This is a genomic window from Streptomyces sp. NPDC111606, assembly GCF_055656945.1.
The window spans coordinates 338,688-395,004 of sequence record NZ_JBVKBY010000002.1; the positions used below are offsets into that span (position 1 = coordinate 338,688).

The following is a 56,317-nucleotide window of genomic DNA, read 5'->3' on the forward strand; positions in this document are numbered from 1 at the left end:
CCCCTGTCTCCTAGAAGAACGTGCGGATGTAGTCGACGACCGTCCCGTCCGCCTCGGCGACCGGAATCAGCTGCCACTTGTCGAACGACGTGCACGGGTGGGACAGCCCCATGCCGAGCCAGTCCCCGACCTCCAGGTCCGCCTCGTCGGTCGTCCGCAGCCACGCGTGCTGGTCGGACAGGGCGGTCACGGAGATGCCGGTGGCCGGGCGCTCCGGTCCGTCGCGGCGGACCACCTGGGCGAAGGGCAGGTCGAGGTCGTACGCCGCGTCGCGCTTGCCCGCGTTGACGAAGGCCTGGTCGGGGGTGGGGCGGGAGACGACCTGGGCCCACAGGCGGAAGGCGGGCTCGAGGGCGCCCTCCTGCGGGACCCGGTTGAACGGGGTGAGCTTGCGGTAGTGGCCGTCGTCGTGCGAGACGTACGCGCCCGAGCGCAGCAACTTCAGTACGGGCAGCGACAGTTCGGGGATCCCGGCGAAGACGTCCGCCACCGCGTCGAACCAGGCGCTGCCGCCCGCGCTGACGACGATCTCGTCGAGGCCGGCGAACCGGCCGGCCTTGTCGAACCCGGCCGCGAGGGAGACGAGCCGCCGCAGCCAGGCGTGCACCCGCTCGGGGTTCGCGTCCGGCACCTCGCCCTCGTACCCGGCGACGCCGACCAGCCGCAGCGTCGACACGGCGGCCACCGCGTCCGCGACGGCCGCGCACTCGGCCTCCGTACGGACGCCGGTACGAGCGCCGTCACCGGCCGCCAACTCGACGACCACGTCCAGCGGACGGGTGGTCCCGGCGTCGCGCAGCGCCGCGTCCATCTGCTCCACGCCGCGCACGGAGTCGACGTAGCAGATGAGACGGAAGTCCGGATCGGCGGTCAGCTCACCGGCGATCCAGCGCAGCGCGGCGGCGTCCACCAGCTCGTTCGCGAGAAAGATCCGCTCGGTGCCGTACGCCCGCGCCACCCGCACCTGGTGCGGTACGGCGAGGGTGATGCCCCACGCCCCGTGCTCGATCTGCCGCCGGAACAGCTGAGGGGCCATGGAGGTCTTGCCGTGCGGTGCGAAGGCGAGGCCGTGCCGGGTGGCGTACGTCTCCATGAGGTCGAGGTTGTGCTCCAGGCGCTCGGCGGAGAGGGCCAGCACGGGGGTGGCGAAACCGTCGGTGAAGAGATTGCGCCGCTGGGCGGCCAGTTCGGCGACGGTGAGGCCGTCGGCGTCCGGCGGGAGGCCCTTGAAGCGGTGGTCGACGCGTTCCTCGGCCAGGCGGGCGAGCGCCTCGTTGCTCATGGAACCTCCCTGATCTGGGGAGTTGCATTCTCTGCAACATCCATTGCGTATATCGCTTACCGCTGTCTAACATCTCGGCGAACCGCGGGTCAACGGAGCCGCGTCCCACGAAACCGCCGAGGAGCTACGACGATCGTGACTGTCACCGGACCCTGCAATGCCCTCGACGTCGTGGACGTTGTCGCGCTCGGCGAGTCCATGGTCACGTTCCTGCCGACGCGGCCGGGGCGCCTCGCCGACGTGCCGTCGTTCGAGCGGGCGATCGGGGGCGCGGAGTCGAACGTCGCGTGCGGGCTCGCTGCCGCGGGGCATGCCGTGCGATGGGTCAGCCGGGTCGGCGCCGACGGGTTCGGCGACCATCTCGTCGAGGCGATCCGGGAGTACGGCGTCGACGTCTCGGCCGTGCGCCGGGACCCGCTGCGTCCGACGGGCGTGTACTTCCGCACGGCGGGCGACCGGGCCACGGACGCGCACGAGGTGGCGTACTACCGGGCGGGTTCCGCGGCATCCGCGATGTCCACGGCGAACGTGGACCTCGCGGCCGTGCGGGCGGGACGGGTGCTGCACCTGTCGGGAATCACGGCGGCACTGTCGGACGCCTGCCTGGAGCTGCTGAGCGACCTCGTCGCCCGGCGGCCGGACACCGGCCCGCTCGTCTCCTTCGACGTCAACCACCGCCCGGGACTGTGGCGGAACACCGACGGCCCCGACGTGCTCCTGGACCTGGCCCGCGCCTGTGACGTGGTCTTCGTGGGCACCGACGAGGCCGAGGCGGCCTGGGGCGTCACCGGCGGCCCGGAGGCGATCCGCGCACTGCTGCCGGAGCCGGGCGTGCTGGTCGTGAAGGACGGGGCGCAGGGGGCTACGGCGTTCGAGCGTACGGCCATGCCCGGCGCCGCGGCCGTCCCCAGCCCGGAGCAGGAGGGCACCCCGCCCGCGCCGGTCGGCGCGACCCGCCACCGCCCGGCCGGCTCCGAGTCGACGACCACCTTCGTGCCCGCCCTGCACGTCGACGTCGTCGCGGCGGTCGGTGCCGGTGATGCCTTTGCTGCCGGTTTTCTTTCCGGGACGCTGCGAGGTCTCGGCATTCGGGAGCGGTTGCGGCACGGGCATCTGATGGCCGCCGCCGCGCTCACCGTCTCCGGGGACCTCGCCGCGCCGCCCTCCCGGAGCCACGCCGACCGGCTGGTCGCCCTGGACGACCTCGAGTGGGAGAAACTTCGACTCGGCCCCGGCTGGACGCAAGCCACTGAGCGGGCCGCCGAGGAGGTACGTACGCCATGAGCCAGACCGTCGACCGTGCGCTCAGCATCCTGCCGCTGCTCGCCGAGGGTCCCGCCGACCTCGGTCAGGTCGCCGACCGGCTGGGGGTGCACAAGTCCACCGCGCTGCGGCTGCTGCGCACCCTGCACGAGCACGGCCTCGTCTACCGCCAGTCGGACCAGCGCTACCGCCTCGGCGCCCGCCTCATCGCCCTCGCGCAGGAGGCGATGGAGAACCTCGACATCCGCGAGATCGCCCACCCCCACCTCGCCCGTCTCAACGAGCAGTGCGGGCACACCGTCCACCTCGCGGTCTACGAGGAGGACGAGGTGCTCTACATCGACAAGGTCGAGAGCCGGTACCCGGTGCGGATGTACTCGCGGATCGGCAAGCCCGTGGCCATCACCGTCGCCGCCGTCGCGAAGCTGCTGCTCGCCGACCGGCCCGAGCACGAGCGGCGCGCCCTCGCGGAGAAGCTCGACTACCCCATGTACACGGCCCGTTCCACCCCCAACGCCCCCGCGTTCCTGCGGGAGTTGGAGAAGGTGCGCGAACAGGGCTGGGCCACCGACCTCGGTGGCCACGAGGAGTCCATCAACTGCGTCGCCGCACCGATCCGCGGCGCCGACGGCCGCGTCGTCGCCGCGATGTCGGTCTCCGCGCCGAACGTCGTCGTCACCGCCGACGAACTCCTCACCCTCCTCCCGCTGGTGCGCCGTACGGCGGACGGCATCAGCGGCGAGTACTCCGGCAGAAACCCCGTGAACCCGGCAGCCCCCCGACAAGGACCGTAAGGACTCCGCATGACCGAGAAGATCGCACTCACCCCCAAGACCCACACCACCCCGCCCGCGAAGTTCTCGCACGGCGTGAAGAAGGGCAACATCCTTCAGGTCGCCGGTCAGGTCGGATTCCTTCCCGCGGTCGAGGGCCAGGCCCCGACGCCCGCCGGCCCCACCCTGCGCGAGCAGACCCTCCAGACCCTCGCCAACGTCAAGGCGATCCTGGAGGAGGGCGGCGCCTCCTGGGACGACGTGATGATGATCCGCGTCTATCTGACGGACGTGGCCCACTTCGCCGAGATGAACGAGATCTACAACACCTACTTCGAGGAGCAGGGCTTGACCCAGCCGCCCGCCGCCCGCACCACGGTGTACGTCGGCCTGCCGGCGGGGCTGCTCATCGAGATCGACGCGCTGGCCGTACTCGGCTGACGCCTGAAGCACCTCCCGCACGCCGCATACGGCATGGCGTCCGTCATCCCCCGGGACGCCGTGCCGCGATCCTCCCTGCCCGAAAGCAGTATGTACTTACCCAGAGGACCCCCAATTGTCCCCGATATCCTTCCCCCTCGCCGCATCGGCCCCCGCCGAGACCCCACCCCACACCGGCGGTCTGCTCCTGCTCATCGACGGTACGGCCGGACTGCTCACGGTCGCCGCCATCGGCATCGCGCTCCTGCTCTTCCTGATCATCAAGGTGCGCCTGCAGCCCTTCGTGGCCCTCCTCGCCGTCTCCATAGCCGTCGGCCTGATGGCGGGTCTGTCGGTCACCGAACTCTTCGGCACCGTCCAGCGGTCGGACGCCGTGTCCACCATCGAGTCCGGCATGGGCGGCATCCTCGGCCATGTCGCGATCATCATCGGCCTGGGCACCATGCTCGGCGCGATCCTCGAAGTCAGCGGCGGCGCGGAAGTGCTGGCGTCCCGGCTGCTCAACCTCTTCGGCGAGAAACGAGCCCCTCTCGCCATGGGCCTGACCGGCCTGATCTTCGGCATACCGGTCTTCTTCGACGTCGGCATCTTCGTGCTCGCACCGATCGTGTACGCCGCCGCCAAGCGCTCGGGGAAGTCGATCCTCCTCTACTGCCTGCCGCTGCTGGCAGGCCTGTCGATGACCCACGCCTTCCTGCCCCCGCACCCCGGCCCGGTCGCGGCGGCCGGTCTGCTCCATGTCCAGCTGGGCTGGGTCATCCTCATGGGCATCGTCTGCGGCATCCCGGCGGTGCTGGCCGCGTGGGTGTTCTCGGCGTGGATCGGCAAGCGCATCTTCGTCGCCGTACCGCAGGACATGGTCGAGGCGGCTGCCGAGGCGAAGCAGGCGGTCATCGACGAGCAGCGTGCGTCCGGCGTCGAGCCCCGGGAGACGCCCGTCCCGCTCGGCACGGTCCTCGGCATCATCGGTACGCCGCTGGTGCTGATCCTGGCGGCCACGTTCTCCTCGATCGCCCTGGACCCCTCCACCACCCGCTCGGTGATCGAGTTCTTCGGCAACCCGTTCGTGGCCCTGACGATCGCCCTGCTCCTGGCCTACTACCTGCTGGGCATCCGCCGCGGCTGGTCGCGCAAGTCCCTGGAGACGGTGTCGACTTCCTCGCTCAAGCCGGTCGGCAACATCCTCCTGGTCGTCGGCGCGGGCGGTGTCTTCGGCGCCATCCTCAAGGCCAGCGGCGTCGCCCAGGCCCTCTCCGACACCTTCAACGACGTCGGCCTCCCCGTGCTCGTCCTGGCCTACCTGATCTCGCTGGTCCTGCGGGTGGCCCAGGGCTCGGCAACGGTCGCGATCGTCACGACGGCCGGCATCGTCGCCCCCCTGCTCACCGAGGGCGACCACTCCCAGCCCTTCGTCGCCCTCGTCATCATGGCCATCTCGGCCGGCTCGATCTTCGCCTCCCACGTCAACGACGGAGGGTTCTGGATCGTGGCCAAATACTTCGGCATCAGCGAGCGGGACACGTTGAAGACGTGGACGGTGCTGGAGAGCGTGCTGTCGGTCGCCGGGTTCGTGGTGGCGGCGGTGCTGAGTCTGTTCGTCTAGCGGGGCGTTCGCCCGGCGATCCGGAAAAGTTGGCGGCCCCTGCTGCGCTGGTGGGGGCCGCCCGCATGTGAATCTTCCGGTAACGATGCGGGGGCTGGTTGCGCGGGACACAGGGTTGTCGACCATACTGCTCCGCTGTGGAGCAGCGCATAGGTTCAGGCAGCCAGCCCCTGGAAGGCGCCGGGTTCGACCCGGCCTTCATCCCCGGGCTCACGTCACCCGCGTCCGCCAAGCCGGAAGGCGTGAAGGAGAAGGACGTGGCCGAGGAGGCCACTTCCGGCGTGACGGACTCCGAGGAGACGGACGCCGAGGTGAGGGACTCCGAGGAGACGGATCTCGAAGCCACCGACGAGGACGAGGCGGACGTCGACGCCGATGACGCCGACGATGAGGCCGACGCGGACGCCGACCAGGCCGACGAGGACGCCCCTGTCGACGGACCGGTCTTCGAGGCCGCCGACCGCCGGGCCCGTATCGTCGTCGACCACAAGGGCGTACGGCTCTCCCTGGACGACCAGACGTGCGAGTTCCACTGGGACGAGATCGGCGCGATCGAGACGGAGTCCCCGCGCTTCGGGAAGCGATACACCGTCACGGTGCACACTCCCGACCGCCGCTGGTACCCGATCGAGATCGAGGCGACGGCCAGGAGCCGCTTCAAGGAGTGGGACGAGCAACTCGACGCGGTCCTCGACGCCTACTTCGAAGACGGGGACGCCAAGGAGGCGGACGCCGTCGAGGGAGCGGACGTCGAGGATACGGACGTCGAGGAAGCCGACGCCAAGTAGCTAGCTGCAGTACTGGTTTTCCTTCCCGATCGACCGGTACATGCAGTCGGAGTTCTCCAGCAGCTGCAGCACCGCGTCACGGTTCCGGGACGTCTCCCGCTCGATCACCTCGTCGGGCGGGTAGAAGCCGCCGCCACCGGAGCGCGGGTACATCTCGAAGGTGTACCCGAAGATCTTCTGGCTGCCCCACAGCCAGTCGTCGATCGAGCCGTCGGTGATGTACAGATCACTGGACTGCTCTGGCGTGTAACCGTTGCTGGCGGCCATCTTCTGCCCGACCGCCGCGAAGGCGTTCCGGTCGTCGGCCGTCATCCCGGTCGTGGTGTCGGAGTACGTGTACCCGAACGGCCACAGCACCAGCTCGCTGTACGTGTGGAAGTCGACCCCGGCCTTGATCTGCTGCACGCCGCCGACGACCCGGCTGCGTACGAAGTTGGCGACGACCTTGACCTCCGGCGCCGACTCGGGGGCCCTGCCCCGGTAGGTGTCCGAGGAGGGCGACCCGGACGAACCGCCGCAGCAGCCCCAGCGGTAGTCCCAGTTCCGGTTCATGTCCGTCCCGACGTACGACGAACCCGAGTTGGGCTGCCGGTTCTTGCGCCACGACCGGTACGAGCCGGTGGCGATGTCGTACTCGCCGCCGTCCGGGTTGAGGTCGGGCACGATCCAGATCTCACGGTTGTTCACCATGCTGGTGACCCGGGAGTCGCTGCCGTAGTCGGAGGTCAGCTCGCGCAGCAGGTAGAGCGCCATCTCGACGGTGAGGTGCTCACGGGCGTGCTGATGGTGCGTGAAGAGGACCTCGGGCTCGGCCTCGTCGCTCGCCACGTTGTCGCTGATCTTGATGGCGACGATGTTCCGGCCCTGGTACGACGTGCCGATGACGCGCTGGCTCGCGATGGAGGAGTTGGCCGAGACGAGCGAGTTGATCTCGCTCGTCATCTCCGCGTAGTTGTGATAGCGCGAGTCGCCGGACGGGAAGTCGTACAGGCGGACGTCGTCCTCGCCGGCGGACCGGTCGGGGACCGCGCCGAGCGGGGTTACCTCGTAGCCGAGCGCCTTCAGCTTCTTGATCTGGTCCGCCCGGCCGGAGACGACGACGCCGTGGGAGTCGGCCTCGTCCACGGTCACGCCGGCCTGCTGAAGCGCCGTGCGGTCCTTGGCGGTCGAGTGGATGTGGACCTCGTACTGCCGGACGTCGTCGGCCGTGGGGGCCGGCTTGGCAGCGCTGTCGGCGTTGGCGGACACGTTCGCGGAGAGGGGCGCGGCGAGCGCGAGGGCGAGCAGTGCGGCGAGGGCGGCGGTACGTCTGCCGCTGCGGCCGCTTGAGCCGCGGATGCGAAGTCGCATGAATTCTCCTTGTGGGAGTGGGGGTGGGGTTCAGTGCGACGTACGGACGTGGTGCGGGTGTGGCGTCGCTCATCGTCCGGCGGTGGCATGGACAGGTCAAGAGCGACACTCTGGTTGTTGGCGTGAACCACCCGAAAATCAGCCGCGCAGTGTACGCGGGGCGGTTCCGTCGGGAGCGGTCCCGCGTGAAGTCCACCCGGGGGTGTGAGCCGGGTGTGCATGCCGGCTCGGGGCCGGGGGAGGGTGAGGTTCCGCGCAAGGGGGGACCGGTGGGTGCGGCGGCATGGTGGGGACCGGCGCACCCTCCGGCTCCCCGACTCCCTTGCCGTCGACTCCCGGGCTCTCCGGCTCCTTTCGACACCACCCCCACAGGAACGGCTGATCATGGGCGGATCAGCGCCACGACGGGATCACCATCTGCCGGTCGAGACGACCAGCTTCGTCGACCGGCGTGGCGAACTCGCGGCCGGTCGCGAGCTGCTGGCCAGGACCCGGCTGGTCACACTGACCGGACCCGGCGGCGTCGGCAAGACCCGCCTCGCCGCACGGATCGCGGCCGGGGTACGGCGCACCTTCCCGGACGGCGTGCGTTTGTTGCACCTCTCCGGTCTGGACGACCCGGCGCTCGTCCCGCTCGCCGCCGCCGACGCGCTCGACCTGCACGACCACTCCGCGCAGCCGCCGCTTCGGGCGCTGGTGGAACAGCTGAGGGACCGTCGGCTGCTCCTGCTGGTCGACAACTGCGAGCATCTGCTGCCGGCCTGCGCCGAACTCGCCGCGGCGCTGCTGCACGGCACGACCGGCGTACGGATCCTCGCCACCAGCCGCCACCGCCTGGGCCTCACCGAGGAACACCTCCTGGAGGTACGCCCCCTGCCGGTCCCCGACCCGGACGGCGACCTGTCCTCGCCCGAGGGCTGCCCGGCCCTGGCCCTCTTCGCCGACCGGGCCGCCGCCGTGGTCCCCGGCTTCCGCCTGACCGCCGCCAACCGCGCGGCCGTCGCCCGCCTCTGCCGCCGCCTCGACGGCCTCCCCCTGGCCATCGAACTCGCCGCCGTCCGCATGCGCGTCCTCGACGTCGACCAGGTCCTGGACCGCCTCGACGACCGCTACCGCCTCCTCACCGGCGGCAGTCCCGCGGCCCTGCCCCGCCACCAGACCCTGCGGGCAGCGGTCGACTGGAGCCACGAACTGTGCACCGAGCGGGAGCAGTTGGTGTGGGCGCGGCTGTCGGTCCTGGCGGGGAGTTTCGATCTGGAGACGGCGGAGGTGGTGTGCACGGAGGGCGAGGCGGAGGAGGGGAGCGCGGACCGGGGCGGCCCGCCCCCGAGCCACGAGTCCGCACGCCGACTGGAGTCGGCGCAGGAGGTGGCCTCGGGCGAGGAGAGGGCCGGCCGGGGGGTGTGTTTCGCGGGCGGCCCGGGGGAGGGCGCGGGGGCGGAGTGCGTGGGTGGGGAGGGGGCGGCGGGTGTGGGTGCGGCGGGTGTGGGTGCGGCGGCGTGGGGCGGTTCGGCGGGCCGCGTCGGCGCCGGTGCGGAGTGGCCGAGGGGGGTCCGTGGCGATGGGGTGGACGTGGCGGCGGGGCGTGTCGGGGGCGCGGGTGGGGAGGGGCCGGCCGCGGCGTGTGCCGAGGGGACGGGCATGGCGGCCTGGCGGGCGGGGGTGTGGGGCGACAGGGCAGGAGCGATGACGCCGGGCGTCGGCGGTGCGGGCCGGGACGGGGTCGGTGCACGGTGGAGTGGGCCCACCGGCGGGGCGGGGCGTACTTCCTGGGTGGCCGGGGGGAGGGGCGAAGAGAGCCTCCTGGGTGACCAAGTCGGTTGGCCGGCGGGCGAGGTCGGTCGGCCGGCGGCGGGGAGCCCGGGCGGAGCCCCTGGCGGGGGCGAGAAGCCCCGGGGCGCCACCACTCCCCGCATGCAGCCCTACGACGTCCTCGACGCCATCACCGGCCTCGTCGACAAGTCCGTACTGGCCCGCGAGTCCGGCCCGACCGGCACCCGCTACCGCCTCCTCGACACCCTTCGCCACTACGGTCTGGACCGCCTGCGCCGACTCCCCGGCGAGGAGCCCGCGGCCCGCCGCCGCCAGCGGGACCGGATGCTGCGGCGCGCCATCGCCTACGAACGGGCCTGGTTCGGCCCGGGACAGCGCGAGATCGTCGCCCGCCTCCGCGCCGACCAGGACAACCTCCGCGCCGCCCTCGACTTCAGCCTCACCACTCCCGGCGAAGGCCTCACGGGCCTGCGCCTCGCCGGCACCCTGTGGTTCTACTGGCACGCCTGCGGCGCCCCGCGCGAAGGCCGCCACTGGCTCGACCGCGCCCTCGCCGCCAACCCGGAACCGACCCGGGAACGCGCACGCGGACTGTGGATCGCCGGCCTCCTCGCCGCCGCCACCCACAACCTCACCGCCGGCCTCGCCCTGGCCCAGGATGCCCACACCCTGGCCCGAGACCTCGACGACGAGGCGGAGGCGGCGCACGCCGAGTACGTCATCGGGGTCATCACCCTGTTCATGGACGACCTGCCGACCGCGCTGAAGCACTTCGAGGCGAGCGTCGTCCGCGGCCCCGTCCCCGGCCAGCACCTCAGCCTGTACGGCCTCGACCAGGTCGAACTCGCCTGCACGCTCGGCTTCCTGGGCGAGGCGGACCGCGCCGTCGAGGTCTGCGAGCGGGCCCGGCGGATGTGCGAACTGCACGGCGAGGAGTGGGTGCACTCGTACGTCCTGCGGATGCTCGCCCTGGCCCACACCGTGCGGGGCGACTGGCGCCGGGCCGAGCACCACGCCCGCCACGCCCTGCGCCTCAAACTCGCCGTCCACGACGTCATCGGCATCGCCCTCACCATCGACCTGCTGGCCCGCGCCGCCGCGGAGACGGGCGCCCATGAGCGGGCCGCCGTCCTGCTGGGCGCCGCCGACCACACCTGGGCCGGCATCGACCGCGACCGCTGGGGCTCGGCGGCCCTGAAGTCCACCCGCCACGACAGCGAGACCCGGGCCCGCGAGGCCCTGGGCCAACCCGGCTTCCGACGGGCGTACGAACGCGGCCTCGGCCTCGAACTCGCGCAGGCCGTCGACTACGCCGTGCACGACCGCAGACATCCGCACCGGCCCGCCCACCCGCGCAAACCGAACGCCGGCCGCCCCGGATCGCCCCACGCCACGACCGGCATCCGCCTCACCCGCCGCGAGACCGAGGTCGCCGAACTCGTCGCCCAGGGACTCGCCAACCAGCAGATCGCCGACCGTCTGGTCATCGCCCGCCGTACCGCCGAGGGCCATGTGGAACGCATCCTCGGCAAGCTCGGCTTCAGCAACCGCAGCCAGATCGCGGCCTGGGTGGCGGCCCAACGCTGAGACGCCCGGCCATCGGGCCCTCGGCACCTTCGCCCCGACAACCAGCCCCGAGGAGAGCGCACCCCCATGACCATCCAACCGGCCCCACCCCACAGCCACTTCGACCACCGCATGGCCGTCTTCGCCTCCGACGACGAGTTCCTCGCCACGGCCCTGCCCTTCCTCACCGAAGCCCTCGCCGCCCCCGCCGAACCGCCGCCCGTCGCCATCGCCGCCCCCGACAACCTGGACCTCCTGCGCGACGCCCTCGGCAGCGACGCCAAAAGCGTCGGCCTCGTCCCGCACACCGAGTGGTACACCGGCTCCGCCGCCAACGCGGTCGCCCAGGGCGCCGGCTACCTCGCGGCGAACGCCGGCCCCGGCGGCCGTATCCATCTGCTCATGGAGCCCGTCTGGAACGGCCGCGCGGGCCGCTCCCCGCGGGAGACCGCCGAGTGGATCCGCTACGAGGCCCTCGCCAACCTGCTCTTCGCCCCGCTCGCGACGACGGCCCTATGCGCCTACGACGCCCGCGTCGCGGGCCCGGTGATCGTCGCCGCCGCCCGCCGCGCCCACCCCGACACCGACGTGTACGAGGACCCGGTACGGCTCGCCGCCGAACTCGACGCCGTACCGCTGCCACCGCTTCCCGCCGACGCGGAGCGGCTTCCCGGCCCGGCGCCCACGGCCGACACGGTCCGCGGCTGGGCGGCCGCCCAGGGGCTGACCGCCGCGGACGCGGAGCTGTTCGCCCTGGCCGTCACCGAGGCGGCCGCCGCGCTCGGCCCGCTCGACGGCGCCCTGCTGTGGGGCGAGGCCCCGGCGTGCGTGTGCGAACTGCGCACGGCCCGCCGCGTGGACGACCCGCTGGCCGGCTTCGTACCGCCGCCGAGCGCGGAACTGGAACCCGGGCAGGGGCTGTGGTTCGCCAGGCAGGTGTGCGCGTACGTGGATGTACGCGACGAAGGGGAGGGGACGAGCGTACGGCTGCAGTACGGGTAACGGAGCCCGCGCAGCCCCGCGGCGGCGAACCGGTGCAGGTATGGAATCAGGTATTCCTCCCCGTGCGCGGCGCCCGCGCGCGAGCCACTGTGGACCCATGCTGCACCTCCACGGGGCGCGCTTCCCTGATCCCGGTCACCCGTACGGCTCGTTCGGCTCCTATCCCCAACCGCCCCTGGGGGCAGGGCACCTGAGCGTCGAGTACGACCCCCGTCCCTCCGCCGTCCGTGAGGCCCGCGCGGAGGTCCGCCGGCAGCTGGAGGGGTGGGGGCTCGCGGACCGTGACGAGCTGGTGGACGTGGCCGAGCTGCTGGTGAGCGAGCTGGCCACGAACGCCGTACGGCACTCGGCGAGCCGCTTCGGGCTCACCCTGTCCGCAGCGCACGGAATCCTGCGCTGCGAGGTCCGCGACGGCGGCTGCCGCGTTCCGGTCGTGCTGGACGCGGGGGCCTCGGAGAGCGGCCGGGGCATGTTCCTGGTGGATGCGCTCTCCCGGCGCTGGGGCTGTCATCAGGACGGGCCGGGCAAGACGGTGTGGTTCGAGCTCGGCACATGCGGGTCGGACGACTGCGGCTTCAAACCCTGGTGAGCACATTGGGTGGAGATCGCGCACGCCCTCTTGTCCCCCCGGCACCTTTGAGATTTCTTGACCCTCATGGCGGACACCACGGGAAACACAGCGGCATCACAGGTCGGCGAAGCGGAATCCCGGCCACGTAAGTCCAGTTGGCGGTACATCGGCCCCGGCATCGTCGTCGCCGCGACCGGCGTCGGCGCCGGCGACCTGGTCGCCACCCTCATCGCGGGCAGCAACTTCGGCTACACCCTGCTCTGGGCCGCGATCATCGGCTGCCTGGTCAAGATCTCCCTCGCCGAGGCGGCGGGCCGCTGGCACCTGTCCACCGGCCGCACCCTCTTCGACGGCTGGGCGAGCCTGGGCCGCTGGACCACCTGGTTCTTCGCGGCCTACGTCGTGATCTGGGGCTTCGTCTACGGCGCGGCGGCGATGTCGTCGAGTGCGCTGCCACTGCAGGCGCTGTTCCCGAACGTGATGGACCTCGAATGGTGGGCCATCGCCTGCGGTCTGGTCGGCCTGGTCTTCGTCTGGTTCAACAAGTACTCCGTCTTCGAGAAGGTCATGACGGTCCTGGTGGGCGTCATGTTCGTGGTGACGGTGTACCTGGCGATCCGCGTCACGCCCAATCTCGGCGACGCCTTCGCGGGCCTGCTGCCCGTCCTGCCCGACGAGAAGGACTCGATCCTCAACACCCTCGGCCTCATCGGCGGCGTCGGCGGCACCATCACCCTTGCCGCGTACGGCTACTGGGTCAACGCCAAGGGCTGGACGAACACCGGCTGGATGAAGGTCATGCGGCTGGACAACCGCGTCGCCTACGCCACCACCGGCATCTTCGTCATTTCGATGCTGTTCGTCGGCGCCGAGCTGCTGCACTCCGCGAACGTCGCCATCGCCAGCGGCGACAAGGGGCTGATCCAGCTCGGTGACATCCTGGAGGACGAATACGGCACGGCGACGGCCAAGTTCTTCCTGATCGGCTTCTTCGCCACCTCCTTCACCTCCCTCATCGGCGTCTGGCACGGCGTGAGCCTGATGTTCGCGGACTTCGTGGCCCGCTACCGCACCGGTGAGGCGCTGAAGGGCGAGGAGGTCGCCTCCGGCCAGCGGGAGCGCTCCTGGTCCTTCCGCGCCTACCTGCTCTGGCTGACCTTCCCGCCCATGGTCCTGCTCTTCCAGGGCGAGCCCTTCCGCCTGATCATCATCTACGGCGTGCTGGGCGCTGCCTTCCTGCCCTTCCTCGCCGGCACGCTGATCTGGCTCCTCAACTCCTCCCGCACTCCGGCCCAGTGGCGCAACGGGCCGATCAGCAACGTCATGCTGGCCGTCGCGGGCCTGCTGTTCCTGGTGCTGTGCGTGAAGCAGGTCTGGGACCAGCCGTGGGCGGACTTCTTCTAGCGGACTTCGTCTAACGGAACGCGTCCCACCGCGGGCTGAGGGCGATCTCCCGCAGCTGCTTCTCGGTCAGGGCGGGGGTCTCGCGGCTGGGGGCGCCGTGCTGGGTCCCGGCGTTGAAGGCGCTGACGGCGACGCGGAAGCCGTCCGTGCGCAGCGTGTCGACGGTCCACATCACGGCGCCTTCGACGCCCTTGTCGCCGCCGCTCGGCCGGAAGGAGACCAACGTGCCGTCGGCCAGTTCCTCGGCGTCGTCGCCGAAGAGCTCGCCCGCCACGTCTCCCATGCTGTGCTGGACGTCGATCTGGACGTAGCTCCTGCCCTTGCCGTCGTCGACCACGACGTACGAGTAGTCGCTGCCCTTCTCGACGACCTTCGCGTCCTTGGACAGCAGCGGCACGAGCGTGCCCAGGACCGCCTCGACCGTCGGCTCGGCGGGGGTGCTCGGCGTGGCCGTCGGCCTCCTGGAATCCTCGGGAATCGAGTCGACGTACCCGCGCCAGACCTCGGCCGTCACCAGGGCCTTCAACCGGTCGGTGGACAGGGGCGGTTCGCTCCTGCTGACCGGCGCGTCCTTCTCGGCGGCCGCGTTCCATTCGCTGACCGAGATGTGCTGGCCGGTCGGGGTGAGCAGGTCGGCCGACCACAGCTTGGTGTCGACGCGCCGGTCGGGATACTCGTAGCCCTGGAACATCTTGAGCAGGGAGCCGTCGGACAGCCGGGTGGAGACGCAACTGTCGTGCGGGACAAGCGCCTTGTCCGGGCAGTCGGTGGTCTGCCGGGCCTGGTCGCTGCCGGGCTCGATCCGGTTGAGGCTGACGCCGATGGCCGCAGGGCCCTTGCCGTCGTCGTGGACGAGACGGATGTACGGCGGCAGCAACTCGTCCGTGGCGCCCCGCGCCTCCTGCGCGCTGACCTTGCCCTCGGGGAGCAGCTCTTCGAGGGTCGCGATGAGGTCGCGGGCCGTCACGGGGGCGGGGGCCGGGGTGCCGGACGGCTGCTCGGCCACGTCGGAGCTCGACGGCTGGGGGGCGCGAGTGCCGCCCCACGGCACCAGCAGCGCCCCGCCCACCCCCACGAGGGCGATCCCGGCAACGCCTCCCGCCATCGCGGCCCGCCGCCTCAGCCGCAGCCGGCGGCCCCGCGTCAGACCGGCGGCGACGAGCGCGGTCCGGTCGGCGTCGAAGCGGTCACCGGCATCGTGCAGGGCGTGACCGAGCCGCCCCTCGAACTGCTCCTCGTCGTGTTCCACAGGCATGGTGAAACCACCGTTTCTCAGGGTTGGGTCGGGAAGGAGAGGGCCGTGGGTCAGGGAGCCGCGTACTCGCCGAGGTCCTCGCCCAGCAGCTCCCGCAGGCGGCCGAGCGCCCTGGTGCACCGCGTCCGCACCGCCGCGGAACTGGCGTTCAGCGCGTCGGCGGTCTCCTGCACGGACCGGTCCTCCCAGTACCGCAGGACGACCACGGCCCGGTCCTTGGCGGGCAGCCGGGCGAGCGCCTGCAGCAGGGTCAGCCGCAGCGACAGGTCGCCGTGGCCGCCGCTGTCCGCCGGCCGGTCGGGGAATGTGGCCGTGGCGCGCTCGGTGCTGCTGCGCCGGCGCTGGTGGGCGAGGAAGGTGCGGGTGAGGACCGTCTGCGCGTACCCGGCCGGGTTGTCCACCCGGGAGACCCGTCCCCAGCGGACGTAGATCCGGCCGAGGGTCTCCTGGACGAGGTCCTCGGCGAGGTGGGTGTCCCCGGCGGTCAGCAGACAGGCGGACCGGTACAGATGCCCGGCCCTGGCCACCGCGAACTCCGCGTAGTCGTCGGCGCGGGCCTGTCTCATTCCGTCCCCCTGCTGCTGTGCCGGCCGTCGGTGGGGCCCTCACTTCACTGATGCGGCGGGGCAGGGAGAATGTTTCACCGCAGCGCCGAGAAGTTCACAGCCAGGGCAAGGACAGGACCGAGGACACCACGGATGACTGAGCAGCCGCCCCCACCGCCCGTGCCGGGCTTCGGTCCGCCCCCACCGCAGTACGCGCCGCAGTACCCGCCCGCCCAGCCCCCGTACGCCCCGGTCCCGGGCCAGCCGGTGCCGCCCCAGCCGATGCCGCCTCAGGCGGTGCCGCCCCAGCCGGTTCCGGCCGGCCCGGAGTTCCTGGCCGTGGACAAGCGCAACGCGGTCGTCGTCGACGCCTCCGGTGTCGTCTTCGAGATGTCCGGGCTCACGATCGAGTTCCGCTGGCCCGAGATCGGCGGCGTCCACTACAAGGCGAGCCCCGACGGCAAGGCCCTGATGGTCGCCGTGGTCCACATGGACGGCCGGTTCTACGAGTGCGTGGTGGAGGCCAAGCCCAGGACGCGGCTGCAGGAGTGGTTCCCGCAGCTGGCCTGGGTACTTGGCCATTACCGACCGATAAGGTGACGGCGTCCGGCGCCGCTACGGCAGCCCGTGGACGTGCGGCCCGACCGCGTTCGACCAGGCGTTGCCCGCCGTGGCGTCCCAGTTCGTCGACCAGGTCATCGCGCCGCGCAGGTCGGGATAGGTCCTGGACGGCTTGAAGGAACCGCACCCCGTGCCCTTGGTCAGGCAGTCCAGGGCGTTGTTCACGACGGACGGCGCCACGTACCCGCTGCCCGCGCCCCGCGTCGACGCCGGCAGGCCCAGACCCACCTGGGACGGGGCGAGGCCGCCCTCCAGCTGGATGCAGGCCAGGGCGGTCAGGAAGTCCACCGAGCCCTGGCTGTAGACCTTGCCGTCGCAGCCCAGCATCGAACCGCTGTTGTAGTACTGCATGTTGACGACGGTGAGGATGTCCTTGATGTTCAGGGCCGTCTGGAAGTACGAGTTCGACGTCGACTGCATGTCGATGGTCTGCGGGGCCATCGTGATGATCAGCGACGAGCCCGCCTTGGCCGACAGGGACCGCAGGGCCTGCGTCATGTAGGTGGCGTTGAGGCCGTTCTCCAGGTCGATGTCGACGCCGTCGAAGCCGTACGTCTGCATCAGCGAGTGCACGGAGTTCGCGAAGTTCGTCGCCGACGCGGCGTCGTTCACCGCGACCGTGCCGCGCTCGCCGCCCACCGAGACGATGACCTTCTTCCCGGCCGCCTGCTTCGCCCGGATGTCCGCCTTGAACTGGTCGACGGTGTAGCCGCCCAGCCCGGCCGAGTCCAGGTTGAACGTCACCGCGCCCGGCGTCGAGGTCGCGTCCGCGAAGGCGACGGCGATGATGTCGTACTGGGACTGCACGTCGGCGAGCTTCTGGACCGTGGCGCCGTTGTTGAAGTTCTGCCAGTAGCCGGTCACCGCGTGCTTGGGCAGGGCGGGGCCCGGCCCGGTCGGGTTGTTCGTCGTACCCGTCACCGCCGCCGATTTCGGCGACTCACCGGCCGCGTTGGTCGCCGTGACCTGGAAGGAGTACGACGTCGAGGCCGCGAGCCCGGTCACGGTCGCGGAGGTGCCGGTGACCGCGGTGACCTTGGTGCCGCTGCGGTAGACGTTGTAGCCGGTCGCGCCCGAGACGGTGTTCCAGGCCAGTGAGACGGACGAGGAGGTCGTGCCCGACACCGAGAGCCCGCTCGGCGCGCCGGGGATCGTGGGGGAGGGGTCGGTGCCCCCACCGCCGTCGGGGCCGTACACCGACACGTCGTCCGCGTAGTACGCGGCCTGCCCGTACCAGCCGTGCGTGTAGAGGGTCACGGAGGTCGTCGAGGCGCCGGTGCTGAAGGTCGTCGACAGCTGCTTCCACGACGCCGAGTCCGGCGTCCAGGTCGAGACGTCCGTCGTGCCCGTGCCGGTGACGCCGAGGTAGGTGTAGCCGCCCTGGACCCAGGCGCTCAGCGTGTACGTCGAGTTGGGCTTCACGGCCACCGTCTGGCTGCACCGGGCGTTGTCCTGCCCGGCCGGTGTCGCCTTCAGCGCACTCGAGCCGCCGTGCACCGGTGAGGAGACGGTCGTCCCGCTGTTCGCGGAACACGTCCAGTTGCTCAGGCCGGACTCGAAGCCGGCGTTCCTGGCGTTGTTGACGTCCGCGGCGGACGCGTGGCCCGCGCCGATGAGGGTGAGGGAGAGGGCGGAGGTGATGGCTGCCGCCCACAGGCGGGCCGGTCCGCCGGTGCGGGACGCCGCTCGTCCGCGACGCCCGTGTGCTCTGTGTATGAACATGTCAACCAAGTTGGTCCAGACCAATCCAGCTGTCAAGAGATTCCGGTCATGGAGGATTGGTGTGCGCAACCTGCCCCGTTTTGGCGTGAGTTGTGCGAGGCGAGTTCCTTCCCGGCTACAGAAACGCTGTTCTCCGGTCATCAAGCCGTGGATACAGTGCTGAGATAGTCACGCAATGAAGTCATCTCGGTGCACCGGAGTAACACCCGTGCACCGGACCGGGCGGGAAGCGGGGAGCTGCGCGTGCCAACTGCCATTGCCGTGACCAGCGCCGACATGGCGCTACCGGCGCAGGACGAGCGAACCGTGCCCGCCGTCGTGCTCCAGGACCTCGACCGGGAGCCCCTGGAACGGTCGTTGGCGGGCATGCAGACGCTGATCGAGCAGCACGGGCATGTCGTGGTCGTCTGCTCGCAGGCCGTTCCCCGTGGCGTCCAGCAGCGACTGCACACCGTACGGTCCCTGCTGGAGAGCGACCGTATCGCGGTGTTCCGGCCCGAACTGCCCCCGCTCGGACTCGCCGTCCTGGCCCGGCAGTTGCGGCAGCTGGCCTCCTGCGACCTCAGTCCCGGCGTCCTCGCCTCGGCCGGCCGGCTGCTCACCCACTACATCCACGCCGGAGCCCTCCTCGGCTCGGTCGCCAAGCTGGACCGCGTCCCCGTGGACCTCAAGTCGCACGCCAAGTCCTGGATGCCCGGCAGCCAGTTCGGCGTCCTCGCCCACCCGGCCCCGCAACTCGTCCGCATCGCCCCCGGCGTCACCCTCCCCGGCCCGGAGTTCGGCACCTCGATGCTGGTCGCCCAGGGGCAGCTCCAGTCCGACTGGGTCACCGCGGGCCTCGCCAAGTCCTGGAACGCGCAGGGCCTGCGCGAGGTGGTCCTGCCCGCCGAGTCGACGACCTGGTGGGGCACGCCCCGGCTGATCGAGTTCTGCGCCTACCTGCCCGACCTCTCGGTGCTCTACCAGCTCGTCACCTCGGTACGGCAGAACTCCTGTCACTGGTGCGGCATCGACGTCATCGGCGATCGCTGCGTCTTCTGCTCCGCCACCCCGCCCACTCACGAGCAACCGGCCCGCGCGGGCTGACCGGCACCCCCGGCCGTCACGGCAGCCCCGACCCCGACCGACCCCACTCCGACCGCACCCGACCGATTCCCCCAATGAGGTTGCACGGTTCATGAACTCCCGTCAGCGCCGCGGCGTGATACTCCTGCTCCTGTCGGTCGTCTGCGCCCTCGGCGCCTTCGCCGGTGTCCTGTCCGTCATCAACGACGTGAAGTCCAAGGTCGGGCCGGAGGTCACCGCGTACCGGCTCAAGCGGAACGTGGATCCCTACACCCCGCTCAGCGCGGCCCAGTTCGAGAAGATCGAGATGCCCGAGCGGTGGCTGTCCGAGAACGCGGTCACCAACCTCCGTGAGATCCAGGGCAAGATCGCCGTCACGCGACTGCTCGAGGGCTCCCTGCTGCAGAGCGACATGATCGTCGACCAGCCCGCCCTCCAGCAGGGCGAGCAGGAACTCGCCATCATGATCGACGCGGCGACAGGTGTGGCCGGCAAGATCACCCCGGGTTCCACGGTCAACGTCTACGCCACCTTCGAGGGACAGCGCGACGGCGACCCCGACCAGTCCAAGCTCATCGTCGAGAACGCCCGCGTCATCGACGTGGGCAAGCTGACCTCCCTGCGACCCGACGCGGACGACCGGGACCGGCAGCCCACCGAGGCCGTCCCGATCACCTTCGCCCTGCGCACCGTCGACGCCCAGCGCATCACCTACGCCGAGTCCTTCGCCGACGAGGTCCGGCTCGCCCTGGTGGCACCCGGCGCCGACTCCGACATCTCCGCGACGGACCGCACCTACGAACTCGCCAAGGACAAGTGAGAGGCCCCCATGCCCACGAGGATCCTCCCGGCCGTCGGCGACGCGGACGCGGTCCGGTCCCTCACGACGCTGCTCAGCCAGCTCCCCGACGCCGAGCCGGTGGCCCCGGTCACCGACTCCACCCAACTCGTCGACACCCTCGCGCGCCTGGCCGCCGAGTCCATCGACGAACTGCCCGAGGTCGTCGTCGTCCACGAGCGCATCGGCCCCGTCCCGGCCCTGGAGCTCATCCGTGAGGTCGCGCTGCGCTTCCCGGCGGTGGGCGTCATCCTCGTGACGTCCGACGCGAGCCCCGGCCTCTTCCAGGCCGCCATGGACTACGGCGCCCGGGGCCTGGTCGCCCTGCCGCTGCACTACGAGGAACTGGCCAGCCGTGTCCACGCGGTCGCCCAGTGGTCGGTGGGCGTACGGCGGCATCTGGGCGCCGGCGGCGATGTGTTCAGCGGCGTCGGCGGCACCGTCGTGACGGTGAGCGGCGCGAAGGGCGGCGTGGGCGCCACCCTCACGGCCATCCAACTGGCCCTCGCGGCCCAGGCGTCGGGCCGCAGCACCGCCCTGCTCGACATGGACCTCCAGACCGGCGACATCGCGTCCTACCTGGACATCCAGTTCCGCCGCTCGGTCGTCGACCTCGCCGCCATCAGCGACATCACGCCGCGCGTGCTGGCGGACGCGGTGTTCCGGCACGACACGGGGGTGGCACTGCTCCTCGCTCCCGGCGACGGCGAACGCGGCGAGGAGGTCACCGACCGCGCCGCCCGCCATGTCGTCACCGCCCTGCGCTCCCGCTACGAGGTCGTCGTCGTCGACTGTGGCGCCCAACTGAGCGGTGCGAGCGCGGCGGCCGTGGAGATGGCCGACACGGCCCTCCTCGTCACCACCCCGGACGTGGTCGCGGTGCGCGGCGCCAAGCGCACGGTCCGGATGTGGGACCGCCTGCAGATCCGCAAGGCGGAGGAAACCATGATCGTCGTCAACCGCCACTCGCGCGGTACGGAGATCCAGCCCGCCCTGATCCAGCGGATCACCGGCACGTCGGTCGCGGCCACCGCGATCCCCGCCAACTTCAAGGAACTCCAGGGCGCCGTCGACGCCGGCCGGGTGCACGAGCTGGACAACCGGGGGACGGTCAAGCAGGCCCTGTGGGCGCTCGCGGGAGAACTGGGCCTGGTCAAGGGCACCGAGGCAGCCGTGCAGCGCCGCAACGGGCGGGCGCGGGGCGGGGACCGGGCCGCGCTGACCTTCCGGCGCCGGAAGGAGATCGGGAGGTGAGGGGGCGCGGGGACAAGGGCCGGCTCAGGGACGACCGGGGCCAGGTGACCATCGAGTTCCTCGGCATGACGCCGCTGATCATCCTGACGCTGGTGCTGCTGTGGCAGTGCGTGCTGCTGGGGTACACGTTCACCCTCGCGGGGAATGCTGCGGACGAGGCGGTGCGGGCGGCGACGGCGTCGGAGGGGCAGTCGGCCTGCGCGGAAGCAGGGCTGCAGCACCTTCCGGATTCATGGCAGGGGGGCGCCACTGTGGAGTGCAACGCGAGCGGCGGCTATGTCACAGCCGACGTGACCCTCCAGGTGCCCGTCCTATTCCCCGGTTCCATCGGCTTCCCGTTCCCGGTGGAGGGCCATGCGGGGGCCGTGCAGGAGGAGAAGGACTGAGATGTCGTACCGGCTCTTCCCCCGCCGTGCGGGCCGCGACCGCGGTCAGGTCGCCATCGAGTACCTCGGGTTCATCCCGATCCTGATCCTCGTCGCCATGGCCGGCATCCAGGTCGGGCTCATCGCCTACACCGCCCAGCAGGCCGGTACGGCGGCCAGGGCGGGGGCCCGGGCCGCCTCGCTCGAACCCGGTGCCGCACAGGAAGGGTGCCAGAACGCGGTCAGCGGCTGGCTCGCCGACGGGACCGCCTGCTCGGAGGCGGCCGGCGGCGACGCGGTCACCGTCACGGCCACCGTCGAGATCCCGTCGATCGTCCCCGGCTGGAACTTCGATGCCGCCCAGAAGACCGCGACCATGCCGCTCGACCACTGAACGAGGATCCACATGAGTCTGAGGTCACGCATCAACGCCCCGGAGGAGAACGCCGGCCGGGGCGAGGACGGTCACCTGGTCGCCTCGTACCGGGCCAAGCTCCTGGAGGAGATCGACCTCGCGGAGATGAGTTCGCTGGCCGCGGCCGAGCGCAGGGCCCGCCTTGAGCGAGTCCTCGGGCACATCATCAGCCGTGAGGGCCCGGTCCTGTCCACGGTCGAGCGTTCGCAGCTGATCCGGAGGGTCGTCGACGAGGCACTCGGCCTGGGCATCCTGGAGCCGCTGCTCGAAGACGCGTCGATCACCGAGATCATGGTGAACGGCCCGGACGCGATCTTCGTCGAACGAGGCGGCCGCGTCGAGCAGTTGCCGCTCCGCTTCCCCTCCCACGACCAGCTGATGCAGACCATCGAGCGGATCGTCTCGACGGTGAACCGGCGCGTCGACGAGTCGAACCCGATGGTGGACGCGCGCCTGCCGTCCGGCGAGCGCGTGAACGTCATCATCCCGCCCCTGTCGCTCACCGGCGCGACCCTGACGATCCGCCGCTTCCCCCGCTCCTTCACCCTGCACGAGATGACCGGCCTGGGCTCGCTCGACGAGCCGATGGTGTATCTGCTGGCCGGGCTGGTGCAGGCGAAGTTCAACATCATCGTCTCGGGAGCGACGGGCACAGGAAAGACGACGCTGCTCAACGCGCTGTCGGGCCTGATCCCCGAGGCCGAGCGCATCATCACCATCGAGGACTCCGCCGAACTCCAGCTGCAGCAGGCCCACGTCATCCGGCTGGAGTCGCGGCCGCCGAACGTCGAGGGCAAGGGCCAGGTCAGCATCCGGGACCTGGTCCGCAACTCCCTGCGGATGCGCCCCGACCGCATCGTCGTCGGCGAGGTCCGCGGCGGCGAGTCCCTCGACATGCTCCAGGCGATGTCCACCGGCCACGACGGCTCCCTCGCCACCGTGCACGCCAACAGCGCGGAGGACGCCCTGATGCGGCTGAAGACCCTCGCGTCCATGTCCGACGTGTCGGTCCCCTTCGAGGCGCTGCACGACCAGATCAACAGCGCGGTGGACGTGATCATCCAGCTGACCCGGTTCCCGGACGGCGCCCGCAGGATCACCGAGATCGCGATCCTGGACAGCCACGGGGCGGAGCCGTACCGGCTGGCGACGGTGGCCCGCTTCCACGCCCAGCCCATGACGCCGGACGGCCGCGTCCACGGCGCCTTCGCGTACTTCCCCCTCCCGCGCCGCACCGCCGACCGCCTCTACATGGCGAGCCAGCCGATACCCCAGGCCTTCGGCGTCGCCCAGTCCCCACTCGAGCTCGCCACCCGAGAAGCCAGGTAGGACCCCGCTGATGGACCTCCAGACCCGCATCACGCTCACGACCGGCGTCGCCCTGCTGACCTGCGCCCTGGCAGTGGCGGGCGTACACGTCCACGCCGCCGGCCGGGCCCAGCGCCAGGCCCTCGTCGAGCGTCTGACCTCCGCCGGCCAGATCACCGGAGCCGGTCGCCGGCGCCGCTTCGCCGACCTGGACCGCCGCCTGCGCCGTACGAAACTGGGCAAGCGGCTGGAGTTGCGGCTGGTGGCGACGGGCCTGGACGTCACGCCGGGCGAGTTCTTCGTCTACATGCTGGCTACGGTGGCGGGCCTGTGGCTGGTCGGCCAGGCGACCCTGGCCCCCTTCTTCGGCCCGATCGCGGGTCTGCTGGGCGTCTGGGCGGCGATGCAGTTCCTGAACTGGCAACGCCAGAAGCGCATCGAGCGGTTCATCAACCAACTCCCCGAACTGGCCCGCATCCTGGCGAACGCGGCCCACGCGGGCCTCGCCCTGCGCACCGCCATCGGCCTGGCGGCGGAGGAGCTGGAGGCCCCGGCGGGCGAGGAACTGGCCAAGGTGTCCAACCAGTTGGCGCTGGGCGCCTCGATGGACGACGCCCTCGGCGAGCTGGCGGAACGCCTCCCGTCCCGCGAACTGGTCGTCCTGGTGACCACGCTGGTGCTGTCCAACCGGGCCGGCGGCCAGGTGGTGAGCGCCCTGCGGAACCTGACGGAGACGCTGGAGGAGCGCAAGGAGACGCGACGCGAGGTCCGTACACAGCTGTCCCAGGTGAGCATGACGTCGTACGCCGTCCCGGCGCTGGGCGTGGGGTCGCTCTTCCTCATGAACGGAGTGAAGGACGGGGCCCTGGACCGGATGACGGCCTCCCCGGTCGGCCAGGTGGCGGTGCTGATCGCGTTCGGACTGTACGCCGTGGGCTTCGTCCTGATCCGCCGCCTCTCGCGGATCGACGTCTGAGGCGCCGAGGCGCAGGAAGGGAGGACGACGGACCATGGGACTCGGACAACTGGGACTTGTGCTGGCCCTGGTGATGGCCCTCAGCGTGTGGGGGATCTTCGCCGGCATCCGTATGTACCGCGCGGACGCCAAACTGCCCAGCGATCTCGCGCTGGCCCTGGAGATCGGCGCGACCCGCACCGGCGCCGTGGACTCGCTCATCGACCGCATGGGCATGCGCTACGCCCCCGCCGTACTGCGCCTGATGGGCCCGAAGCTGGTCGCCAGGTACCGCCGCAAGATCGACCTCGCGGGCAACCCCGGCGGCCTGACCATCGACCGTTACGCGGCCAGGCGCGCGGTGTACGGCTTCCTGGGCGCGCTTGGCTTCCTGGTGTTCCTGCTCCGGGGCCAGGTGCTGGTGGCCTTGCTGCTGCTGGCCTTCGGCGCCTTCTGGACGGAGGTCGGCATCTGGTCGGCGATCCGGATCAGGAAGGACGAGATCGAGCGCACCCTGCCCGACTTCCTGGACGTCCTGGCAGTGGTGGTCAGCGCGGGCCTGGGCTTTCGCCAGGCACTCGACCGGGTCGCGTCCAAGTACGAGGGCCCCTGGGCGGACGAACTGCGCATCACCCTGCGCCAGATGGACCTCGGCATGAGCCGCCGGCAGGCCTTCGCGGAACTCCGCCGCCGCAACGACTCCGAACAGGTGGCGATGTTCGTGACGGCGCTCCAGCAGGGCGAGGAACTGGGCGCGCCGATCGTCGACACGCTGGTCGCCCTCGCCAAGGACATGCGCCGCACGGACGCCCAGAACGCCCGCCGGAAGGCGGCCAGGGCGGTGCCGCGCGCCACGCTGATGATCACGACGTTCATGGTGCCGGCCACGATGATCCTGCTGGGGGCGGGACTGCTGCTGGGGTCCGGGACGGACTTCGGTTCGCTGACGGGGGAGTAGGGGGGAGGACCGCATGGCAGGCATGCCGGTGAGGATGCGCGCGGGTACGGGCGGGGGCGCAGGCACAGGGGGGACCTCGGCGTCGGGTGCGGCGGCAGGCATGGCGCTTCTGCTGCGGCGCCTCCGGCGGTCCCGGGCAGCCGGGGGAGCCGGACAAGCCGCCGCGATACCGCTCCAGATAAACGCCCTCCAGGCGATGTGCCGGCAGGTCTTCGGCTTCCGCCTCGCCATGATCGCCCTCGCCGCGCCCGCGGCCCTCCTCAACGCGACGCCCGGCCTGGGAACCCGGCTGATGGGCGCGGCGGTCGTGGTCACGTTCATGGGCTCCTACGCCCTGTTCCGCGACTGGGAACGCTTCGGCCCGCTCCTCCTGCGCCACCCCACCCTCCTGGCGCTGGACACCCTCTTCACCGCCCTCCTCCTCATCTCCGCGGGCCCCGACACCACGCTGGCCTACGTCAGCGTCTGCACGCCCCTGCTCGCCGGCATCGTCTACGGCTACCGGGGCGCGGCGGTGTTCGCGAGTGTGCAGTCCCTGATCCTGCTGCTGGCCTACGCGATCAACAAGGAGGCGCAGGCGGGCAGCGGCCTGGCGGAGAAACTCCTGCTCCCGGGCCTGTGCGTCATCACGGGCGCGCTCGGCTCCTCCCTGCGCAACCTCATGCTCCGCTTCGGTACGGCCACGCAGGCCCTGACGACGATCCAGGCGCGGTTGGCGGTGACCGAGGCGGTCGGCGCGGAACGGGCCCGCCTGGCTCGCGAGATGCACGACTCGGTGGCGAAGACGCTGCACGGCGTGGCGCTGGCGGCGGACGGCCTGGCGCTCTCCGCGGCGTCGGCGTCGATGGACCAGGACCGCGTCAGCCGGCAGGCCGAACTGGTGGCCCGCGCGGCCCGCCGAGCCGCCGCGGAGTCCCGCGAACTCCTGGCGGACCTGCGCCGCGAGTCCGACCCGGACCACGCGAGGGACATCACGCCGGAACTGGCCGCCCGTACCGCGGCCTTCACGAAACGCACGGGCATGGCAGCCACGTACGACACGTTGGGCGAGGCCGCCCACGCCCTCCCGGTCCCACCGGCGGTCGCCCGCCAGCTCCTCACCATCACCGAGGAGGCCATGGAGAACGCCCACCGTCACGCGGCCGCGACCCGGGTCGACGTACGGGCGGGCGTGTGGGCGGGTGCGCGGGGCGAGGTGCTGTGCCTGACGGTCCAGGACGACGGCCGGGGCATGCCCCCCGACGCGACCCTCGAACACCTCCGCCGGTCGGGCCACTTCGGCCTGATCGGCATGGCCGAACGAGCCGCCTCGATAGGCGCAGGCATCCACATCGGCAAGGGCACCCACGCTCGCGGCACGGAGGTCCGCCTCGAACTCCCGCTGGCGGCCCTGACGACGACGAAGGCGACCCCATGAACACCCCCCTCCGGCTAGTGGTGGCAGACGACAACCCGGTGGTCCGAGCGGGCCTGACGGCCCTCCTCTCCACCCACGTGGACATAACGGTGGTGGCCGAGGCGGCCAACGGCCTGGAGGCCCAGGAAGCAGCCCGCCGCCACCGCCCCGACGTGATCCTCCTGGACGTCCGCATGCCGGGCACGGACGGCATCACGGCCCTCCCGCACCTGGTCGGCATCGCCCCGGTGATGATGCTCACCTACAGCGGGGAGTCGGAGACGGTCCGCGAAGCCCTGCGTCTCGGCGCCGCCGGCTATCTGGTCCACGGTGAGTTCACGACGGACGAACTGGTGGCTGCGGTGCGGGACATCGAGCGGGGCAGGGGGTCGGCGGAGCCCCGGCTCACCCCCACGGCAGCGACATCACTCGCGCAAGCAAACGCCGAACTCCCCACTGCGGCAGGGAATTCTGCAGAACCGCTTTCGCAAGTGCAACCAACTGTGGGACAGTCGTCGTCGTATCGGTCACGGTTCCGGCTGAGCAGGAGGGAGGCGGAGATCATGGACCTCATCGCATCGGGCATGAACAACCAGCAGATCGCCGCCGCCTGCTTCATCAGCGAGAAGACGGTCAAGAACCACATCAACCGCATCTTCGCCAAACTCCACAGCAGCAGCCGCGGGCAGGCTGCGGCCAAGTGGCTGGGGACGGCGCCGGGTTCACACCCAGGACGGGGATGAGCGGCGATGGAACGACGGCGGTTTTCGGCCGAGGCCTGGAATTGGGTCCTGGGACCCTCTGGTGTTCGGGGTGTTCGCGCTTACTTTTCTCCTGAGACTTCTCACAGGACTTGCGTGCCCAGAGGGGAACACCATGAGCAACTGGATCAACACCACCGTCGAGTACTTGCGCTCCCGTGCCGAGCGCGACGACAAGGGGCAGACGGCGGTGGAGTATCTGGGGATCATCGCGGTGGTGGTGGCGATTGTGTTGGCCATTACGGGGACGGACATCGGGCAGACCATCTTCGACGCGATCACGGACAAGATCACCGAAGTGACCGGTGGTTGATGCGGCCATCCAAGTACGGCGACGCAGGGCAGGCCTTCCCCATCTACATCACGGTGGTGGCAGGCCTGCTTTTTCTCGCGTTCGCGTACCTTGCGGTCGGCCAGGCCGCGGCGAACCGGAACGGCGCCCAGACCGCCGCTGACGCGGCCGCGCTGGCGGCAGCGCAGGAAACCCGGGACCAACTGGCGGGGGACTGGTTGGAAGTGGTGGGAGACCCGGCGAAGTGGGAGGACATCCTCGACGGCGACACCGCGGTGCTCGACGGCTGCTGGCGGGCTCATGAGCTCGCGGCCCAGAACGACGCCACGGCGGACTGCGCACCGGCGTTCGGGCTGCCCCCGGGCTACGACGTCGATGTCGTGACCAACAAGACCGTGGGCGACTCCATCGTCCCCGGCACGGAGGACATGAAGTCGACGGCGTCGGCCACCGCCGTGATCGAGCCTCGCTGCACGTTCGATCTCCCCGGCGGGGACGCCGACGACGGTGGGGGTGACGGGAACGACACACTGCCACTGCCGCAACTCACTTGCGGAGACACCGACTGGGACCCGGACCCGGACGATCCGAGCACCCTTCCGGATCCCGAGGACCTCTTCGACGTCCATCTGGCCGGCTGACGAGCGAACGACGAGTGAAGAAGGAAGCAGAGGCATGAGTATTCGGTTCACGGCGAAGGCCCACAGGGGGATGGTCGCGCTGACCGTTGCGGCCGGACTGGCCCTCGGCGTGGCCGGCTGCGGTGGTGGGGGAGACGACGGCAGGAAGCCGAAAGCTTCGGCGTCCGCTCCCACGAACCGGGGATCCGACCCAAGTGCTCAGGAGGGACAGGCGGACGAGCTCCTGGCGGAGTTGAAGGGTTCGGACGGACTGCTCCTTCAGATCACCTCTGCCCAGCGTGATGCCGGCGGTTTCATCACCGTGAACGGCAGCCTCAAGAACGACGGGGACAAGAGCACTTCGATCCCCTCCGCGTTGAGCGGCAACGAGACCGAGATCATCAGGAACGGCAGGTCGCTCGGGGGCGCCACGCTCGTCGACTCGAAGAGCAAGAAGCGGTACTACGTGCTGCGGGACACGGACGGACGTCCGCTGACCACCACGGGCTTCTCGTCCCTCAAGGCCGGCGAGAGCCTCTCCGTGTTCATGCAGTTCCCGTCTCCGCCCACGGGCACGAGCGAGGTCACGTTCCAGCTGCCGACCTTCGCCGCCGCCACCATCCAGATCTCCGGATGAGCCGCCCCATGACCCGCCTCCCCCTCACCCTCACCGCAGCCACCCTCATGGTCGCCACCAACCTCCTGGGCGCCACAACAGCCGACGCCGCCGACGACCCCAGCGTCCCGCCCGGCACCGAAGCCACCGCCACCGCCCCCGTGGAGGTCGACGCCAACGACCCCGACCTCAAGCTCCCCGAAGGGGCGACGCTCGCCGAGGCCAAGGTGCTGGACATCAAGCAGGTGGTCGAGGACCAGGCCGGTGAGGAACGCCGGGAAGACACGAACTCGGACGTGAAGTTCGCGCTGCAGGCCGAGGTTCTCTTCCCCAAGGACAGCGCGAAGCTGACCGGCGAGGCGAAGGCCCGTATCTCGGACATCGCCGAGGAGATCAAGGCCCAGAACGCCACACGCATCCGCGTCTTCGGCTTCACCGACAACCTGGGCTCCTCCGCCCACGGCGACGTCCTGTCCAGGAAGCGCGCGAACGCCGTACAGGGCGTCCTGGAATCGGAGCTGACCGACTCCACGGTCACCTACGAGGTACGCGGCTACGGCGAGCAGTACCCGATCTCCTCGAACGCGACGGAGTCGGGCCGCAAGAAGAACCGGCGGGTGGAGGTGTCCTTCCCGCGCACGGACAACTGACCGGCCGTGGGAGTCACCCCGTCCACGCCTGCGCCTCGACGGTCACCCGTACCCCGGCCCGCACCCCCCACCCGGCCATCGCCCCGGCCTCGGCCTCCAGCACATGCCGCGACCGAAGCCGGGGCAGGCCCAGCCGCCCCGGTGCCATGGTGCGTACGGCGATGACCTTCAGCCGTCGGTCGAGATAGGCGACGTCGATGGGCATGCGCATCCGGAAGGTATGCACGCTGCCGGCCGGCGTGAGCAGCAGCGCCCCGGCGATGGAGTCCCGCCCCAGCAGTCCCTTCGTACGGGCCCGGTAGGACGCGGCGACCTCCAGGGACACCGAGACGTCCCCCCGCTCCCCGTGCACGACCAGCGTCCCCCGACCGTCCCGCCACCGCCGCCCCATCCCCAGCCACCTCCTGGATTTCCTGTTGTCCGGCGTGTGCTACCCGGGTAGGAAAGGCCCCATGACCGGACTCGGCGCAATCTTCCGTCCCCAACTCGCCCCCGAGCGACTCCGTTCCGTCGCCCGCATCGCGGACGAGGCAGGCCTCGAGGAGCTCTGGCTCTGGGAGGACTGCTTCCGGGAGGGAGGGATCTCCACCGCAGCGGCGGCCCTCGCCTGGACCGAGCGCGTCAAGGTCGGCGTCGGGCTGCTGCCCGTGCCGTTGCGGAACGTCGCCATCACCGCGATGGAAGCCGCCACGCTGCACCGGATGTTCCCCGGACGGCCGATCCTCGCCCTCGGGCACGGTGTGCAGGACTGGATGGGGCAGGTCGGGGCTCGGGCCGAGTCGCCGGTGACGCTGCTGCGGGAGCATCTCGTCGCCCTGCGCGCCCTGCTCGGCGGGGAGAGGGTCACCACCGAGGGGCGGTACGTCAAGCTCGACGACGTCGCCCTCGACTGGCCGCCCGCCGGGCCGGTGCCCGTCATCGCCGGCGTCACCGGGCCCCGCTCGCTGCGGCTCGCCGGTGAGGCGGCTGACGGGACCCTGCTCACCGCCTCGACCTCGCCCGACGGGGTGCGGAAGGCTCGGCAGCTCATCCAGGAGGGGAGGGACGCGGCGGGACGTACCGGAGGCGAACCGCACGAAGTCGTCGTCTACCTCCTGACCGCCACCGGCCCCGACGGGCCCGCCCGGCTCAAGGCAGAGCTCGAAGCCGAGGGGGTCGGTGACGTCCCCGGCCTCGGCGTCGCCGGAGACGCCGGCGCCGTCGCGAAGGCCGTTCAGCGGCTCGCGGACGCCGGTGCGGACACCGTGGTCCTGCAGCCGACGGGGGACGAGCCCGACCCGGAGGGGTTCGTGCGGTTCGCGGCGGAGGAAGTAGGGCCGTTGGTGCCGTGAGGGACGACGCGAGCGACGGCACGCGAGGGGCTCAGCCCGGCTGGTGAGCCCCCGTCGCCCCGTCGATCAGCTCCCGCACGATGTCCATGTGGCCCGCGTGCCGTGCAGTCTCCTCGATCATGTGGACCAGCACCCACCGCAGGGACACCGCCTCGCCCCGCCACGCCGGCTGCCCCAGGTCCGTCACCGACCGCTCGGCGATCACTCGGTCGGCCGCGGCGCGCGCACGGCCGTAGAAGTTGATGATCTGCTGCGTCGTCTCGCCCTGGTCGGCCGCCATGTCCTCGGCGCTGTAGGGGTCGAACCACAGGGGCTCCACCTCGCCGCCGAAGGTCGAGACGAACCAGCCGTACTCCACCGAGCCGAGGTGTTTGACCAGGCCCAGCAGGCTGGTGCCGGTCGGGGTCATCGGGCGGCGCAGCTGCTCGTCGTCCAGACCCTCCAGCTTCCACAACACCGCGTCCCGGTGGTGGTCGAGGCTCGCCCGGAGCGTGTCCTTCTCGCCCGCCGTGTACGTCGAGTTCGTCATGGCGCCGAAAACTAGCAGCGGCCGGTGACAGTGCCCTGCGATCATCACCGCATGGGAAAGGACGGCAGGTCGTTCGAGGAACTCGTCGCCGAGGGCGTGGCCGTGCCCACCGAGGGCTGGGACTTCTCCTGGTTCGAGGGGCGGGCCACCGAGGCGCGGCCCAGCTGGGGGTACGCCGCCTCCCTGGCCGACCGGCTGGCCGGCGCGACCGCCGCGCTCGACCTCCAGACCGGGGGAGGGGAGGTGCTGGACTTCGCCCTGGGCCGGGCCCCGAAGGCCCCGCCGCTCACCGTCGCCACCGAGGGCTGGCCGCCGAACGTCGCCAAGGCCACCGCTCTGCTGGCCGCCCGCGGTGTCGCGGTCGTCGCCTCGCCCGAGGACGCCCCGCTCCCGTTCGCCGACGGGGCCTTCGACCTGGTCACGAGTCGGCACCCGGTGCGGGCCCCCTGGCCGGAGATCTCCCGCGTGCTCCGGTCCGGCGGCACGTACTTCGCCCAGCACGTCGGACCCCACAGCGTCTTCGAGCTCGTCGAGTACTTCCTCGGGCCGCAGCCCGACGAGGTCCGCAGCGGCCGCCACCCCGACCGCGAACGCGCCGATGCCGAGGCCGCCGGCCTGGAGATCGTCGACCTGTGCGCCGAGGAACTGCGCATGGAGTTCCACGACATCGCGGCCGTCGTGCACTTTCTGCGGAAGGTCGTGTGGATGGTCCCCGGCTTCACCGTCGAGGCGTACCGTCCGCAACTGCGCGCCCTGCACGAACAGATCGAGTCCGAGGGTCCCTTCGTCGCGCACAGCACCCGCCACCTCTTCGAGGCCCGCAAGCCCGGCGCCTGAGCCGCGGTGGGACGCTCACGCATGCGGTCCGACGGTCACCTTTCCGACCACCAACTCCGCCTTCGCCTCCAGCACTTCCCCCACCCGCTCCACCTGCTCGCCCAGCTCCCGCTCCTGCCGCGCCGTCAGACGCCGCCCGATCAGCTCCACCGTCACCGTCGTACGACGTCCCTGGCGCCGCTGATGCCAGACCCCCGCCACCACCCCGTCCACCAGCAGCACCGGATAGTTCCCCGCCTGCCCACCCGCCAGCGCCCGCTGGTACGCCTCCCCGGGGAACAGCGTCTGCCGCGGCTGCGCGGCGATGGCGTACGCGTCGAAGTACGGCAGCAACCGCACGCCCCGCACCTTCCCCGCCGGGAACTCCGTGTCACCCGCCGCCACCCAGGCAGCGGCCCCCTCGAACGACACCTCCTCGACCTCCCCGGCCCCCGCCAGCTCCCCGAACAGCGCCACCGCCCAACCGACGGGCGCCGCCAGCCACTTGGCGAAGTGCTGGGGGGTCGCCGGGCCGTACGCACGCAGATACCGCCGCACGAGCTCCCGCAGCGCCGCCTCGCCCGCAGTCCCCGACCCGGGCCCCGGTACCGGTTCGACCCCCTGCGGCCGGGTGTACGTCACTTTCCGCCCCCGGTTGGGGCCGAAGCACAGGGCGCCCGACTGGCCGGCCCGGTGCATCACCTGCCGCCAGCGCGGCCACAGGTCCTGGAAGGCGGGCATCACCCGGTCCCCGGCCCACGGGCCGGTGCGCGCCACGACCTCCTCGCCCAGTTCCTCCACCGTCAGGCAGACCCCGTCGAGGGCGTCCCCGATCGCCGCCACGATCTGCTCCGCCTGCTCGTCCGTTACCGCAATGTCCGGCGGGAAGGCGCTCGGGCCCGTCGGAACCGCGGTCAGCGCGCCGCACCACAGCGGCAGCTCGGCGGCGGGAAGCAGATGCACGGTTCCGCGCGGGCCGAACGTCTTCACCAGTGAGCGGTCCTCCCAGAGCGCGGCCCGTACGTCCGCCCGCGTCACGCCGGCGGCCCGCACCCCCACCGACACCTCGGCCGCGGACAGCACCTGCGCATGCGCGCCCAGCATCGCCCCCACCACATCGGCGACCGGCGTGCCGTGCACGGCGGGACGGGACAGGAACTGCCGCTCCGTACGCCGTGCGCTCGCCTCGCCCCACGTGATCACCCTGCTCGCGTTCGCAGTCATGGAGCGACGTTAGGCCGGATGTAGGCCAGGGATTGTCCGCTGGGGCACCTGAGGTCGGCCGAGGGCACTTGAGGTCCGTGTGGTGCAAACCACGCATCCGTGCGTGAAGGGGCGCTGACCCCTGCGCATCCAAGGAACCCACACCTTTTCCACATTGTTATGGCGGCCGACTCGATTTCCTCACACCTCTCACGTAAGTTCAGACCAAGGTAATTCGCGTAAGCAAAGCTGCGCGGCGGCACCGCGCAGCGGAGGGGGCTGCGCGGTGCCGTGCCCCCGCAAGCGCTCCTGCTGGACGCGTGTCGCGTCGGAGTCGCGCCCCTTTTCCTCGGCCATGGGCGCCGTCAAGCCGACGTTCGCGGCCGGGTCACCCGGGCGGGGGAAGCGAGGACAAGTCGCGCGCCGAGGCTCAAGATGCGTCAAACCCTATGGATCCGGCCACATCCCACCCGTTTCCCCTGGGAATCCACTCCTGCCAGGCCATGAATCGGCCACGAAGAGGCCCTCTCGCGGCTACCGGGCCGTCGCCGAGCGATTTCGGAGAGTAGTTGTGGCACGCCGATGCACGCAGCATCACTTACGAAGGGTTATGGTGGAAACCCCCCCTCGGGCCGGTCCGTCTCCCCCCCACGGACCGGCCCGTTTTTCTTGCCCGGACCGGCCCGCCTCTTCGTGCCGATACCAAGGGCGCGCCCCGGCGCCGGCCGACTGTCCCGACCCGAAGGGGCGCGGGGCTGTGTCGATATGCGGCTCCGCCGCGTGGGCGCGACCAGCCCCCACTCACCCGCACCCGCCAACCGCCCCCGGGCGCCCCCACCCGAGGCGTACGGCCCAAGCCCCGCAGGGGTACGCTTCGCCGGTAGGGACCGCCATACGGACAGGAACCGCCCTCGCCTGCGCCGCGCGCAGCGCCCGCGCGCCTGTCCGATCCGTACGGAGGGGCTGACAATCACGTGAACCTGCGCGACAAGCTGCGCGGCCTGCTGGTCAGGCTGTACGCACGCCGGGTGGAGGGCCACCTGGACCACGCTCAGGTGCCCAAGCACATCGGCGTGATCATGGACGGCAACCGTCGCTGGGCGAAGGCGGCGGGCTCCTCCACCGTGCACGGGCACCGGGCCGGTGCCGAGAAGATCGAGGAGTTCCTCGGCTGGTGCAGTGAGACGGACGTCGAGGTCGTCACCCTCTGGCTGCTGTCGACGGACAACTTCGACCGGCCCCAGGACGAGCTCGGCCCCCTCCTCGGGATCATCGAGGACGTCGTCCGCACCCTCGCCGCCGACGGGCGCTGGCGCGTGCACCACGTGGGCACGCCCGACCTGTTGCCGTCCGGGATGCAGACCAGCCTCAAGGAGGCCGAGGAGGCCACCGCCCACATCGACGGGATACTGGTCAACGTCGCCATCGGCTACGGCGGCCGCCAGGAGATCGCCGACGCCGTGCGCTCGATGATCGTCGACGCCCACGACAAGGGCACCTCGATGGAGAGCCTCGCCGAGTCCGTCAGCGTCGACCTGATCGGCAGCCACCTCTACACCGGCGACCAGCCGGACCCCGACCTCGTGATCCGCACCAGCGGCGAGCAGCGGTTGTCCGGTTTCATGCTGTGGCAGACGGCCCATTCCGAGTACTACTTCTGTGAAGTCTTCTGGCCGGCCTTCCGCAAGGTGGACTTCCTGCGCGCTCTGCGCGACTACGCGGCCCGTCACCGGCGCTACGGCGGCTGAGCGAACTCACCCCCACGGGACAGAAGTAACAAGGAGTTCACCAGCGCGCCGTCATACGCGTCGGCATGGCATCGCACGTTCGAGGGCATAAGGCAAGCAGGTCGACACCCGAACCACGGGTGTCGTATCTCAGCGGACGGCACGGGGCCGTCCGCCCGGGAGGCCCTTTGCACCAGCCCCACCGTGCGGTCACGGCACGGAAGAAGACGCGGGGGGCCGGTTTTCGGCCCGTGCAGAGCGGCCGACGACCGGTCCAGCTCCACTCCGTCGCTCCCCGACCTCATCCGAGGGGGTACGTCCTTCCGTGGTGACCAGCACAAAGCGCCACAAGCCCGACCGGCGCACCTACGTTCTCGACACCAGCGTCCTGCTGGCCGACCCGAACGCCCTGAACCGCTTCGACGAGCACGAGGTCGTGCTCCCCATCGTCGTGGTGACGGAACTGGAGGCCAAGAGGCACCATCCCGAACTCGGCTACTTCGCCCGGCAGGCCCTGCGCCTGCTCGACGAGTTCCGGGTGAAGCATGGCCGTCTCGACGCCCCCATCCCGATCGGGGACCTCGGCGGGACCGTCCGGGTCGAGCTCAACCACTCGGACCCCAGCGTTCTGCCGACCGGCTACCGCCTGGGGGACAACGACTCCCGCATCCTCGCGGTCGCCCGCAATCTGCAGGCCGAGGGGTTCGACGTCACCGTCGTGTCGAAGGACCTGCCGCTCAGGATCAAGGCATCGTCCGTCGGTCTCCTCGCCGAGGAGTACCGCGCCGAACTCGCCATCACGGACTCCTCCGGCTGGACCGGAATGTCCGAACTGACCCTGCCGGGCGAACAGGTGGACATCCTCTTCGAGGAGGGGCACGTCTTCGTCCCCGAGGCCGCCGACATGCCCGTGCACACCGGTCTGACGATCCACTCCGAGCGCGGCAACGCGCTGGGCCGGATCACGCCCGAGGGCAACGTCAGGCTGGTGCGCGGCGACCGGGAGGCCTTCGGCATCAAGGGCCGCAGTGCCGAGCAGCGGATCGCGCTGGACCTGCTGCTCGACCCGGACGTCGGGATCGTGTCCATGGGCGGCCGGGCCGGCACCGGCAAGTCGGCGCTGGCGCTGTGCGCCGGTCTGGAGGCGGTGCTGGAGCGTCGTCAGCACCAGAAGGTGATGGTCTTCCGGCCGCTGTACGCGGTGGGCGGGCAGGAGCTCGGCTATCTGCCCGGCAGCGAGGCCGAGAAGATGAGCCCCTGGGCGCAGGCGGTCTTCGACACGCTGTCGGCGGTCACCAGCCGCGAGGTCATCGAAGAGGTCACCGCGCGCGGAATGCTGGAGGTGCTTCCTCTCACCCACATCCGCGGACGCTCGCTGCACGACGCGTTCGTGATCGTGGACGAGGCGCAGTCACTGGAAAGGAATGTCCTGCTGACGGTTCTGTCCCGAATTGGAGCCAATTCGCGGGTCGTTCTGACCCATGACGTGGCCCAGCGGGACAATCTGCGGGTCGGGCGCTATGACGGTGTCGTCGCCGTCGTGGAGAAGCTGAAGGGGCATCCGCTCTTCGCCCACGTCACGCTGACGCGGTCCGAGAGGTCCCAGATCGCCGCCCTTGTGACCGAAATGCTGGAGGACGGGCAGATCTGACCCAAGTGCTCAACTTGTGGTAGCTACTCGTTGGTTGGCGCCGTCCGGAAAGGCAGCGAGCCTATCCGGGCGGCGCCTCGGCGTGTGCGGCTTTCCGTAAAACCCCTGGGACAAACGAGGTGTGAGCTTTCACACGCAACACAGAATTGCCTTGCGGCGTCGGGGTACGGCAGAGTCTCACTCCTGTCAGGCCCCGCATACGACACACCTGTACCCCCAGCGGTACGGCACCACAGCAACACCACAGCCAACTCCATAGCGTCGTCGTATGCCGCCCGAGTCTTCACGCGGCGCTCCTCTCAGAGGAGTTGCCCACCGGGTCCGAGCCTCCCGTGACCCCGCAGTTGGGAGGCCAGAGCCAGGGGCACGATTGCGTCCGCCAGGGTCACCGAAGCGGGCGATGCTGGAAGGAAACCGTGTGAGTCCGATTTCGGTCAGGGGATTCGCAGTGGCGTCGGCCACCGCGGTCACCGCTGTCGGAAGCGTCGTCGGCGTTGCCTCGGGCAGCACCGCGCAGAACAACGACGCCGAAGCGACGGCTGCCGATTCGACGCTCCTCGCGGACATACCCGCGGGCCAGCAGGCCCAGGTGCAGATCGAGTCCATGTCGGCGCAGGCCGACGTCCAGGCCATTGCCGCGGACGCGAGCGCCAAGAAGGGTGCTGAGGAAGCCGCCCGCAAGGCTGCCGCTCAGACCGCGATCGAGAAGAAGGAAGCCGCCGAGAAGGCAGAGAAGGCGGCGCAGGAAGCCAAGGAGCGCGAAGAGGCCGAGGCGAAGGCCTCCCGATCCTCCTCCGACTTCCCCGTTCAGGGCTCGTACAGCATCGCGCAGATCCAGTCCATGGCGCGCCAGATGGTGCCGAGCGGCCAGTTCCAGTGCTTCAGCAACATCGTGGACCACGAGTCCGACTGGAACTACAAGGCCGTCAACCCCTCCTCGGGTGCCTACGGCCTTTTCCAGGCCCTGCCCGGTTCGAAGATGTCGTCCGTCGGCTCGGACTGGCAGACGAACCCGGCCACCCAGATCAAGTGGGGCCTCAACTACATGAACGACCGCTACGGCAGCCCCTGCGACGCCTGGTCCTTCTGGCAGGCCAACAACTGGTACTGAGCCGGCACCGCCGCCGCTCAACCTTCGCGCAGCCCCTCACCGTCTCTTGGTGAGGGGCTTTCGCGTTCCCCCGTGACGTGCCATGTACGGTCGGACGCAGCGACTCCAGGGGGAGTGGTGAGGAGAGACGGGGGAAGAGGACGGATCATGTCGCGAGTGCCAGGGTGGCTCGGTCGGCTCGGCGCCGGACTGACCGAGATGAGTGAGCGGTTGGACGAGCGCCGCGCCGCGGTGGAGCGGGAGGACATCGAGCCCCGGCCCGAGCGGCGGTCCGTCACGGCCGTAGCGCCCGAGCCGGCCGTCGAGGACGCCCCGCCGCGCTCCGACCACGTCCCACGGCCCCCCGACTATGCGCCCACCGCACCACCGCCCCGGCCCGACCCGGCGCAGGTCGTGCCGTGGGGCGTACGGGTCGCCGCCGAGGCCGGCTGGCGGCTGCTGGTGCTCGCCGGCACGGTCTGGGTGCTGATGCGGGTCATCAGTGCCGTACAACTCGTCGTGCTGGCCTTCGTCATCGCCCTGCTCCTCACCGCGCTGATGCAGCCCTCGGTGGCGTGGCTGACCCGGCGTGGTGTGCCGCGCGGGCCCGCCACCGCCCTGACCGCGATCCTCGGGTTCGTCGTCATCGGGCTGATGGGCTGGTTCGTGACCTGGCAGGTCATGGAGAACATCGACAATCTCTCCGACCAGGTCCAGGACGGCATCGACGAGCTGCGCAACTGGCTGCTCAACAGCCCCTTCCACGTCACCGACAAGCAGGTCAACGAGATCGCCGAGAACCTTCGGGAGGCGATCGGCGCCAACACCGACGAGATCACCTCGGCCGGGCTCGAAGGCGTCACGGTCGTCGTCGAGGCCCTCACCGGCATTCTGCTGGCCGCCTTCTCGACGCTGTTCCTGCTCTACGACGGCAAGCGCATCTGGCAGTGGACGCTGAAGCTGGTGCCCGCCGCGGCCCGTCCGGGTGTCGCCGGCGCCGGCCCGCGCGCGTGGGCGACGCTCACCGCGTATGTGCGCGGCACCGTCCTCGTCGCCCTGATCGACGCCGTCTTCATCGGCATCGGCATCTACTTCCTCGATGTGCCGATGGCCGTGCCGCTGGCCGTCTTCATCTTCCTGTTCTCCTTCATCCCGCTCGTAGGCGCGGTGGCCTCCGGCGCCCTGGCCGTGGTCGTGGCGCTGGTGACGCAGGGCGTCTTCACGGCGGTGATGACTCTCGTCGTGGTCCTGGCCGTCCAGCAGATCGAGGGCCACATCCTGCAGCCGTTCATCCTCGGCCGCGCGGTCCGCGTGCACCCGCTGGCGGTGGTGCTGTCGGTGGCGGCCGGCGGCATGGTCGCGGGGATCGGCGGCGCGGTGGTGGCCGTACCGCTGGTGGCCGTGTCGAACACGATCGTGGGGTATCTGCGGCGGTATTCGCAGGAGGCGATGCCGACGGGCACCGGTGGGCAGGAACCGGCCCGTCCGGCGGTTGAGGACGAGGCCGTTCGGGCCGAAGGGGGGTCCGGGGGCGCGGCCCCCGGGAACGGCGACCACGACAACGCACTGGACCCCGCCCACGAAAGGTGAGCGGGGTCCGCAGAGCAACCGCGCCTACTCGACGTCGGCCAGCACAGCCTCGGCGTCCAGGGTGGCACCCACGGCCTGGATGACGGAAGCGATCTTGAACGCCTCCTGAACCGTCTCGCGGTCCACGCCCGCCTTGCGCAGTACCTGCTCGTGCGAGTCGAGGCACAGGCCGCAGCCGTTGATGGCGGACACGGCGAACGACCACAGCTCGAAGTCGACCTTGTCGACGCCGGGGTTGCCGATGACGTTCATCCGCAGCCCCGCGCGCAGGGTGCCGTACTCGTGGTCGGACAGCAGATGCCGGGTCCGGTAGAAGACGTTGTTCATCGCCATCACCGCGGCCGCGGACTTCGCCGCGGTGTACGCCTCCGGCGAGAGGTTCGCCTTGGCCTCCGGCGCCAGTTCGCGCAGCACGATCGGGGAGCGCGAGGCGATCGCCGTCGCGAGCACCGTGCCCCACAGCTGCTGCGCCGGGAGGTCCGAATTGCCGATGACCGAGCCCAGGTTGAGCTTCAGGTCCTTGGCGTAGTCCGGTATGCGGGACTTGAGGGAGTCGAGGGCCATGGGGTCACTCTCCCGCGAGCAGCTTGACCGGGTCCAGGGTGTCCTCGCCCTTGCTCCAGTTGCACGGGCACAGCTCGTCGGTCTGGAGGGCGTCCAGGACCCGCAGGACCTCCTTGGGGTTACGGCCGACGGAGCCGGCGGTCACCATGGAGAACTGGATCTCGTTGTTCTGGTCGACGATGAAGACGGCGCGCTTGGCGAAGCCGTCCTCGCCCTCGATGCCGAGGTCGCGCATCAGCTCGTGCTTGGAGTCGGCCATCATCGGGAACGGCAGGTCGCGCAGGTCGTCGTGGTCCTTGCGCCAGGCGTGGTGGACGAACTCCGAGTCACCGGAGAAGCCCAGGACCTGGGCGTCGCGGTCGGCGAACTCCTCGTTCAGCTTGCCGAAAGCCGCGATCTCGGTCGGGCAGACGAAGGTGAAGTCCTTCGGCCACGCGAAGACGATCTTCCACTTGCCCTCGTAGGTCTTGTGGTTGATCGTCTCGAACTCCGAGCCCTTCTCCAGCGAGACGCAGGCGGTCAGTTCGAACTCGGGGAACTTGTCACCGACAGTGAGCACACGCTCTCCTTGCAGCGAGGAGACACCCGTTCGGTACAGGGGTCTCCCATGGGGTTGGACCTTACCGATCCTGGCACAACGTGCATTGATACGGGAAATAGCTACACTCGCTCCGGTTGATCGGAGGTGCCTATTGATGGCCGTGGGTAAGGGATGACGGGGAGCAGGGCATGACCGTGGGCAAGAGACGCCAGCCGAGCCTCGCCCAGCTGCGGGCGTTCGCCGCCGTCGCCGAGCACCTCCACTTCCGGGACGCCGCGGCCGCGATCGGCATGAGCCAGCCCGCGCTCTCGGGTGCCGTGTCCGCGCTGGAGGAGACCCTCGGGGTCACGCTCCTGGAGCGTACGACCCGCAAGGTGCTGCTCTCGCCGGCCGGCGAGCGGCTCGCCGTGCGGGCCAAGGCGGTGCTGGTGGAGGTCGGGGCGCTGATGGAGGAGGCGGAGGCGGTCCGGGCGCCGTTCACCGGTGCGCTCCGCCTCGGTGTGATCCCCACCGTGGCGCCGTACCTGCTGCCGACGGTGCTGCGGCTCGTCCACGAGCGGTATCCGCACCTCGACCTCCAGGTGCACGAGGAGCAGACCGCGAGCCTGGTCGACGGCCTCACCACGGGCCGTCTGGACCTGCTCCTGCTCGCCGTCCCGCTCGGGGTGCCCGGTGTCGCCGAACTCCCGCTCTTCGACGAGGACTTCGTGCTCGTCACCCCGCTCGACCACTGGCTCGGCGGCCGGGAGGGGATTCCCCGGGAGGCGCTGCGCGAGCTGAACCTGCTCCTGCTCGACGAGGGCCACTGCCTGCGCGACCAGGCCCTCGACATCTGCCGGGAGGCGGGCCGCGAGGACGCGCCGGTGACCACGACTGCGGCCGGGCTGTCCACGCTGGTCCAGCTGGTGGCCGGCGGAATGGGCGTGACCCTGCTGCCGCGCACCGCCCTCAAGCTGGAGACGACCCGCAGCAGCCAACTCCTCACCGGTTACTTCGCCGACCCGGCCCCCACCCGCCGCGTCGCCCTCGCCATGCGAACGGGAGCGGCACGCGCGGCGGAGTACGAGGAACTGGCGTCGGCTCTGCGGGATGCGTTGAGGCCGTTGCCGGTGCGGGTGTTGGGGGCCGGGGGCGGCTGAGTTCCTGGGCGCGGGTGCCCACTCGGTGTGCGGGCGCGGCGCTGTGGGGGAGCCGAGGAGGGTCATCGCGGGCGGTGTGGGGGCGGCGGTCGTGCCGGGGTGCTCCGGCACCCGGCTCGCGCAGCCTGCGGTCGGGGACAGGCCTGATCCGTGCGAGGTGCTGTGGCCGTTGCGCGTACGGCTTTGGGGGCCGGGTTCTGAGCCCCGGCCCCCTTGATCACCTCGTGGACACCCCGTTGATCACTCCGTGCGCAGGCCGTCCGGGCGCATCAGGCGCAGCAGCGGAGGCAGGCTGAGCAGGGTCACCGCGAGGACGACTCCGGCGCCGATACCCGTCATTGCCAGGACGCTCGCCCAGTCCACGGTCACCGAGGCCCCGGCCATCTTCAGCAGGACGGCGCCCAGTGTCAGCCCGACGGTCGAGGCCAGCACCAGGCCCAGCGCGATGGGGATCGCCGTCTGCCAGAGCACCGACAGGCTGAGCGTGCGGCGCCGGGTGCCGAAGGCGACCAGGGACGACAGCAGCTTCTTGCGCTCGCGCAGTTGCTCCAGCTGCGAGACCAGCAGGCTCGCGCCGATCAGCAGCAGGACGCAGGTGGCGCCGACGAACAGCCCGTTGCGGATGGAGCGGAACTCCAGGGACTCCCGGTTGGCGGCCAGCGTGAACACATCGGCCAGGGGGTCCATCCGCGCGGCGGTGTTGCGCGCGTAGTCCGCGGCGTCCGGCACCGACGAGTCCAGCGAAAGGAACACCCGCTCGACGAGGCCGGCCTCGGCCCCCTCGGGCAGCGCGCCCGGGGTGAACAGCAGGCCGCCGCGCTCGTAGCCGGTCGGATCCTCGCGCGGCGCCGCCGTCCTGACGCCGCCGGGCACCTTCCACGTCACCGTGTGGCTCGTCGACCCGGTGTAGAGCGGGTCGAAGTACAGGGTGCCGCCCGCCTTGACGAGCTTTTCCGAGCCGTCGTCGTACTCGGCGCCGACGATCCGGAAGATGTCCCCGTCCCGGCAGGACTTCAGACGCGCCACCTCGCGCAGCTCGGCGCAGCTGCCGACGGCCGCCTCCAGCGTGTTTTCCGGTTCCTTCGCCGTCGAGCCGAGCGTGCCCAGCGAGAGGGCCGACGCCCGGCGCACGCCCTCGGTCTCCCCCAACTGCCGGGCGACGTCGTTCAGCGGGACGTCGCCGTGCACGGAGATCGTCATCTGGGCGCGGTTCAGGTCGTTGTCGGTCCGCTTGGTGTAGTCGCCCTCGACCCCGGAGAACAGCATCTGCAGCGCGATCGCCCCGGCCACCGCGACCGCGATGCCGTTGACCATGCGGGCGGCCGAACCACTACTCAACTGCAGCCTGCGGATCGCCAGTTGCCAGGAGACCGACCCGGAGTTCAGCCGGGCCACCACGGCCTCGACCAGCCAGGGCAGCAGTGTGGTGACGCCGACCAGCAGCAGCACGGTGCCGCCGATCACCATCCACTCGTTGAAGTTCCCGTTGTCGTTGCCCTGTCCCACCATCGGGTACAGCAGCGCGAGACCGCCCACCGGCAGCAGCAGCCGCCACCACAGCCGACGGCGCGGGGGCTTCGTCGTACGGACCACACCGAGCGGCTCGATGACGACCCCGCGCAGTGCGAACAGCGTCACCAGGACCGCCGCGGTCGGCACGGCTACGGCGACCAGCAGGGCGAGCGCGATCGACGGGTTGAGGTCGCTCGGGAACACGCTGATGTCGCGCACCTTCAGCAGGCTCGCCAGGTGGCGCCCCGCCAGGAAGAAGCCGGTGCCGAGGACGAGACCGAGCAGCGCGCCGGCGAGCGCCTCGCCGCCCGCGACCCGGCGCGCCATCCGCCCGTCCGCGCCGACCAGCCTGAGCGCCGCGAGCCGACGGTCGCGGCGCTCGCCGCCGAAGCGTACGGCCGCCGCGATGAACACACCGACGGGCAGCAGCAGTACCACGAAGATGATCATGATCAGCAGGATCAGGATCGGGTCCAGTTCGTCGTCCTGCACCGTGGTGGAGGGGCCGAAGTAGTCGATCCGCTCGACGGTGCCTCCGGCCAGCTGGTCCGCGAGGCTCGCCCCGCCCGCGTAGTAGGCGAGTTCGGCGGGCCCGATCAGCCCGGGCTGATCGATGGTGCCGGTGATCCGGTAGGGGATGCGTTCGCGCAGCAGCTTGCCGGAGTCGGACTTCAGCAGCTTCTGCAGCGCGGGCGAGGCGATCATCTCGCCCTTCGCGGGGAACTCGTCCACGCCCGGCGGCAGCGGGGCCAGCGTCCCCTCGGGCTCCAGCAGCCGGCCCCGTACGTCGTCACCGCGGTACTCCGTGTCGGCACTGGCGATGATCAGCGTGTCGTCCGCCTTCGGCAACACCGTCCCGCTGTACGTGAAGTCGTCCCGGGCGCTCCCGCGTCGGTCACGCTCGGACAGCGCGCTCGGGATCGCGGTCGTCAGCAGCAGCAACGCCACCCCGAGCCCCACGCCGACGGCCGTCAGCAGGGCCCGGACCCATCCCTCGCGTCCGCCGGCGAAGGCGAACCGCACGCCCATGCCCAGATCCTTGGCCCACTGGGACGAGGCACTCATACGACGCGCTCCATGTCCCGGGACTTGCCGTCCCGTACGACGATCTCGCGGTCGGAGTAGGCGGCGACGCGCGCCTCGTGCGTGACGAGGACGACGGCGGCGTTGGTCGAGCGGGCGGCGTCCGTCAGCAGCTCCATCACGCGCTCGCCGTTGAGGGAGTCGAGCGCGCCGGTCGGCTCGTCGGCGAACAGCACACGCGGGTTGGTGACCAGGGCCCGGGCGACGGCGACGCGCTGCCCCTGACCGCCGGAGACCTCACCGGGCCGCTTCTTGCCCAGGTCGTCGACCTCCAGCCGCTCCATCCAGGTCAGTGCCGCCTTCTCGGCCTCCTTGCGGGAGGTTCCGTTCAGCCGCAGCGGAAGGGCGACGTTCTCGACACAGGTCAGCTCCGGCACCAACTGCCCGAACTGGAAGACGAACCCGAATTCCGAGCGCCGCAGGGCACTGCGCTGGGCGTCGCCCATGGTGGCCAGTTCGCGGCCGTTGTACGTGATGGACCCCGAGTCGGGCGGCACGATCCCGGCGAGACAGTGCAGCAACGTCGACTTGCCGGAGCCGGACGGCCCCATGACGGCGACGACCTCGCCGGGGTGGATCGAGAACTCGGCCCCGTCGAGCGCGAGGGTCGGGCCGTAGGCCTTGCGCAGCTCCTGGGCCGCGAGCAGGGAACCGGGCGGAGGAGTCACTTGGTCACCACCTCGGCCAGCTTGTCGAGACGCGCGGCGGTGAGTTCCAGCCAGCGCAGGTCGGCCTCGAGGTGGAACAGGGCGTGGTCGCAGATCAGCTGATCGGCGAGGTCGCCCTTGCGCTTGCGGTCGGTGAGGATCCGCATCATCCGCAGGTGCTCGGCGCGCTGGGTGTCGAGGATGTCGGCCGCGTTGCGCCGGGTGAGCAGTGCGAGGACGACCTTGGTGTAGAGGGTCGACTGGAGGTACGGCTCCGGCTTCTCGGGCGTCGCGAGCCACTGCTGGACGTCGGTGATCCCGGCGTCGGTGATGGCGTACCGCTTGCGCTCGGGCCCGCCGCCGGGCTCGATCCCGTCGACCTCGACGAGGCCGTTCTTCAGCAGCCGGGACATCGTCGAGTAGACCTGGCCGTAGTGCAGCGGCCGGTCGTGACCGAACTTCTCGTCGAAGGCCCGCTTCAGGTCGTAGCCGTGACACGGGCCGGACTCCAGGAGCCCCAGGAGGGTGTGACCGATGGACATGCCCAGGACACTACACGGGGTGTATACGCCGTATGTATACGCGGAGTGTGTAGATCATGGCGGGGGGTGTGAAGGCCCAGGTGGGACACGATTGTCACGGTTCTGCTACACGGCGATGGCAGGGACGGGAGACCCCATGGATCCACGCCTGTCCGGGGCGCACGGACGAGACCGGCTCAGCCGCATCCGGCCTGTCCGGGGCGTACGGATGGGATCGGCTCAGCTGCATCCGGCCTGTCCGGCGTGCGCGGATGGGACCGCCTCAGGCGCATCCGGCCTGTCCGGGGCGCACGGATGGGACTGGCTCAGCCGCATCCGGCCTGTCCGGGGCGTACGGATGGGATCGGCTCGGCCATAACCGGCCTGTCCGGGGCGCGTGGATGGGACCGCCTCAGGCGCATCCGGCCTGTCCGGCGTGCACGGACGGGATCGGCTCAGCCACGTCCAGCCCGTCCGGCGTGCGCGGACGAGACCGGCTCAGCCGCATCCAGCCCGTCCGGCGTTTGAGGACGAGGCCGTTCAGGCCGACGGGGGTCTGGGGGCGGAGCCCCCGGGTGGCCGGCCCCGACGGGGAAGAGGCCCCGTGTCCCGCGGAAGCCGCCCCGCGTCGGCCAGAGCCTTCCGCAGCAGAAACTCGATCTGCGCGTTGGCCGAGCGCAGCTCGTCCCCCGCCCACCGCGCCAGCGCCTCGTACACGGACGGGTCCAACCGCAGCAGCACCTGCTTGCGCTGCTGCGGCCGACGCTGAGGGGCCGAGCCCTCGGAGGGAACCGTCACTGGTAGAGCGTCCCGGTGTTGAGGACCGGCTGCGGGGACCTGTCGCCGCACAGCACCACCATCAGGTTGGACACCATCGCCGCCTTCCGCTCGTCGTCCAGCTCCACGATGTCCCGCTCGGAGATCCGCGCGAGCGCCGCCTCGACCATGCCGACCGCCCCGTCGACGATCTGCCGCCGCGCCGCGACGACCGCCCCGGCCTGCTGCCGCTGGAGCATCGCGGAGGCGATCTCGGGAGCGTACGCGAGATGCGTGAAGCGCGATTCGATGATCTGCACCCCGGCCGCCTCCACGCGCGCGTGCAGTTCGGCGGCGAGCTTCTCGGTGATCTCCTCGGCGTTCCCGCGCAGGGAGAGGCCGCCCTCGTCATGGGCGTCGTACGGGTACTCGATGGCGATGTGCCGCACCGCCGCCTCGGTCTGGGTGGAGACGAACTCCAGGAAGTCGTCGACCTCGAACGTGGCCTGCGCGGTGTCCTCGACCTTCCACACCACGACCGCGGCGAGCTCGATCGGGTTGCCGTAGGCGTCGTTGACCTTGAGGACGGCCGTCTCGTGGTTGCGGACCCGGGTCGAGATCTTCGTACGGGAGGTGAAGGGGTTCACCCAGCGCAGCCCGTCCTCCCGGATCGTCCCGCGGTACCGCCCGAAGAGCTGGACGACCCGCGCCTCGCCCGGCGCGACCATGTTGAGCCCGCACATCGCGAGGACCGCGGCGATCGCGACCAGGATTCCGGCGACGATCAGCACCGCCTTGGCGCCGCCTCCGGAGACCGCCGCGGTGCTGACGATCAACCCCGCGCCGGCCAGCAGCCCGACGAGACCCAGCAGCAGGGCGAGCCCGCCGCCGATGCTGTGCGCCGTGAACTCACGTACGCGTGGGGCGGGCATCTCGGGCACGTCGGCAGTGACGGATGTGGTGTCGGTAGGCATGGGTGATTCCCCCGTTTCGTTCGCATTCATCCATGAAGCCGCGAGGGCTTCGTCTAGCTTCGAACTAGCTAAGTGATATCACTTTACCCCGTGCGGGCAACCCTATGCACCCCTGAGCCGTCGGTTCCGGTGGGACAGGTGCTGATTGTCACGTCCGCAAAAGACCGGATCGACAGCTCTTTGTCACAACTTCCGGTGTTAGCTTTCTGAGCTGACCTGAGCGGCGAACCTGTGTGGCAGGAGTGCACACAAGAGCGAAGCGGAGCGGAACACACCCATGGGACGAGCGGAAGACAGACGAGCGCGTCAGCAAAGCGGGCGCCGCGCCGCGCCCCGGCGCCCGTCCGGGACGCCCTCGGCCCCTGTGGGAGGCGAGTCGGCCACCGTGGTGGGCCCGCCGGCCGCCCAGGGCGGCCGGGCCGCGGCCCGCCGGGCGGCCAAGAGTGCCGGCAAGGGCGGCGCGGGTGGTGGCAAGGGCCGAATACGCCGGCTCTTCACCTGGAAGAAGATCCTCGGCACCTTCCTCGGCGTGTGCCTGCTCGGCATCGGCGCCTTCATCGCGCTCTATCTGGCCGTCGACATCCCGAAGGACAACGCGGCCGCCCAGGCCGCCCAGCGCCAGAGCAACGTCTACAAGTACAGCGACGGCAGCACCCTGGCCCGCGACGGCGAGGTCAACCGCGAGATCGTGGACCTGGCCAAGGTGCCGAAGAAGGTCCAGCGCGCCTTCGTCGCGGCGGAGAACAAGTCCTTCTACAAGGACAACGGCATCGACCTCAAGGGCACGGCCCGCGGTCTGCTGAACACCGTGATGGGCAAGGGCGCGCAGGGTGGTTCGACGATCACCCAGCAGTACGTCAAGAACTACTACCTCAGCCAGGAACAGACGGTCAGCCGCAAGCTCAAGGAGATGGTCATCTCCCTGAAGGTCGACCGCCAGCTGACCAAGGACGAGATCCTCGCCGGCTACATCAACACCAGCTACTACGGCCGCGGCGCCTACGGCATCCAGGCCGCCGCCCAGGCCTACTACCGCGTCGACGCCGAGAAGCTCAGCCCCGCACAGGGCGCGTACCTCGCCGCGTTGCTCCAGGCGCCGAGTCAGTACGACTGGTCGGCCGCGTCCGAAACCGGCAAGAAGCTGGTCACGGCCCGCTGGAACTACGTCCTGGACAACATGGTCGAGGAGGGCTGGCTCGAGCAGTCCGAGCGGCAGGGCATGACGTTCGAGGAGCCGAAGGAGCCGAAGCCCACCGCCGGCCGTGAGGGTCAGAAGGGCTATCTGATCGAGCTCGCCAACCAGCAGTTGGTGAGCCGGCTGATGAAGCAGGAGGGCATCACCCGCTCCCAGGCCGAGGCCGAGGTCGTCGACCAGGGCTGGACCATCACCCTGAACATCGACAAGAAGAAGCAGGCCGAGCTGGAGAAGGCCGCCAAGGCGCAGCTGACGAGCAAGCTGGACCCGAAGAAGCGCAAGGTCGACGGGAACGTCCAGGCCGGCGCGGTCTCCGTCGACCCCAAGACGGGGAAGGTCGTCGCCCTGTACGGCGGCGTCGACTACTTCAAGCACTACACCAGCAACGCGACCCGCACCGACTACCAGCCCGCCTCGACGTTCAAGCCGGTGATCCTGGCGGCCGCCCTGGAGGAGAGCGCCGAGACCCAGGACGGCGACCCGATCACCGCGAACACGATCTACGACGGCACCAGCAAGCGGCCGGTCGTGGAGGGCGGCAGCAAGGTCGGCTTCGCGCCCGAGAACGAGGACGACCAGGACTACGGCGACGTCACCGTCCAGACGGCGATGAACAAGTCCGTCAACTCCGTCTTCGCGCAGATGGGCGTCGACGTCGGCATGAAGAACGTCATGGACGTGGCCGGCAAGCTCGGCATGGACACCACCAACGAGGAGGCCGTGCCCGCCCAGACCCTGGGCACCATGGGCGCGAGCCCGCTGCAGATGGCCGGGGTCTACGCCACCCTCGACAACCACGGCAAGAAGGTCACGCCGAGCATCCTCAAGTCGGCGGAGCACAACAGCCGCGCGGTCGAGCTCCCGAGCCCGATCGGCGAGCAGGTCATCAGCCCGCAGGCCGCCGACACGGTGACCTCGGTGCTGACGGGCGTGGTCGACGACGGTACGGCCCGCACGTCCGTGGCGAACAACCCCAAGCGCGACGGTCAGAAGGTCGCCGGCAAGACCGGTACGTCCGACGACAACAAGTCGGCCTGGTTCACCGGTTACACGCCCGACCTGGTCACCTCGGTGGGCCTGTTCGGCGAGGACGCCAAGACCCACGCCCAGACCAAGATGTACGGCGCGGGCGGCGAGGACCGCGTCAACGGCGGTGGGTTCCCCGCGCAGGTCTGGGCGGCGTACATGTTCGGCGTGACGGACACGGACGCCAGGTTCGACCTCGACACCGACCAGGGCGCGGCCGTCCAGCCGACCTGGACCCCGACTCCGACCGAGGAGCCGACGACCGAGGAACCGACGGACGAGCCGACGACGCAGAAGCCGACGGACGAGCCGACGACGCAGGAGCCGACGGACGAGCCGACGACGCAGGAGCCGACGGACGAGCCTACGACGGACGAGCCGACGGACGAGCCCACGGACGAGCCGACGGGCGACATCACCCTGGACCCGGTCAGACCCAACGACGATCGGTAGCGCAGCGCCCCGAAAGGGGCGCGGGGCTGCGTTTGACATGCGGTTCCGCCGCGCGGGCGCGACAAGCCACGACGAACCCGCAGGCGGGACCGCGCAGTCCCGGTACGGCGCTTAGCCGCGATTCAACTCGAACCACACGACCTTGCCGGTACTCAACCGGGTCGCGCCCCAGCGCCGAGCCAGCCGATTGACCAGGTAGAGCCCCCGGCCGCCTTCGTCCGTGGCCCGGGCCTGCCGCAGCCGTGGCAGCTGCGGCACGTCGTCCCCGACCTCGCAGCGCAGCACATCGGTCCGCAGCAGGCGCAACGTCACCGGCCGAGAGGCATAGCGCACCGCGTTGGTCACGACCTCGCTGACCAACAGCTCGACCGAGTCGGTGAGTTCCTCCATGCCCCAGCGCGCGAGGGCGCGGCGGGCCAGGCGCCGGGCGCGCCCGGGGGCGGCGTCCTCCGGCTCCAGGAACCAGTACGCCACGTCGCTGGGTGCGATCCCGTCGAAGCGGGCGGCGAGCAGCGCGATGTCGTCGTCGCGGTCGCCCGGGCCGAGCATGTCGAGGACCTCGTCGCACAGGGCCTCGAGGGGTGGCGGATGGTCGGGCCCGGTGAGCTGCGCGGTCGCGGCGAGCTTCTCGCGCAGCTGCTCTATGCCGGTCCACACGTCACGCAGGCGGGACTCGACCAGGCCGTCGGTGTAGAGGAGCAGGGTCGCTCCGGCCGGTGCGTCCAGTTCCACGGCCTCGAAGTCGACACCGCCGACGCCGATCGGGGCGCCCGCCGGCACCCGCAGCACCTCCGCGCGGCCGCCCAGGTGCAGCAGTACGGGCGGCGGATGGCCCGCGTTGGCGATGGTGATGCGGTGCGATACCGGGTCGTAGACGGCGTACAGGCAGGTCGCCATGCGGTCGGTGCCCAGCCGCTGGGCCTGCTCGTCGAGGTGGTGCAGGACCTCCTGCGGGGGCAGGTCGAGACCGGCGAGGGTCTGGGCCGTGGTCCGCAGCTGACCCATGATCGCGGCCGAGGTCATGGAGTGGCCCATGACGTCGCCGACCACGAGGGCGACGCGGCTGCCGGGCAGCGGGATCGCGTCGTACCAGTCGCCGCCCACCCGGGCCGTCTCGGCCGCCGGGAGGTAACGGGACGCCAGCCGTACGCCGGTCGGGCGGGGGAGCGTCTCGGGCAGCATGGTGCGCTGGAGCTCGTCGGCGATGTACGCCTCACGGCCGTACAGCACCGCCTTGTCGATGCCGAGCGCGCTGTGCGTGGCGAGCTGGGCGGCGACGAGGAGGTCGTCGGGCTCGAAGGCGAGGCGCTCCGGGCGGCGCAGGAACACCGCGGCGCCGATGACACGGCGCCGGCCGCGCAGCGGGGCGAGGATCGCGCGCTGACCGTCGGGGATGATCAACTCGCCGTCGTCGCCGAGCAGTTCGGGCAGGGCGGCGCGGGCGGCGGGCGCGTCGGCGAAGACGGGACGCACACCGCGCAGCACCTCGGCGAGCGCGCCGCCGGGCCGCACCTCGCACAGTTCGGCGGTGAGGGCGGACAGTTCCGACAGCTCGGTCGGCTCCGGCTGCTGCGCCCCCGAGGGCAGGAAGCTGCCTTCGGTGTCCCGCTCCTCCGGGATCCGGTCGGTGCGGCGCAACCGCAGCACGACGGGCCCCGTGGGCCGCTCGTCGCCGACCGGCAGCGGGTCGCGCAGATAGACCAGGATCGCGTCGGAGAAGGTTGGCACGGTCGCCCGGCACAGCCCCATCACGATCTCGTCCAGGTCGATGCCGCGGGCGATCCGCCGGGTGGCGGCGCCCACGAAGCGCAGCCGGTCACCGTCCCGCCGCATGGGCGTGGGCCGGCCGGGCACCACGCCCTGTCCGGTGCGCCGTTCGGCGGACGACTGCGGCGGCTCGGCGCCGGGCTGCGGCGGAATGGCCTCCGGAACGGGCCGCGGCCGGTGCGTGTCGGGCTCGGCGGCGACGGAGGGCTGCGAGTGCTCGGGGCCGTTGCCGGCGATGTCTGAGGGCTCCTTGCTCGGGCCGGACGGTGCGGTGGTGCCCGGCGTGGAGGGGGTCTCTCCGGTGCGCGCCTGCGCGGGTAAGGGGGTGCCTGCGCCTGCGCCGCCACCAGGGGTGTGTGACGGCGTGGAGTGCGAAGGCGTGGGGTGCGGTGTCGACTGTGTCGAGGTACGCACGAGCGCCCCGCGGGACTCCGCGGGGTCGACGCCCGTCTCGGGGCGTTCGAAGGAGGTCGGCTGCTCCGTCACGCCTTTCGAATCCATCCGTCCGGGGCTGCGCGCCGCGCGCGCAGTTCGTCCCGCCGAAACTCCGATACCCGCAATACGTGCCCCAGGAACGGAATTCCCGCGTGGCCAGGGGCGGTTCCTGTGCCGCCGGTGGGGCGTCTGCTCCCAGGACCGGCGTCGAAAGCCCCGCCGGCCCTGGCGGCGTTGCCCTGGTAACCCTCGCTCACGTCCTGCCGCCCCTCGGTGACGATCGGTCAAGCCCGGCGCGCACTCCGGTAGTTGCCGCCCAAGTGCGCCCTTGCGGAGGACGATCCTACGTTTGTTGCCCGGGGGCGCATCAAGGGTCTCATGAGGACATGTGCGCGGGCGTGCGATCCCAGTCCTCAGGCAAAGAAGGTACAGCCCAGGTGGGATCCGGGCGCCAGTGCTGCCAGTCGTCCGAGAAAGGAGGCCCCCAGGCGCGGATCACCTCGACCGCGCCGCGTCCCGCTTTACGCACCCGCGCGGCGAGCCTGTCGTCCACCAGTCCGTCCCGCTGGGCCTGCGCGAACTCGTCCTCGTCCCGCCAGTGCCAACTGCGGTCCGGGTGCACGGAGATGTCGAGGAAGTGGTCCTCGGAGTCCACCCCGCCCGCCCAACGGGCCAGCGGTTCCTCGAGGTTCACGTACCAGTTCTTGAACAGCCATCCCGGCTCCCAGAACAGCCACACCGACCACGGCTCACCGGGCCGCGCGAGCTTCAGCACCCCGGTCCCGAACCACCGGTCGCGCTGGACGGCGCGCGGCTTGGTGTACCGCGTCTCCAGGGGTTCCAGGTGCACGGCCGTCCCGTCGGCGAGCACGGGCTTCACACACTCGGTGCCCGGAGCCAGCCATACGGCGAGGATCTCGTCGTCGTCCCGTACGACGGTGACGGGACGCGCGATGTGGAAGCGCCGGCCCGCGTTCTCCCGGTACCGCCACAGGATCTGGGCCCCGGGCGCCCAGAAGCGGGTCGAGCCACCTGCTTCCACTTCCGTCGTCACCGCTCCACCGTCTTCCATGGACAGATATTAGGTGCCACAGGCATACGACGCTGCGGTGTCCGTCACGGTTCACGCCGTCGTGCTCAACGGTTACGGCCGTGTCATCCGCAGGACATCGAGGGCCTCGTCCAACTGCTGGACGGTGAGGTCGCCGCGCTCCACGTACCCGTTCTCCACGACGACTTGGCGGATCGTCTTCCGCTCCGCGAGGGCCTTCTTGGCGACCTTCGCCGCCTCCTCGTACCCGATGTACTTGTTGAGCGGCGTGACGACGGAGGGTGACGACTCGGCGTACTCCAGGGCCCGTTCGCGGTGGGCGACGATGCCGTCGACGGTGCGGTCGGCCAGCAGCCGGGACGCGTTGGCGAGCAGTCGGATGGATTCCAGGACGTTCTTCGCGATGACCGGAAGCATCACATTCAGCTCGAAATTGCCCGCGGCGCCGGCGGTGGCCACGGTGGCGTCGTTGCCGACGACCTGCGCGGCGACCATGAGGACGGCCTCCGGAATGACCGGGTTGACCTTGCCGGGCATGATCGAGGACCCCGGCTGGAGGTCGGGGAGGCTGATCTCCGCGAGGCCGGTACGCGGCCCGGAGGACATCCACCGCAGATCATTGGCGATCTTGGTCAGTCCGACGGCGATGGTCCGCAGCTGCCCGCTGGTCTCGACGATCCCGTCGCGGGCGCCCTGTGCCTCGAAGTGGTCGCGCGCCTCGGTGAGCGGGAGCCCGGTGGCGCGGGCCACCTCCGCGATGACGGCGGCGGAGAACCCGGGGGGCGTGTTGATGCCGGTGCCCACGGCCGTGCCGCCCAGGGGGAGTTCGGCGAGCCGGGGGAGGGAGGCCTGCAGCCGCTCGACGCCGTACCGCACCTGGGCGGCGTAACCGCCGAACTCCTGCCCCAGCGTCACGGGCGTGGCATCCATGAGATGGGTCCGCCCCGACTTCACGACATCGGCGAACTCCTCGGCCTTGCGCTCCAGCGACCCGGCGAGGTGCTCCAGTGCCGGGATCAGGTCGCGGGTGACGGCGGCGGTGGCGGCGATGTGGATGGAGGAGGGGAAGACGTCGTTGGAGGACTGCGAGGCGTTGACGTGGTCGTTGGGATGCACGTCACGCCCGAGCCGCTCGGTGGCGAGGGTGGCGACGACCTCGTTGGTGTTCATGTTGGACGAGGTGCCGGAACCGGTCTGGAACACGTCGACCGGGAAGTGCTCGTCCCACCGCCCCTCGGCGACCTCCGCGGCGGCGTCCTGGACGGCCTCGGCGATGTCCTTGTCGAGCACTCCCAGTTCGGCGTTCACCTTCGCGGCGGCGCCCTTGATCCTGGCCAGGGCCTCGATATGGGCCCGCTCGATGCGCTGCCCGGAGACGGGAAAGTTCTCGACGGCACGCTGGGTCTGGGCCCGCCACTTGGCGTCGGCGGGCACCCGGACCTCGCCCATGGAGTCGTGCTCGATGCGGTAGTCGCTCATGCCTGAGTAAGCGTGCTGGGCGGCGGGGTTGTTCCTGTGCTTGGCCCATCCGTGTGTCAGCGAGGGGTCTCGCTCCCGCCACCCCTACCCGAAATTCAGCCCCTCCGGCGTTTGAGGAGCGGGGGTCCAGGGGGCAGAGCCCCCTGGACGGGGTCACAGGGGCGGAGCCCCTTCAAGGACGGGACGGGTAGGGGCTGCGGGGGCGAAGACCGATTGTGTGCCGCGCCGCCGCAGGAACTACGCCAGCCCCGGCCCCCGCACCGGAATCGACGTGAACGTCGGCGCGGGCGCCGGGTCCTGGAAGAAGTCGTTGCCCTTGTCGTCGACGACGATGAACGCCGGGAAGTCCTCGACCTCGATCTTCCAGACGGCCTCCATGCCGAGCTCCTCGTACTCGACGACCTCGACCTTCTTGATGCAGTCCTGGGCGAGGCGGGCGGCCGGGCCGCCGATGGAGCCGAGGTAGAAGCCGCCGTGCGTGCCGCACGCGTCCGTGACCTGCTTGCTCCGGTTGCCCTTCGCGAGCATCACCTTGGAGCCGCCGGCCGCCTGGAACTGCTCGACGTAGGAGTCCATGCGCCCGGCGGTCGTGGGACCGAAGGAACCCGACGCGTAGCCCTCCGGCGTCTTGGCCGGGCCGGCGTAGTACACCGGGTGGTCCTTGAGGTACTGCGGCATCTCCTCGCCCGCGTCCAGCCGCTCCTTGATCTTGGCGTGCGCGATGTCGCGGGCCACGACCAGCGGACCGGTGAGCGAGAGCCGGGTCTTGACCGGGTACTTGGTCAGCTCGGCGAGGATCTCGTCCATCGGCTGGTTCAGGTCGATCTTCACCACGTCCGAGGACTCGTCGAGGTGCTCGTCCGTCGTCTCCGGCAGGAACCGCGCCGGGTCGGTCTCCAGCTGCTCCAGGAAGACGCCCTCGGCGGTGATCTTCGCGACGGCCTGCCGGTCGGCCGAGCAGGACACGGCGATGGCGACGGGGCACGAGGCACCGTGCCGCGGCAGCCGCACCACGCGCACGTCATGGCAGAAGTACTTGCCGCCGAACTGCGCGCCGATCCCGATCTTCTGCGTCAGCTCGAAGACCTTCTCCTCCAGATCCTTGTCCCGGAACCCGTGCCCGAGCGGCGAGCCCTCGGCCGGAATCTCGTCCAGGTAGTGCGCGGAGGCGTACTTGGCGGTCTTCAGCGCGTACTCGGCGGACGTGCCGCCGACGACGATCGCCAGGTGGTACGGCGGGCAGGCGGCCGTACCGAGCGAGCGGATCTTCTCCTCCAGGAACTTCATCATGGAGGCCTCGTTCAGGACGGCCTTCGTCTCCTGGTAGAGGAAGGACTTGTTGGCGGAGCCGCCGCCCTTCGCCATGAACAGGAACTTGTAGGCGCCGCCGTCGGTGGCGTACAGCTCGATCTGCGCGGGCAGGTTCGACCCGGTGTTCTTCTCCTCCCACATGGTGAGGGGAGCCATCTGCGAGTAACGCAGGTTGAGATTCAGGTACGCGTCGTAGACACCCCGGCTGAGGGCCTCCTCGTCGCCGCCCTCGGTGAGCACGTTCTGCCCGCGTTTGCCCATCACGATCGCGGTGCCGGTGTCCTGGCACATGGGCAGCACGCCCGCGGCCGCGATGTTGGCGTTCTTCAGCAGGTCCAGCGCCACGAACTTGTCGTTGCCCGACGCCTCGGGGTCGTCGATGATCCGCCGCAGCTGCGCGAGGTGCGCGGGCCGCAGGTAGTGCTGGATGTCGTGGATGGCCTCCTCGGCCAGCTTGCGCAGCGCCTCGGGCTC

At 70.7% G+C, this 56,317-nt stretch carries 51 protein-coding genes (1 of these 51 running past the window's edge); 32 read left to right on the forward strand and 19 right to left on the reverse strand.

All coding sequences use genetic code 11. The features are described 5' to 3' along the window. Positions 1–10: 10 nt before the first annotated feature. Positions 11–1,282: an amino acid deaminase gene (locus ACZ7M7_RS09435; RefSeq protein WP_472114463.1), complete on the reverse strand. Its 1,272-nt coding sequence runs from the start codon at positions 1,280–1,282 to the stop codon at positions 11–13. Positions 1,283–1,417: 135 nt separating this feature from the next. Here ACZ7M7_RS09435 and ACZ7M7_RS09440 point away from each other — a divergent pair, with 135 nt between their 5' ends. From ACZ7M7_RS09440 to ACZ7M7_RS09460, 5 genes are all read left to right on the forward strand, one after another. Further along, on the forward strand, positions 1,418–2,566 hold the full coding sequence (locus tag ACZ7M7_RS09440; protein ID WP_472114466.1) for a sugar kinase: 1,149 nt from the start codon (positions 1,418–1,420) through the stop codon (positions 2,564–2,566). Continuing rightward, positions 2,563–3,339: an IclR family transcriptional regulator gene (locus ACZ7M7_RS09445; RefSeq protein WP_383603525.1), complete on the forward strand. Its 777-nt coding sequence runs from the start codon at positions 2,563–2,565 to the stop codon at positions 3,337–3,339. Before ACZ7M7_RS09440 ends, ACZ7M7_RS09445 begins: the two co-directional genes overlap by 4 nt. A gap of 9 nt (positions 3,340–3,348) precedes the next feature. Next, positions 3,349–3,759, forward strand: coding sequence for a RidA family protein (locus ACZ7M7_RS09450; RefSeq protein ID WP_365061051.1), 411 nt, complete (start codon positions 3,349–3,351; stop codon positions 3,757–3,759). Positions 3,760–3,883: 124 nt separating this feature from the next. Then, positions 3,884–5,362, forward strand: a complete 1,479-nt coding sequence (locus ACZ7M7_RS09455) for a GntP family permease (protein ID WP_369276314.1) — start codon at positions 3,884–3,886, stop codon at positions 5,360–5,362. 137 nt (positions 5,363–5,499) lie between these two features. After that, positions 5,500–6,150, forward strand: coding sequence for a hypothetical protein (locus ACZ7M7_RS09460; RefSeq protein ID WP_472114470.1), 651 nt, complete (start codon positions 5,500–5,502; stop codon positions 6,148–6,150). Here the strand turns inward: ACZ7M7_RS09460 and ACZ7M7_RS09465 are convergent, their stop codons facing one another. Next, positions 6,151–7,500, reverse strand: coding sequence for a M14 family metallopeptidase (locus tag ACZ7M7_RS09465; protein WP_451169115.1), 1,350 nt, complete (start codon positions 7,498–7,500; stop codon positions 6,151–6,153). It lies immediately after the preceding gene. A gap of 384 nt (positions 7,501–7,884) precedes the next feature. Here ACZ7M7_RS09465 and ACZ7M7_RS09470 point away from each other — a divergent pair, with 384 nt between their 5' ends. The 4 genes from ACZ7M7_RS09470 (at position 7,885) to ACZ7M7_RS09485 (ending at position 13,816) form a co-directional block, all read left to right on the forward strand. Next, entirely contained in the window at positions 7,885–10,860 is a 2,976-nt protein-coding gene (locus tag ACZ7M7_RS09470; protein ID WP_472114473.1) for a LuxR C-terminal-related transcriptional regulator, read from the forward strand. A gap of 66 nt (positions 10,861–10,926) precedes the next feature. Beyond that, positions 10,927–11,841 carry an anti-sigma factor RsbA family regulatory protein gene (locus ACZ7M7_RS09475; protein WP_472114475.1) on the forward strand — a complete coding sequence of 305 codons (915 nt, stop codon included), beginning with the start codon at positions 10,927–10,929 and terminating at the stop codon, positions 11,839–11,841. Positions 11,842–11,938: 97 nt separating this feature from the next. Further along, positions 11,939–12,430, forward strand: a complete 492-nt coding sequence (locus ACZ7M7_RS09480; protein WP_427840158.1) for an ATP-binding protein — start codon at positions 11,939–11,941, stop codon at positions 12,428–12,430. Between the two features lie 66 nt (positions 12,431–12,496). Then, a complete protein-coding gene (locus ACZ7M7_RS09485; RefSeq protein ID WP_472114478.1) occupies positions 12,497–13,816 on the forward strand; it encodes an Nramp family divalent metal transporter in 1,320 nt (439 codons plus the stop codon). Positions 13,817–13,826: 10 nt separating this feature from the next. Here the strand turns inward: ACZ7M7_RS09485 and ACZ7M7_RS09490 are convergent, their stop codons facing one another. Continuing rightward, positions 13,827–15,071 carry a hypothetical protein gene (locus ACZ7M7_RS09490; protein ID WP_472114481.1) on the reverse strand — a complete coding sequence of 415 codons (1,245 nt, stop codon included), beginning with the start codon at positions 15,069–15,071 and terminating at the stop codon, positions 13,827–13,829. Positions 15,072–15,121: 50 nt separating this feature from the next. After that, positions 15,122–15,637, reverse strand: coding sequence for a SigE family RNA polymerase sigma factor (locus tag ACZ7M7_RS09495; RefSeq protein ID WP_472114483.1), 516 nt, complete (start codon positions 15,635–15,637; stop codon positions 15,122–15,124). Between the two features lie 132 nt (positions 15,638–15,769). Between ACZ7M7_RS09495 and ACZ7M7_RS09500 the strand changes: the two genes are divergently transcribed. Then, entirely contained in the window at positions 15,770–16,216 is a 447-nt protein-coding gene (locus ACZ7M7_RS09500; protein ID WP_472114486.1) for a hypothetical protein, read from the forward strand. 15 nt (positions 16,217–16,231) lie between these two features. On the opposite strand, the gene ACZ7M7_RS09505 is transcribed toward ACZ7M7_RS09500, so the two are convergent. Next, on the reverse strand, positions 16,232–17,959 hold the full coding sequence (locus tag ACZ7M7_RS09505; RefSeq protein WP_472114489.1) for a chitinase: 1,728 nt from the start codon (positions 17,957–17,959) through the stop codon (positions 16,232–16,234). A gap of 276 nt (positions 17,960–18,235) precedes the next feature. On the opposite strand from ACZ7M7_RS09505, the gene ACZ7M7_RS09510 reads away from it, so the two are divergent. The 14 genes from ACZ7M7_RS09510 (at position 18,236) to ACZ7M7_RS09575 (ending at position 29,452) form a co-directional block, all read left to right on the forward strand. After that, entirely contained in the window at positions 18,236–19,045 is an 810-nt protein-coding gene (locus ACZ7M7_RS09510; RefSeq protein WP_383603761.1) for a hypothetical protein, read from the forward strand. A gap of 91 nt (positions 19,046–19,136) precedes the next feature. Beyond that, the gene (cpaB, locus tag ACZ7M7_RS09515; protein ID WP_427840151.1) at positions 19,137–19,844 is read left to right on the forward strand and encodes a Flp pilus assembly protein CpaB; all 708 of its coding nucleotides are present in this window, start codon (positions 19,137–19,139) and stop codon (positions 19,842–19,844) included. Between the two features lie 9 nt (positions 19,845–19,853). Next, positions 19,854–21,116, forward strand: coding sequence for a CpaE/TadZ family protein (locus ACZ7M7_RS09520; protein ID WP_383603488.1), 1,263 nt, complete (start codon positions 19,854–19,856; stop codon positions 21,114–21,116). Positions 21,117–21,181: 65 nt separating this feature from the next. Beyond that, entirely contained in the window at positions 21,182–21,502 is a 321-nt protein-coding gene (locus ACZ7M7_RS09525; RefSeq protein ID WP_383603758.1) for a pilus assembly protein, read from the forward strand. Position 21,503: 1 nt separating this feature from the next. Further along, the gene (locus ACZ7M7_RS09530; protein WP_383603484.1) at positions 21,504–21,875 is read left to right on the forward strand and encodes a TadE/TadG family type IV pilus assembly protein; all 372 of its coding nucleotides are present in this window, start codon (positions 21,504–21,506) and stop codon (positions 21,873–21,875) included. A 12-nt stretch (positions 21,876–21,887) separates the two neighbouring features. Next, entirely contained in the window at positions 21,888–23,225 is a 1,338-nt protein-coding gene (locus ACZ7M7_RS09535) for a CpaF family protein (protein ID WP_383628061.1), read from the forward strand. A 10-nt stretch (positions 23,226–23,235) separates the two neighbouring features. Next, entirely contained in the window at positions 23,236–24,180 is a 945-nt protein-coding gene (locus ACZ7M7_RS09540; RefSeq protein ID WP_383603478.1) for a type II secretion system F family protein, read from the forward strand. A 34-nt stretch (positions 24,181–24,214) separates the two neighbouring features. Next, entirely contained in the window at positions 24,215–25,117 is a 903-nt protein-coding gene (locus ACZ7M7_RS09545) for a DUF5936 domain-containing protein (RefSeq protein ID WP_427840149.1), read from the forward strand. Between the two features lie 22 nt (positions 25,118–25,139). After that, positions 25,140–26,534 carry a sensor histidine kinase gene (locus tag ACZ7M7_RS09550; RefSeq protein WP_472115216.1) on the forward strand — a complete coding sequence of 465 codons (1,395 nt, stop codon included), beginning with the start codon at positions 25,140–25,142 and terminating at the stop codon, positions 26,532–26,534. Beyond that, on the forward strand, positions 26,531–27,256 hold the full coding sequence (locus ACZ7M7_RS09555; RefSeq protein WP_472114494.1) for a response regulator: 726 nt from the start codon (positions 26,531–26,533) through the stop codon (positions 27,254–27,256). The genes ACZ7M7_RS09550 and ACZ7M7_RS09555 overlap by 4 nt, the downstream gene beginning before the upstream one ends. Before the next feature lie 133 nt (positions 27,257–27,389). Continuing rightward, on the forward strand, positions 27,390–27,587 hold the full coding sequence (locus ACZ7M7_RS09560; RefSeq protein ID WP_472114497.1) for a Flp family type IVb pilin: 198 nt from the start codon (positions 27,390–27,392) through the stop codon (positions 27,585–27,587). Next, positions 27,587–28,207, forward strand: coding sequence for a pilus assembly protein TadG-related protein (locus tag ACZ7M7_RS09565; RefSeq protein ID WP_472114500.1), 621 nt, complete (start codon positions 27,587–27,589; stop codon positions 28,205–28,207). Before ACZ7M7_RS09560 ends, ACZ7M7_RS09565 begins: the two co-directional genes overlap by 1 nt. A gap of 34 nt (positions 28,208–28,241) precedes the next feature. Next, entirely contained in the window at positions 28,242–28,823 is a 582-nt protein-coding gene (locus ACZ7M7_RS09570) for a hypothetical protein (protein ID WP_470948434.1), read from the forward strand. An 8-nt stretch (positions 28,824–28,831) separates the two neighbouring features. Continuing rightward, on the forward strand, positions 28,832–29,452 hold the full coding sequence (locus ACZ7M7_RS09575) for an OmpA family protein (RefSeq protein WP_472114503.1): 621 nt from the start codon (positions 28,832–28,834) through the stop codon (positions 29,450–29,452). 13 nt (positions 29,453–29,465) lie between these two features. On the opposite strand, the gene ACZ7M7_RS09580 is transcribed toward ACZ7M7_RS09575, so the two are convergent. After that, positions 29,466–29,843 (reverse strand): DUF192 domain-containing protein, encoded by a 378-nt coding sequence (locus ACZ7M7_RS09580; RefSeq protein ID WP_472114506.1) that lies wholly within the window; start codon positions 29,841–29,843, stop codon positions 29,466–29,468. A gap of 34 nt (positions 29,844–29,877) precedes the next feature. Between ACZ7M7_RS09580 and ACZ7M7_RS09585 the strand changes: the two genes are divergently transcribed. Continuing rightward, positions 29,878–30,783, forward strand: coding sequence for an LLM class flavin-dependent oxidoreductase (locus ACZ7M7_RS09585; RefSeq protein WP_472114509.1), 906 nt, complete (start codon positions 29,878–29,880; stop codon positions 30,781–30,783). A 31-nt stretch (positions 30,784–30,814) separates the two neighbouring features. Here ACZ7M7_RS09585 and ACZ7M7_RS09590 read toward each other — a convergent pair whose 3' ends face one another. Next, on the reverse strand, positions 30,815–31,312 hold the full coding sequence (locus ACZ7M7_RS09590) for a DinB family protein (RefSeq protein ID WP_427840144.1): 498 nt from the start codon (positions 31,310–31,312) through the stop codon (positions 30,815–30,817). Positions 31,313–31,363: 51 nt separating this feature from the next. Between ACZ7M7_RS09590 and ACZ7M7_RS09595 the strand changes: the two genes are divergently transcribed. Beyond that, positions 31,364–32,149 carry a methyltransferase domain-containing protein gene (locus ACZ7M7_RS09595; RefSeq protein ID WP_472114513.1) on the forward strand — a complete coding sequence of 262 codons (786 nt, stop codon included), beginning with the start codon at positions 31,364–31,366 and terminating at the stop codon, positions 32,147–32,149. 15 nt (positions 32,150–32,164) lie between these two features. On the opposite strand, the gene ACZ7M7_RS09600 is transcribed toward ACZ7M7_RS09595, so the two are convergent. After that, positions 32,165–33,352, reverse strand: a complete 1,188-nt coding sequence (locus ACZ7M7_RS09600) for a winged helix DNA-binding domain-containing protein (RefSeq protein ID WP_472114516.1) — start codon at positions 33,350–33,352, stop codon at positions 32,165–32,167. 953 nt (positions 33,353–34,305) lie between these two features. On the opposite strand from ACZ7M7_RS09600, the gene ACZ7M7_RS09605 reads away from it, so the two are divergent. The 4 genes from ACZ7M7_RS09605 (at position 34,306) to ACZ7M7_RS09620 (ending at position 39,389) form a co-directional block, all read left to right on the forward strand. Beyond that, positions 34,306–35,079, forward strand: coding sequence for an isoprenyl transferase (locus tag ACZ7M7_RS09605; RefSeq protein ID WP_383603439.1), 774 nt, complete (start codon positions 34,306–34,308; stop codon positions 35,077–35,079). Between the two features lie 304 nt (positions 35,080–35,383). Further along, positions 35,384–36,709 carry a PhoH family protein gene (locus ACZ7M7_RS09610; RefSeq protein WP_369273146.1) on the forward strand — a complete coding sequence of 442 codons (1,326 nt, stop codon included), beginning with the start codon at positions 35,384–35,386 and terminating at the stop codon, positions 36,707–36,709. Positions 36,710–37,127: 418 nt separating this feature from the next. Then, positions 37,128–37,820, forward strand: a complete 693-nt coding sequence (locus ACZ7M7_RS09615; protein WP_369273147.1) for an aggregation-promoting factor C-terminal-like domain-containing protein — start codon at positions 37,128–37,130, stop codon at positions 37,818–37,820. Between the two features lie 147 nt (positions 37,821–37,967). Beyond that, positions 37,968–39,389 carry an AI-2E family transporter gene (locus tag ACZ7M7_RS09620; RefSeq protein ID WP_472114523.1) on the forward strand — a complete coding sequence of 474 codons (1,422 nt, stop codon included), beginning with the start codon at positions 37,968–37,970 and terminating at the stop codon, positions 39,387–39,389. A 24-nt stretch (positions 39,390–39,413) separates the two neighbouring features. Here ACZ7M7_RS09620 and ACZ7M7_RS09625 read toward each other — a convergent pair whose 3' ends face one another. Beyond that, the gene (locus tag ACZ7M7_RS09625) at positions 39,414–39,953 is read right to left on the reverse strand and encodes an alkyl hydroperoxide reductase (protein ID WP_383603432.1); all 540 of its coding nucleotides are present in this window, start codon (positions 39,951–39,953) and stop codon (positions 39,414–39,416) included. A 4-nt stretch (positions 39,954–39,957) separates the two neighbouring features. Next, positions 39,958–40,512 carry a peroxiredoxin gene (locus ACZ7M7_RS09630; RefSeq protein WP_370264283.1) on the reverse strand — a complete coding sequence of 185 codons (555 nt, stop codon included), beginning with the start codon at positions 40,510–40,512 and terminating at the stop codon, positions 39,958–39,960. A gap of 170 nt (positions 40,513–40,682) precedes the next feature. On the opposite strand from ACZ7M7_RS09630, the gene ACZ7M7_RS09635 reads away from it, so the two are divergent. Beyond that, a complete protein-coding gene (locus tag ACZ7M7_RS09635; protein ID WP_383603430.1) occupies positions 40,683–41,633 on the forward strand; it encodes a LysR substrate-binding domain-containing protein in 951 nt (316 codons plus the stop codon). A 240-nt stretch (positions 41,634–41,873) separates the two neighbouring features. On the opposite strand, the gene ACZ7M7_RS09640 is transcribed toward ACZ7M7_RS09635, so the two are convergent. The 5 genes from ACZ7M7_RS09640 to ACZ7M7_RS09660 form a co-directional block, all read right to left on the reverse strand. Next, on the reverse strand, positions 41,874–44,210 hold the full coding sequence (locus ACZ7M7_RS09640) for an ABC transporter permease (RefSeq protein WP_472114526.1): 2,337 nt from the start codon (positions 44,208–44,210) through the stop codon (positions 41,874–41,876). Then, positions 44,207–44,896, reverse strand: a complete 690-nt coding sequence (locus tag ACZ7M7_RS09645; protein WP_383603424.1) for an ABC transporter ATP-binding protein — start codon at positions 44,894–44,896, stop codon at positions 44,207–44,209. The genes ACZ7M7_RS09640 and ACZ7M7_RS09645 overlap by 4 nt, the downstream gene beginning before the upstream one ends. Then, positions 44,893–45,417: a PadR family transcriptional regulator gene (locus ACZ7M7_RS09650; RefSeq protein WP_383603421.1), complete on the reverse strand. Its 525-nt coding sequence runs from the start codon at positions 45,415–45,417 to the stop codon at positions 44,893–44,895. The genes ACZ7M7_RS09645 and ACZ7M7_RS09650 overlap by 4 nt, the downstream gene beginning before the upstream one ends. Before the next feature lie 519 nt (positions 45,418–45,936). Beyond that, positions 45,937–46,194, reverse strand: coding sequence for a type II toxin-antitoxin system antitoxin (locus ACZ7M7_RS09655; RefSeq protein WP_328879572.1), 258 nt, complete (start codon positions 46,192–46,194; stop codon positions 45,937–45,939). Next, positions 46,191–47,126, reverse strand: a complete 936-nt coding sequence (locus tag ACZ7M7_RS09660) for an SPFH domain-containing protein (RefSeq protein ID WP_383628084.1) — start codon at positions 47,124–47,126, stop codon at positions 46,191–46,193. The genes ACZ7M7_RS09655 and ACZ7M7_RS09660 overlap by 4 nt, the downstream gene beginning before the upstream one ends. Positions 47,127–47,403: 277 nt before the next feature. Between ACZ7M7_RS09660 and ACZ7M7_RS09665 the strand changes: the two genes are divergently transcribed. Continuing rightward, positions 47,404–49,800, forward strand: a complete 2,397-nt coding sequence (locus ACZ7M7_RS09665) for a transglycosylase domain-containing protein (RefSeq protein WP_472114532.1) — start codon at positions 47,404–47,406, stop codon at positions 49,798–49,800. A gap of 111 nt (positions 49,801–49,911) precedes the next feature. Here the strand turns inward: ACZ7M7_RS09665 and ACZ7M7_RS09670 are convergent, their stop codons facing one another. From ACZ7M7_RS09670 to ACZ7M7_RS09685, 4 genes are all read right to left on the reverse strand, one after another. Then, a complete protein-coding gene (locus ACZ7M7_RS09670) occupies positions 49,912–52,068 on the reverse strand; it encodes a SpoIIE family protein phosphatase (RefSeq protein WP_383603413.1) in 2,157 nt (718 codons plus the stop codon). A gap of 310 nt (positions 52,069–52,378) precedes the next feature. Further along, positions 52,379–53,074: a cytidylyl-2-hydroxypropylphosphonate hydrolase gene (fomD, locus tag ACZ7M7_RS09675; RefSeq protein WP_383603411.1), complete on the reverse strand. Its 696-nt coding sequence runs from the start codon at positions 53,072–53,074 to the stop codon at positions 52,379–52,381. A 72-nt stretch (positions 53,075–53,146) separates the two neighbouring features. Next, on the reverse strand, positions 53,147–54,532 hold the full coding sequence (locus ACZ7M7_RS09680) for a class II fumarate hydratase (protein ID WP_383603408.1): 1,386 nt from the start codon (positions 54,530–54,532) through the stop codon (positions 53,147–53,149). A gap of 237 nt (positions 54,533–54,769) precedes the next feature. After that, positions 54,770–56,317: the 3' portion of a fumarate hydratase gene (locus tag ACZ7M7_RS09685; RefSeq protein ID WP_470948416.1), read on the reverse strand. Its footprint extends 120 nt past the window's final position; 1,548 of the gene's 1,668 nt are visible here — the last part of the coding sequence; the start codon falls outside the window, past its right edge; its stop codon occupies positions 54,770–54,772.

Bases quoted from the DNA above. Each gene is read 5' to 3' on its own strand.
- ACZ7M7_RS09435 (WP_472114463.1), bottom strand. From the start codon at position 1,282: ATGAGCAACGAGGCGCTCGCCCGCCTGGCCGAGGAACGCGTCGACCAC.
- ACZ7M7_RS09445 (WP_383603525.1), top strand. From the start codon at position 2,563: ATGAGCCAGACCGTCGACCGTGCGCTCAGCATCCTGCCGCTGCTCGCC.
- ACZ7M7_RS09450 (WP_365061051.1), top strand. From the start codon at position 3,349: ATGACCGAGAAGATCGCACTCACCCCCAAGACCCACACCACCCCGCCC.
- ACZ7M7_RS09465 (WP_451169115.1), bottom strand. From the start codon at position 7,500: ATGCGACTTCGCATCCGCGGCTCAAGCGGCCGCAGCGGCAGACGTACC.
- ACZ7M7_RS09470 (WP_472114473.1), top strand. From the start codon at position 7,885: ATGGGCGGATCAGCGCCACGACGGGATCACCATCTGCCGGTCGAGACG.
- ACZ7M7_RS09475 (WP_472114475.1), top strand. From the start codon at position 10,927: ATGACCATCCAACCGGCCCCACCCCACAGCCACTTCGACCACCGCATG.
- ACZ7M7_RS09480 (WP_427840158.1), top strand. From the start codon at position 11,939: ATGCTGCACCTCCACGGGGCGCGCTTCCCTGATCCCGGTCACCCGTAC.
- ACZ7M7_RS09485 (WP_472114478.1), top strand. From the start codon at position 12,497: ATGGCGGACACCACGGGAAACACAGCGGCATCACAGGTCGGCGAAGCG.
- ACZ7M7_RS09490 (WP_472114481.1), bottom strand. From the start codon at position 15,071: ATGCCTGTGGAACACGACGAGGAGCAGTTCGAGGGGCGGCTCGGTCAC.
- ACZ7M7_RS09495 (WP_472114483.1), bottom strand. From the start codon at position 15,637: ATGAGACAGGCCCGCGCCGACGACTACGCGGAGTTCGCGGTGGCCAGG.
- ACZ7M7_RS09500 (WP_472114486.1), top strand. From the start codon at position 15,770: ATGACTGAGCAGCCGCCCCCACCGCCCGTGCCGGGCTTCGGTCCGCCC.
- ACZ7M7_RS09505 (WP_472114489.1), bottom strand. From the start codon at position 17,959: ATGTTCATACACAGAGCACACGGGCGTCGCGGACGAGCGGCGTCCCGC.
- ACZ7M7_RS09510 (WP_383603761.1), top strand. From the start codon at position 18,236: ATGGCGCTACCGGCGCAGGACGAGCGAACCGTGCCCGCCGTCGTGCTC.
- cpaB (WP_427840151.1), top strand. From the start codon at position 19,137: ATGAACTCCCGTCAGCGCCGCGGCGTGATACTCCTGCTCCTGTCGGTC.
- ACZ7M7_RS09520 (WP_383603488.1), top strand. From the start codon at position 19,854: ATGCCCACGAGGATCCTCCCGGCCGTCGGCGACGCGGACGCGGTCCGG.
- ACZ7M7_RS09525 (WP_383603758.1), top strand. From the start codon at position 21,182: ATGACGCCGCTGATCATCCTGACGCTGGTGCTGCTGTGGCAGTGCGTG.
- ACZ7M7_RS09530 (WP_383603484.1), top strand. From the start codon at position 21,504: ATGTCGTACCGGCTCTTCCCCCGCCGTGCGGGCCGCGACCGCGGTCAG.
- ACZ7M7_RS09535 (WP_383628061.1), top strand. From the start codon at position 21,888: ATGAGTCTGAGGTCACGCATCAACGCCCCGGAGGAGAACGCCGGCCGG.
- ACZ7M7_RS09540 (WP_383603478.1), top strand. From the start codon at position 23,236: ATGGACCTCCAGACCCGCATCACGCTCACGACCGGCGTCGCCCTGCTG.
- ACZ7M7_RS09545 (WP_427840149.1), top strand. From the start codon at position 24,215: ATGGGACTCGGACAACTGGGACTTGTGCTGGCCCTGGTGATGGCCCTC.
- ACZ7M7_RS09550 (WP_472115216.1), top strand. From the start codon at position 25,140: ATGCCGGTGAGGATGCGCGCGGGTACGGGCGGGGGCGCAGGCACAGGG.
- ACZ7M7_RS09555 (WP_472114494.1), top strand. From the start codon at position 26,531: ATGAACACCCCCCTCCGGCTAGTGGTGGCAGACGACAACCCGGTGGTC.
- ACZ7M7_RS09560 (WP_472114497.1), top strand. From the start codon at position 27,390: ATGAGCAACTGGATCAACACCACCGTCGAGTACTTGCGCTCCCGTGCC.
- ACZ7M7_RS09565 (WP_472114500.1), top strand. From the start codon at position 27,587: ATGCGGCCATCCAAGTACGGCGACGCAGGGCAGGCCTTCCCCATCTAC.
- ACZ7M7_RS09570 (WP_470948434.1), top strand. From the start codon at position 28,242: ATGAGTATTCGGTTCACGGCGAAGGCCCACAGGGGGATGGTCGCGCTG.
- ACZ7M7_RS09575 (WP_472114503.1), top strand. From the start codon at position 28,832: ATGACCCGCCTCCCCCTCACCCTCACCGCAGCCACCCTCATGGTCGCC.
- ACZ7M7_RS09580 (WP_472114506.1), bottom strand. From the start codon at position 29,843: ATGGGGCGGCGGTGGCGGGACGGTCGGGGGACGCTGGTCGTGCACGGG.
- ACZ7M7_RS09590 (WP_427840144.1), bottom strand. From the start codon at position 31,312: ATGACGAACTCGACGTACACGGCGGGCGAGAAGGACACGCTCCGGGCG.
- ACZ7M7_RS09595 (WP_472114513.1), top strand. From the start codon at position 31,364: ATGGGAAAGGACGGCAGGTCGTTCGAGGAACTCGTCGCCGAGGGCGTG.
- ACZ7M7_RS09600 (WP_472114516.1), bottom strand. From the start codon at position 33,352: ATGACTGCGAACGCGAGCAGGGTGATCACGTGGGGCGAGGCGAGCGCA.
- ACZ7M7_RS09620 (WP_472114523.1), top strand. From the start codon at position 37,968: ATGTCGCGAGTGCCAGGGTGGCTCGGTCGGCTCGGCGCCGGACTGACC.
- ACZ7M7_RS09625 (WP_383603432.1), bottom strand. From the start codon at position 39,953: ATGGCCCTCGACTCCCTCAAGTCCCGCATACCGGACTACGCCAAGGAC.
- ACZ7M7_RS09635 (WP_383603430.1), top strand. From the start codon at position 40,683: ATGACCGTGGGCAAGAGACGCCAGCCGAGCCTCGCCCAGCTGCGGGCG.
- ACZ7M7_RS09640 (WP_472114526.1), bottom strand. From the start codon at position 44,210: ATGAGTGCCTCGTCCCAGTGGGCCAAGGATCTGGGCATGGGCGTGCGG.
- ACZ7M7_RS09650 (WP_383603421.1), bottom strand. From the start codon at position 45,417: ATGTCCATCGGTCACACCCTCCTGGGGCTCCTGGAGTCCGGCCCGTGT.
- ACZ7M7_RS09660 (WP_383628084.1), bottom strand. From the start codon at position 47,126: ATGCCTACCGACACCACATCCGTCACTGCCGACGTGCCCGAGATGCCC.
- ACZ7M7_RS09665 (WP_472114532.1), top strand. From the start codon at position 47,404: ATGGGACGAGCGGAAGACAGACGAGCGCGTCAGCAAAGCGGGCGCCGC.
- ACZ7M7_RS09670 (WP_383603413.1), bottom strand. From the start codon at position 52,068: ATGGATTCGAAAGGCGTGACGGAGCAGCCGACCTCCTTCGAACGCCCC.
- fomD (WP_383603411.1), bottom strand. From the start codon at position 53,074: ATGGAAGACGGTGGAGCGGTGACGACGGAAGTGGAAGCAGGTGGCTCG.
- ACZ7M7_RS09680 (WP_383603408.1), bottom strand. From the start codon at position 54,532: ATGAGCGACTACCGCATCGAGCACGACTCCATGGGCGAGGTCCGGGTG.